Raw genomic sequence first — 56,533 nt, forward strand, 5'->3', positions numbered from 1 at the left:
CAGCGCGTAGAGCTTCTTGTCGGCGGGCGCGAGGCCGGCGCCGGCGGCGCAGATGACGCCGCTCACGGGGCCGGCGAGCTGCGCGAACACCTCGTCGTTCGTGAGCGAGGCGCGCCAGCCGGGGATGGACTCGAGCTTGTCGAGCGTGCCGCCGGTGTGGCCGAGGCCCCGGCCCGACAGCTGCGGCACGGCGACGCCGAAGGATGCCACCAGCGGCATGAGCGGCAGGGTGATCTTGTCGCCGACGCCGCCGGTCGAGTGCTTGTCGGCGGTCGGCTTGCCCAGCCCTGTGAAGTCGAGGCGCTCCCCCGACGCGACCATCGCCATCGTGAGGTCGCGGATCTCCTGGCGCGTCATGCCGTTCAGCAGGATCGCCATCGCGAGCGCGGACATCTGCGAGTCGGCGACGTAGCCGCGGGTGTACGCGTCGACCAGCCACTCGATCTGGGCGGTGGTGAGCGTGCCGCGGTCGCGCTTGGCGGCGATCAGCTGGACTGCGTCGAAGGGTTCGACTGTCATCAGTTGGAGTACTCCTCGAGGGTTCGGGGGCCGAACGCGTCCGGCAGGACCTCGTCGATCGTCTTCACGCCCGACACCGTCTCGAGCAGCATTCCCGGCGCGGAATGCTCGAACAGCAGCTGCCGGCAGCGCCCGCACGGCATCAGCACGGCGCCGTGCCCGTCGACGCAGGTGAAGGCGACGAGCCTGCCCCCGCCGCTCATCACGAGGTCGGAGACGAGCGAGCACTCGGCGCACAGCGTCACGCCGTACGACGCGTTCTCGATGTTCGCGCCGCGCACGATGCGGCCGTCGTCGACGATCGCGGCGGCGCCGACGGGGAACCGCGAGTAGGGCGAGTAGCTCTTGCCCATGGCATCCGTCGCGACCGCGCGCAGCGCGTCCCAGTCGACGGATGCCGAGCTGCCGTTACTTGACATACGGCTTCCCACTGGCGGCCGGGCCGCGAGACTTTCCGACGAGACCCGCCACGGCGAAGATCGTCACGAGGTAGGGCAGCATCAGCAGGAACTCGCTCGGCACGGGCGAGCCGATGATGCCGAGCGTGTTCTGCAGATTGGTGGCGAAGCCGAACAGCAGGGCGGCGAGCGTCGCGCGGATCGGGTCCCAGCGGCCGAAGATCACCGCGGCGAGGGCGATGTAGCCCTGGCCCGCCGTCATCTCCTTGGTGAAGATGCCGACAGAGCCGAGGGTGAAGAACGCCCCGCCGAGGCCCGCCACGGCGCCGGCGAGCGAAACGTTCCAGAACCGCGTGCCGTTGACGTTGATGCCGACCGTGTCGGCCGCCTGCGGGTGCTCGCCCACCGCGCGCACGCGCAGGCCCCACTTCGTGTGGAACAGCCCGAACCACACCGCCGCGACGGCCACGTAGGCGATGTACACGATGATCGAGTGGTCGAAGAAGACCGGGCCGATGACCGGGATCTCGGACAGGCCGGGGATCGGCAGGTCGGGCAGCGTCATCCGCGTGTTCAGATGCTCGGGGTCGGCCGCGAGGATCTTCGTGTAGCCGAAGTTCGTGAGGCCGGTCACGAGCACGTTGATGACGACGCCGACGATGACCTGGTCGACGAGGTACTTGATCGCGAAGGCCGCGAGGATGAACGCGACCAGCACGCCGGCGACGGCCGCGGCGACGAGGCCGAGGGTCATGCTGCCGGTGGCAGAGGCGACGAGCGCCGAGCAGAACGCGCCGCCGAGCAGCTGGCCCTCGATGGCGACGTTCACGACGCCGGCCCGCTCGCCGATGACGCCGCCGAGAGCGCCGAACACGAGGGGCACCGACAGCGTCACCGCGCCGAGCAGCAGCGAGGTGACGGGCAGCGGGCGGTCGCCCTGAGCCGCCCACGCGAGGAATCCGACGATGAAGACGACGGCGAACAGCGCCGTGAACCACATCGGGACGCGCACGCCTCTCGCGACCGCGGCCCAGCTGAGCAGGGCCATCACGACCGTGACGATCGCGAGCACGATGCCGACGGGCGCGGACGGCACCGTGAGGTCGGGGATGCGGAAGAAGTCCTCGCTCTGGCTGAACCGGAACTCGGTGTGCCCCGAGCGCGCGAAGACGATGAACAGCACGACGGCGCCGAGGGCGAAGACGCTGAGCGCGATCGGCACCTTCCAGCTGCGCACATCGACCTTCTCGAGGACGATGGGCGCGGCGTCGGCGACCGGGGCGGTGGTGGTGGTCAAGGCTCAGGCCTCCTTCGCGACGGTGCGGTCTGCGCCGGCCGCGCGACGCGAGCGCCGCGGGGCGCTGCCCGGCGTGGGCAGGCCGAAGATGGCCCGCACGAGCGGCGGCGCCGCGATGAACAGGACGATGAGCGACTGCACGATGAGCACGATGTCGATCGGGATGCCGTTCGCCGCCTGCATGACGTAGCCGCCGGACTTGAGCGCGCCGAACAGCAGGCCCGCGACGAACACGCCGAGGGGCCGTGAGCGGCCGAGGAGTGCGACGGTGATCGCGTCGAAGCCGAGGCCCGCGTCGAAGCCCGAGGAGAAGCCGCCCGGCGTCGTGGCGAGCACCTGGTTGACACCCGCGAGGCCGACGAAGCCGCCGGCGATCGCCATGCCGTAGATGTACATGCGCTCGACCCCGATGCCCGCGGTGCGCGCGGCGCTGGGGTTCTCGCCGACGGCGCGGAAGCGGAAGCCGAGGTTCGAGCGGTTCATCAGCCACCAGTAGGCGAACGCCGCGGCGATCGCGAGCACGAACGCCCAGGTCACCGTGTAGCGGATGCCGAACAGCCCGGGCAGCTGCGCCGCCTCGGGGATCGCGGGCGACTTCGGGTTGTTGGTGCCCGGCGCCTGCAGCGCACCCGGGGTGCGCAGCAGGAACGAGATCAGGTAGAACGCGACGTAGTTGAGCATGATCGTGACGATCACCTCGTGCGCGCCGGTCTGCGCCTTGAGCCAGCCCACGATGCCCGCCCAGACCGCGCCGCCGACGATACCTGCGACGATCGCGACGATGAGCGCCAGCGGGAACGGCATCGGGAAGGACCAGGCGACCCAGCCGGCGAAGGCGCCGCCGATGAGGATCTGGCCCTGGCCGCCGATGTTGAACAGTCCGATGCGGAAGGCGAGCGCGATGCCGAGCCCGCCGAAGATCAGCGGCGTCGCCGCGCTCAGCGTGTTCATCAGCGGCTGGATTCCGGCCGAGAAGGTGAACGCGCCGGTGTTGAAGATCGCGCCCTGGAACAGCGACGTGTACGAGCCGCCGACCGCCGACCAGATGGCCCGGAAGGTGTCGCCGGGCCGCGCGAAGAAGTAGCCGGAGGCCTGCTGCACGCCCGGGTCCGTCAGGGCGATGAGCACCGCGCCGACGACGAGGGCGAGGAACACGGCGAGCACCGAGATCACGAAGCTGCCGCCCATGATCTCGCGCAGCGCCCGCTGGCCCCGCGTGGTCACCGCGGGCTGCGGGGCGGTCGCGGGCTGCTGAGGCGCGGCTGCCGAGTCGGCCGGGGATGCCTGCTGCGGGGCATCCGACGTGGTCTCTGCCTTGTTCGTGGGGTCGCTCATCACGCAGCCTCCCCCGCGAGCTCGGGCGCCTCGCCCGCCATCATCAGTCCCAGCACGTCGCGGGGCGTGTCCCCCGGCACGATGCCGACGATGCCGCCGCGGTACATGACGGCGATGCGGTCGGCGAGCGCGACCACCTCGTCGAGCTCGGTCGAGACGACGATGACGGGAACGCCCTCGTCGCGGGTGGCGACGATGCGCTTGTGCACGAACTCGATCGAGCCGACGTCGAGGCCGCGCGTCGGCTGCGCCGCGACGAGCAGGCGCAGCTCGCGAGACAGCTCGCGCGCGAGCACGACCTTCTGCTGATTGCCGCCGGAGAGCCGGCCGACGTGGGTCTGGATCGACTGCGCGCGCACGTCGAACTCCTTCACCTTCTCTTCCGCGAAGGCGTTGAGCGCCTTGGTCTGCAGGTTGGCCCCCTTGACGAACGGCGCGCCCGACGAGCGGTCGAGCATGAGGTTCTCGGCGATGGTGAACTCGCCCACGAGGCCGTCCTCGTTGCGGTCCTCCGGCACGAAGCCGACGCCCGCGTCGAGCACCTGCCGCACGCCCTTGCCGACGAGCTCGGCACCGTCGAGGGTGATGGAGCCGTCGACGCGGGACTGCAGGCCGAGCAGCGCCTCGGTGAGCTCGGTCTGCCCGTTGCCCTGCACGCCGGCGATGGCGAGGATCTCACCCTCGTGCACCTGGAAGCTGACGTCGTTCACGACCTTCTGGCCGAGGGCGTCGAGCACCGTCAGGTGGTCGACCACCAGCGCGGCATCCGCCGGCTTGGCCGGCTCCTTCTGCACCGTGAGCTCGACCGCGCGGCCGACCATGAGCGAGGCCAGCTCGGAGTTGCTCGCGGTGGGCGAGGCCTCGCCCACGACCTTGCCCAGGCGGATGACCGTGATGCGGTCCGCGACCTCGCGGACCTCGCGCAGCTTGTGGGTGATGAAGACGATGCCGGTGCCCTGCTCCTTGAGCTGGCGCATGATGCCCATCAGCTCGTCGGTCTCCTGCGGGGTGAGCACGGCGGTCGGCTCATCGAAGACGAGCACCTTGGCGTCGCGGCTGAGCGCCTTGATGATCTCGACACGCTGCTGCACGCCGACCGGCAGCTGCTCGACGATGGCGTCGGGGTCCACGTCGAAGCCGAAGCGCTGCGAGATCTCGCGCACCTTCGCGCGAGCCGCGGCGAGGTCGAGGCGGCCGAGGCCCTTCGTCTGCTCGTGCCCGAGCATCACGTTCTCGGCGACCGTGAACACCGGGATCAGCATGAAGTGCTGGTGCACCATGCCGATGCCCGCCTTCATCGCGTCACCGGGGCCGGCGAAATGCTGCACCTCGTCGTCGAGGAGGATCTCGCCCTCGTCGGCCTGGTACAGGCCGTAGAGCACGTTCATCAGGGTGGACTTGCCCGCACCGTTCTCGCCGAGCAGGCAGTGCACCTCACCGGGTTCGACGGTGAGGGAGATGTGATCGTTGGCGGTGAGGCTTCCGAAGCGCTTGGTGATGCCGCGCAGTTCGAGCTTCATACGGGAAACGCTACCTTTCCGCCCGGGGTCGGGGCGACAGATAGAAAGCGGCCGGCCGAGGGGTTCGCCCCCGGCCGGCCGCTTCAGGAGTTACGAGATCAGGACTTGGGGCTCGCAGGCGAGTCGACCGTGATCGACCCGTCGATGATGCCCTGCTTGATCTTGTCGAGCTCGCCCTGCAGGCCCGGGTCGACCTTCGACTCGAAGTCGTGGAACGGAGCCAGGCCCACGCCGTCGTTCTTGAGCGTGCCGACGTACGGGGTGTTCGAGAACTTGCCGTCGGCCGCCGACTTCACGACCGCCTGCACGGAGGGGTCGATGCCCTTCATGACGGACGTGAGCAGGATGCTGCGCACCGACGGGTCGGTGTTGTACACGTCCGCGTCGACACCGATCATCACGATGGACTTGCCGGAGTTCTTGATCGCGGTCGCCGCCGACTGATAGATCGGGCCGCCGACCGGCATGATCACGTCGGCGCCCTGGTCGATGATGCCCTGGGCCGTGTTCTGCGCGGTGTCGTTGGCGTCGAAGCCGCCCGTGAAGGAGCCCTTCTGGCTCTGCACGTTCCAGCCGACGACCTTGACGTCCTTGTTCTTCTGCTTGTTGTAGTACGCGACGCCGTCGGCGAAGCCGTCCATGAAGATCGTCACGGTCGGGATCTGCTGACCGCCGAAGGTGCCGACGGTGCCGGTCTTCGAGTAGCTCGCCGCGGCGTAGCCGCCGAGGAAGGCCGCCTGCGCGGTGTCGAAGATGATCGGCTGCACGTTGTCAGCGGTGATCGAGTTGTCGTCGATGATCGCGAAGTCGGTGTCGGGGTTCTGCGCTGCGGCCGACTTCGTCGCGTCGGCGAGGTTGAAGCCGACCGTGATGATCAGGTTGCAGTTCTGCGCGACCATGCTCGAGATGTTCGGCTGGTAGTCGGCGTCGGTCTTCGACTCGGCCTTCTTGTACTCGACGCCGAGGGACTTCGAGGCGCTGACCAGGCCGTTGAAGCCGAGCTCGTTGAACGAGTGGTCGTCGAAGCCGCCGGAGTCGGAGATCATGCAGGGCAGGAAATCCTTCTTGGCCGCGGTCGACCCGTCGCCGGATTCAGACGGCGCCTGGGCGCAACCGGCGAGCAGCGCCACGCCGCTCGCAACGGCGATCGCCGAGACGATCGCCTTCCGTGCTGTGTTCTTCACTTTTACCCCTCCACAGGTATTGCAGGGTGCCGCGCGGGTGCATGCGGGGGCACCAGAAGAAGCTACCTAATCGCCGGGGGTGCCCCGTGCCAGATCGGCTGTTCTTAATGCGGCCGTTACATCTGCCGGGTCAGAGGACGTCGGTCGAGCCCTGCAGCTTCAGCGCGTCGACGACGGACTTCACGCGCTGCGCGTTCTCGGTCGTCGTCACGAGCAGCGCATCCGGGGTGTCGACCACGACGATGTCCTTGACCCCGATCAGGCTGATGATGCGCTTCGACTGGCTCACCACGATGCCGCTCGACGCGTCGGCGAGAACGCGGGCGTCTTCGCCGAGGATCGCCAGCTCGGCCTTGCGGCCGCCGGAGTTCACCTTGGCCAGCGAGGCGAAGTCGCCGACGTCGTCCCAGCGGAACTGCCCGGGGACGACCGCCATGCGGCCCTGCGCGGCGGCCGGCTCGGCGACCGAGTAGTCGATGGCGACCTTCTCGAGCCGCGGCCAGATGCGGTCGACGGCGGGGCCGCGCTTGCTCGGCTCGTCCCAGACGGACGCCAGGTCGAGGATCTGGCGGTGCAGCTGCGGCTTGGTCTTCGCGAGCTCGTCGAGCAGCACGTCGGCGCGCGAGACGAACATGCTCGCGTTCCACAGGTAGCCGCCGTCGCGCAGGTAGCCGCGGGCCGTCGCCAGATCGGGCTTCTCGACGAACGACTCGACGGCACGGCCGCTCGGGGCCCCCTCGACGCCGAGCGGTGCGCCCTGCTTGATGTAGCCGAAGCCGACGGCGGGCTCGGTCGGGCGGATGCCGACGGTCGCGATGTACCCGGCGTCCGCGACCCGCACGGCCTCGCGCACGGCGCTCTCGAACAGGTTCAGCTGGCTGATGATGTGGTCGGCGGCGAAGGAGCCGATGATGACATCGGGCTCGCGGCGGTGCAGGATCGCCGCGGCCAGGCAGATCGCGACCGTCGAGTCGCGGGGGTCGGCCTCGAGCACGATGTTGGCGTCGGTCAGGTCGGGCAGCTGCTCTTCGACGGCGCCGCGGTGCGCGCGGCCCGTGACCACCATGATGCGGTCATTGCCGCTGAGCGGGACGAGCCGGTCCCACGTGTCGCGCAGCAGGCTGTGCCCGCTACCGCTCAGGTCGTGCAGGAACTTCGGCGCCTCGGCCCGCGACAGCGGCCAGAGCCGGGAGCCCACCCCGCCGGCCGGGATCACGGCGTGGAAACGAGACAGGGCATCGCTGGTGCTGGCCATGACGCATAAGCCTAGAGGGCGCTCCTGCGCCGTCGAAGTTACACCGGTGTGCTTCCGCGGTTCACAGCAGGTTCACCGCGCCGCCACGATGCCTTCTTAACTTCAGCACCATGCGGGTAGCTGTGGTCAGCGAGAGCTTTCTTCCCACGGTCAACGGCGTCACGACGAGTGTGTGCCGGGTCCTCGAGCAGCTCGCGGCAGCGGGGCACAAGGCGATGGTGATCAGCCCGGCGACGCCCAAGGTGCCGACCGAATACGCCGGATTCCCCGTGCACACCGTGCCCGCGATGGCCTACCGCCAGTTCCCCGTCGGCCTGCCGAACCCGCAGGTGGCGCGCCTGCTCGCCGACTTCCGTCCCGACGTGCTGCACGCGGCGAGCCCGTTCCTGCTGGGCGCGCAGGCCATCGCGGCCGCGAACCGGCTGGGCGTGGCATCCGTCGCCATCTATCAGACGGATGTCGCGGGCTTCGCGCGCCGCAATCGACTCGGTCTCGCGCAGGGCGCCGTCTGGCGCCTGCTCAAGTGGGTGCACGAGGGTGCGACGCTCACGCTCGCGCCGTCGACCTCGTCGCTCGCCGACCTCGAGGCGGCCGGCTTCGAGCGGCTCGGCCGCTGGGGCCGCGGCGTCGACCTCGAGCGCTACCACCCGAACAACCGCGGCTCGGCGCTCGCCAGGCGCTACCGCGAGTTCCTCTCCCCCGGCGGCGAGGTCGTCGTGGGCTACATCGGGCGCATCGCCCCCGAGAAGCAGGTCGAGCGGCTGCGCTGCCTGCGCGGCATCCCCGGCATGCGCCTGGCCGTCGTCGGCGACGGCCCCGCCATGCCTGCCGTGCAGAGGGCCCTGCGCCCGCTGCCCGTGACCTATCTCGGCCGGCTCGCCGGCGACGAGCTCGCGGCCGCCTACGCCGCGCTCGACGTGTTCGTGCACACCGGCGAGGAGGAGACCTTCGGCCAGACCGTGCAGGAGGCGCACGCGTCGGGCCTGCCGGTCGTCGCCCCGGCTGCCGGCGGCCCGCTCGATCTCGTCGAGTACGGCGCCGACGGCTTCCTGTTCCGCGACGACCACGAGCTGCGTAACCAGGTGCGGGCCCTCGTCGGGGACGGCGCGCTGAGGGGGCGCCTCGGCGAGGCCGGGCGCCGCGCGGTGCTCGGGCGCTCGTGGGCGGACATCTGCGGCGAGCTGTTCGCGCACTACGAAGCAGCACGCGCGCAGGTGCCTCGGCCCGCGCAGGTCCCCGCATAGGCGCCGGGGGTACCCTCAAGGGTTGGCGAGGGCGGATGCCCGAGCCGTCCGTGCGTCCCGGGGAGGTGTATCGCTCATGGCTCAGCGCAGACTCCGTGTCCTGCCGTCGATGCCGTTCGTAGGTCGTCGGAACGCGGCGTCGAGTCCGTCGGCGCCGAGCACGGCGCCCACTCCCCCCAGGCCCGGGCGGCGCACCATCGTCGACTCGGCGATCTATCAGGGCGGCATCCGCGTCGCCTCGCCCACTTCGCTCGCCGAGACGTTCCGCGCGCTGCACGACACCCCGGGCGGGATGGCGTGGATCGGGCTGTACCGGCCGTCGCAGGCCGAGATCCACTCGCTCGCCGAGGAGTTCGACCTGCACGAGCTCGCCGTCGAGGACGCGATCTCGGCGCATCAGCGCCCCAAGCTCGAGCGCTACGACGACACGCTCTTCGTGGTGCTGCGCGCCGCCGACTACCTCGACGTGCCCGAAGAGGTCGCCTTCGGCGAGCTGCACCTGTTCGTCGGCCAGAACTTCGTCATCACGGTGCGCCACAGCGAGTCGCCCGACCTCTCGCACGTGCGCCGCCGCATGGAGGCCGACCCCGAGCTGCTCGCCATGGGAACGCAGGCGGTGCTGTTCGCGATCATCGACACGGTCGTCGACGAGTACGCGCCCGTCGTCGCCGGTCTCGCCAACGACATCGACGAGATCGAGAGCCAGGTGTTCGACAGCCAGGACGCCCAGGTCTCGCGGCGCATCTACGAGCTCTCGAGCGAGGTGATCGACTTCCAGCGCGCGATCCATCCGCTCGCGACGGTCGTGGACAACCTGCAGGCGGGCGCCGAGAAGTACCACGTCAACGAGGAGCTGCAGCGCAACCTGCGCGACGTCGCCGACCACCTCACGGTCGTCAACGAGCGCGTCGACGGATTCCGCTCGATGCTGCGCGACATCCTCACCGTGAACGCGACGCTCGTGAGCGAGCGGCAGAACGCGCGCATGCAGGCGCTCTCAGAGCTCAGCCACCAGCAGGGCGAGGACACGAAGAGGATCTCCGCGTGGGCGGCGATCCTGTTCGCGCCGACCCTCATCGCGAGCATCTACGGCATGAACTTCACGGACATGCCCGAGCTGCACTGGGTGCTCGGCTACCCGTTCGCGGTGTTCCTGATGTTCGTTCTGGGCTTCGGTCTGTATTTCTGGTTCCGGCGCCGCAACTGGCTCTGATCGGGCCCGATTTGTCTTGACGTCGAGACAAATTAGGGTGGCCTTAGTGACGGTCGCCGGGGCGCGCGCCCTAGACTGATGCCGCAAGAGACGGATGCACCGCAGCACCCGTTCGCACCGCCAGGGAGGGTTGTCCGTGTCAAGCCAGACGATCGAAGCCCCCACGCCGAGGCCCTCTCGGCTGGGTGGAACGCTGTATCGGGGCCGCGAGGGCATGTGGTCCTGGGTGCTGCACCGCATCACCGGCGTCGCGATCTTCTTCTTCCTGCTGGTGCACGTGCTCGACTCGGTCGTGCTGAACATCTCGCCAGAGGCATACAACGCCGTCATCGGCACCTACAAGAACCCGCTGCTCGGGCTCGGCGAGGCAGCGCTCGTCGCCGCCATCTGCTTCCACGCGGTCAACGGCCTGCGCATCATCGCGGTCGACCTGTGGACCTGGGCGACCCGCCACCAGCGCCTGCTGTTCTGGATCGTCGTCGCGATCTGGGTGGTCCTCATGGCCGGGTTCCTGCCGATCCAGCTGCACAACGTCTTCACGGAGCCGAGCCACTCATGACGACCATCGACGCGCCCCGCGCCCCCCAGACCCCCGCTCAGCGGAAGAAGAGCCGCACCAATTGGGAGAAGTGGGGCTGGATGTACATGCGGATCTCGGGCGTCGTGCTCGTGGTCCTGATCTTCGGCCACCTCTTCGTCAACCTCGTGCAGGGCGACGGCATCAAGGCCGTCGACTGGGCGTTCGTCGCCGGCAAGTGGGCCTCGCCGTTCTGGCGCATCTGGGACGGCCTGATGCTGTGGCTCGCCCTCATCCACGGCGGCAACGGCATGCGCACTCTCGTGAACGACTACGCGCACAACCAGACGATCAACCGGGTGCTCAAGTGGGGCATCCTGCTCGCCGTCATCATTCTGCTGATCCTCGGCACCTACACGGTCACGGCCTTCGACCCGTGCCCGACCGACCCCAGCCTGAGCTTCTGCAAGTAGAGAACCGAACAGAGAACGAGAACGTGACCGACGCACACGCCCCCGAGGCACAGGCCGCCGTCGTCGACGGAGTCCACCACCACCAGTTCGACATCGTGATCATCGGCGCAGGAGGCGCCGGCATGCGCGCCGCGATCGCCGCGGCCGAGGAAGCGCAGGGCACGTCCGTGAGCGTCGGCGTGATCACCAAGCTCTACCCCACGCGCTCGCACACGGGCGCCGCCCAGGGCGGCATGGCCGCGGCCCTCGCGAACGTCGAAGAGGACAACGCCGAGTGGCACACCTACGACACGATCAAGGGCGGCGACTACCTGGTCGACCAGGATGCCGCGCAGATCCTCGCCAAGGAGGCCATCGACGCGGTCATCGACCTCGAGAACATGGGCCTGCCCTTCAACCGCACCCCAGAGGGCAAGATCGACCAGCGCCGCTTCGGCGGCCACACCCGCGACCACGGCAAGGCCCCGGTGCGCCGCGCGTGCTACGCCGCCGACCGCACGGGCCACATGATCCTGCAGACGCTGTTCCAGAACTGCGTCAAGCTCGGCGTCAACTTCTTCAACGAGTACTACGCCCTCGACCTGCTCTACACCGAGGGCAAGGTCTCGGGCGTCGTCGCCTACGAGCTCGCCTCGGGCCAGCTGCACGTCTTCCAGGCCAAGGCCGTCATCTTCGCCACGGGCGGCTTCGGCAAGATGTTCAAGACCACGTCGAACGCGCACACCCTGACCGGCGACGGCGTCGGCATGATCTGGCGCCGCGGCCTGCCCCTCGAGGACATGGAGTTCTTCCAGTTCCACCCGACCGGCCTGGCCGGCCTCGGCATCCTGCTCACCGAGGGCGCGCGCGGTGAGGGCGCGATCCTGCGCAACGCGAGCGGCGAGCGCTTCATGGAGCGCTACGCGCCGACCATCAAGGACCTCGCGCCGCGCGACATCGTCGCCCGCTGCATGGTGCAGGAGGTGCGCGAGGGGCGCGGCGCCGGCCCGAACAAGGACTACGTGCTGCTCGACTGCACCCACCTCGGCGCCGAGGTGCTCGAGACGAAGCTGCCCGACATCACCGAGTTCGCGCGCCTGTACCTCGGCATCGACCCCGTCGTCGAGCCCGTGCCCGTGATGCCGACCGCCCACTACGCGATGGGCGGGATCCCGACCAACACCGACGCCGAGGTGCTGCTCGACAACACGACGCCGGTGCCCGGCCTGTATGCCGCGGGCGAGTGCGCCTGCGTCTCGGTGCACGGCTCGAACCGCCTCGGCACCAACTCGCTGCTCGACATCAACGTCTTCGGCAAGCGCGCCGGTCAGAACGCCGTCGCGTACGTGCAGGGCGTCGACTTCACGCCGCTTCCCGACGACCCGGCGAAGGGCGTGCGCACGCTCGTCGAGCAGGTCAGGGGCGCGAGCGGCAGCGAGAGCATCGCGACCCTGCGCAAGACCCTGCAGGAGAACATGGACGACAAGGCGCAGGTCTACCGCACGGCGGACTCGCTGCGCGAGATGCTGCACATCATCCACGACCTGCGCCAGCGCTACAAGAACATCGGCATCCACGACCGCGGCTCGCGCTTCAACACCGACCTGCTCGAGGCGATCGAGCTCGGCTTCCTGCTCGACCTCGCCGAGGTCGTCGTCTACTCGGCGATGAACCGCGAGGAGTCCCGCGGCGGCCACATGCGCGAGGACTTCCAGAAGCGCGACGACGAGAACTGGATGAAGCACACGATGGCCTACCTGACGGGCGACGCGACGTCGCCCGACCCGGAGGACCACATCAAGCTCGACTACAAGCCGGTGGTCTTCGTGAAGGGCGACGACGGCGAGCTGCTGTACCCGCCGATGGAGAGGAAGTACTGATGTCGACTGCAACGGACACGATCAACGACGGTGCCGCTCCCGCGAGCGCGGCGCCGGCCATCGACGTCATCCTGGCCACCGTCATCATCCGCCGCTACGACCCCGAGGTCGACAGCGAGCCGCGCTGGGTCGACTACGACGTCGAGGTCTACTCGACCGACCGCGTGCTCGACGTGCTGCACAAGATCAAGTGGGAGCAGGACGGGTCGCTCTCGTTCCGACGCTCATGCGCCCACGGCGTCTGCGGCTCCGACGCGATGCGCATCAACGGGCGCAACCGCCTGGCGTGCAAGACCCTGATGAAGGACCTCGACCTGTCGAAGCCCGTCTACGTCGAGGCGATCAAGGGCCTTCCCCTCGAGAAGGACCTGATCGTCAACATGGACCCGTTCTTCGAGTCCTTCCGCGAGGTCCAGCCGTTCCTGCAGTCGCACCAGCCGACCCACGAGGGCAAGGAGCGCCTGCAGTCCCCCGAAGACCGCGAGCGCTTCGACGACACCACCAAGTGCATCCTGTGCGCGGCATGCACCTCGTCGTGCCCCGTGTTCTGGACCGACGGCCAGTACTTCGGCCCGGCCGCGATCGTCAACGCGCACCGCTTCATCTTCGACTCCCGCGACGACGAGTCGCAGGTGCGCCTCGACATCCTGAACGACAAGGAGGGCGTGTGGCGCTGCCGCACGACCTTCAACTGCACCGAGGCGTGCCCCCGCGGCATCCAGATCACCCAGGCGATCGCCGAGGTGAAGCAGGCCGTGATCCGCGGCCGCCGCTAGTCGCCACCCCAGTCGTCGCCACTTTCTGCCGCCTCGATCGCGAGGATGCCGCAGAAGGTGGCGACGATTTCGCTGTGCCCCTACGCTCAGGCCATGGCGCTCATTTCGTCCGGCTTCCTGGGCCGACGCCGCAGCGACCCGTCGCTGCCACCCGGTCAGTACCTGACCGAGTCCTTCCCCGTGCTCTCGGCCGGCCCCACGCCCCGCGTCAGCACCGATCAGTGGACGTTCACCCTGGATCTCGGCCGCGGCGAGAAGAAGGTCTGGGACTGGGCGGAGTTCATGGCCCTTCCCCAGCAGGAGGTGACGACCGACATCCACTGCGTCACGAGCTGGTCGAAGCTCGGCACCACCTGGCGCGGCGTGGCGATCGACACGCTCTTCGAAGGCGTCGAACACGAGTTCCAGTACACGATGGCGCACTCCTACGGCGGGTACACGACGAACGTGCCGCTCGCCGACCTGCTCGGCGGAAAGGCCTGGGTCGCGTGGGAGTTCGACGGCGAGCCGCTGGCGCCCGAGCACGGCGGCCCCGCCCGGCTGCTCGTGCCGCACCTGTACTTCTGGAAGTCCGCGAAGTGGGTGAGCGGCCTCGAGCTGATCCCGAACGACCAGCCCGGGTTCTGGGAGTCCAACGGGTATCACCTGCGGGGCGACCCCTGGCTCGAGCAGCGCTACTGGTGAGCGACGCGAGCGCCGCCACCGACGCGCAGCATCGCGCAGCGAACACGTGGCGGGTCGCCGAGGTGATCGCTGCGCGATTCGAGACGGATGCCGCGCGCACCCTGCGGTTGCGCGCGCCGGGCCTCGGCTCCGAGCTCGCTGGGCAGCACATCGACGTCCGCCTCACCGCCCCCGACGGGTACACCGCCCAGCGCTCGTACTCGCTCGCGAGCGCCGAGGGCGGCGATGAGGCAGAGATCACCGTCGAGGAGCTCGCGGACGGCGAAGTGAGCCCCTACCTCGTGCGCGGCGTGCAGCTCGGCGAGCAGCTCGAGGTGCGCGGCCCCGTCGGCGGCTGGTTCGTGTGGCACCCCGAGGACGAGTCGCCCGTGGTGCTGATCGCCGGCGGCTCGGGCGTCGTGCCGCTCATGGCGATGGCCCGCCGGCACAGACTCCTGCGCAGCCGGGTGCCCTTCACGCTGCTCTATTCGGTCCGCTCCCCCGACCGCGTGATCTACCGCGACGAGCTGCACGAGCTCGCGGCCGACGCCGAGGCGCCGTTCGAGCTGATGCTGTTCTACACGCGGGAGGCGCCGCCCGAGGTGACCCGGCCGCCCGGTCGCCTCACCCGCGACGAGGTCGCGATGGCGGCGATGGACGAGAACGTGCGCTTCTTCATCTGCGGCCCCACTGCCTTCGTCGAAACCGTCGCGAACCGGCTGATCGACGACGGATTCGACCCCGACCGCATCAAGACGGAGCGCTTCGGAGGCTGAGGGCGCCCGCCAGGGGCGCCAGCGGTCCCTGTCGTCACGAAAGCGGCTCAGCGGTGCGTGCGGGCCGCCTTCGTGACGACCGCGCGCGCGTCGGCGGCCGATCGCTGCGCGAGCGCCAGCGCGGCGAGCTCGCGCGCCTCGGCGAGCGTGTGCCGCAGAAGCTCGGCCCGCACCTCGCCGAGCAGTGCGGGCGACATCGAGAGCTCCGTCGCCCCGAGCCCGAGCAGCACGACGGCGAGCAGCGGGTCGCCCGCGGCCTCGCCGCACACCCCGACCGGCACCCCCGCCGCGCGCCCCGCGTCGCCGACGAGCCGCGCGAGCCGCAGCACCGCGGGGTGCCACGGGTCCTGGAAGGCCGCCACGGAACCGAGCATGCGGTCGGCCGCCAGCGTGTACTGCGTGAGGTCGTTCGTGCCGATCGACATGAAGTCGACGAGCGGAGCGAGCTGGTCGGCGAGCACGGCCGACGACGGCACCTCGACCGTGATGCCGACCGAGCCGACGCCGAGCGAGCGGGCGAGCTCGACGAAGTACGCCGTCTCATCGGCATCCGCCACCATCGGCGCCATCACCCCGAGCTCGACACCGGTCAGCTCACGCGCCGCCACGAGCGCCCGCAGCTGGTCGCGCAGCACGCTCTCGTGCTCGCGCAGCGCGCGCAGCCCGCGCCGCCCGAGCGCCGGATTCTCCTCGTGCACGTGCCCGAGGAAGGCGAGTTGCTTGTCGGCGCCCGCATCGAGCACGCGCACGAGCACCCGCCGCCCAGCGAACGGCCGGAACGCCTCGGCGTAGCGGTCGGTCTGTTCGGAGACCGACGGCGCCGCCTGCGAGTCGAGGTAGAGGAACTCGGTGCGCAGCAGGCCGACGCCCTCTGCGCCGAGGGCGACCGCGGCCGCGGCATCCGTCGCGTCGCCGAGATTGGCGAGCAGCGGAACGGCGGTGCCGTCCGCGAGGGCACCCGGAGTCGGCGCGCACGGCGCGGAACTGTCGTCCGCGGCGCGCACGCCGTCGATCTCGGCACGACTCGGATCGGTCACCACGACGCCAGCCGGGGCGTCGACGACGACCACTTGGCCGTCTGCGAGCTCGTCGCACCCGGAGGCGCCGACGATCGCCGGCAGGCGCCGCTGCTTGGCGAGGATCGCCGTGTGCGAGGTCGGGCTGCCCGCCGCCGTCACGATGGCGAGCACCTTGTCGAGATCCAGCGCGGCCGTGTCCGCCGGCGCGAGATCGTGGGCGACGAGCACGAAGGGGCGATCGGATGCCGGCACCTGCGGCACCCCGACCCCCATCAGCCGTGCGACCGCACGCCGACAGACGTCCTCGAGGTCTGCCGCGCGCTCGGCCATCAGCCCGCCCACGGCCTCGAGCATGCGGCGGTACCCGCCGAAGGCGTCGAACACGGCGCGCTCGGCGCACTGCCCCGCGTCGATGCGGGCGGTGGCGTCGTCGATGACGGTCGGGTCCTGCGCCATGAGCGCCTGCGCCGCGAGCACGTCGCGCGCGGCTCCGTCGACGAGGGCGGCGCGGCTCGAGAGCTCCGCCGCGGTCTCGGCGAGGGCGGCGAGCAGGCGCGCGCGCTCGGACGAGGCATCCCCGGTTCGCGGCGCGTCCGCCGGCTCGGCGACGGGCTCGGCCATGCGCAGCACCTCGCCGACGGCGACGCCGCGACCGACGCCGATGCCGCTGATGCGCATGCTCCTCCTTCTGGTGCCTCGGCGGACGAGTTTATCCGCCGCTCGCGGCACGCGGTCGCGGGGCGCCGGAACCCCGGGCGACCGGGGAAGATGATCACCATGGAGGTCCGCGAGACGACCAACACCGCCGTCGAGCAGGTGAAGGACGTCGTCGACCGCGCGCAGCGCACGCGGCCGGCTCGCGTCATCCAGCGCTACAGCGACGCCAACGGGCCGCTGCTCGGGGCAGGAATGGCGTACCGCTCGCTGTTCGCGATCTTCGCAGCCGTGTGGGTGGGGTTCTCGGTCGCGGGCATCTGGGTGACATCGAACCAGGCCGTCTACGGCCAGCTCGTCATCCTCGTGAACCAGGCTGTTCCGAACCTGATCGGCCCGAGCGGCGCGATCTCGAGCGAGATCATCAACACGGCCAACCGCACGCTGTCGGTCACGGGCATCATCGCCCTCGCAGGCCTCGTCTGGACCGCGCTCGGCTGGCTCGGGGCGACCCGCACGGCGATCCGCGTGATCTTCGACGTCGGCAACGACCAGCGCAACTTCTTCGTGCAGAAGGCCATCGACTCGGTGCAGGCCCTGGTGTTCGGGCTCGGGCTGATCGCGTCGGCGCTCATCGCGCTGCTGACGACGCAGCTGCTCGAGCAGATCCTCGACTACATGGGCTTCGACCCCGACTCCACGCCGTCGCGCGTGGGCGTCTACGGGCTCACGGTCGCCGTCTCTCTGCTCATCAACTTCGGCACGCTCGCGGCCATGTACCGGGTGCTCTCGCGCCTCTACATCCCCTGGCGCAACCTGATCGTCGGCGCGGCGATGGGCGCCGTCGCCCTCGCCGTGCTGAGCCAGGCGAGCAGCTACCTGCTGCGCGGGGCGTCCCGGAACCCGCTGCTCGCCTCGTTCGCGGTCTTCGTCGGTCTGCTGCTGTGGTTCAACTTCGTCTGCCAGGTGATCCTGATCGCGGCATCCTGGATCGCCGTCGGCATGGAGGATCGCGGTATGTCCGCCCGCCGGATGTCGGCGGAGGAGGCCGCGCACGAGCGGCTGCGGCAGGAGTATCAGCGAGATCTCGAGGATGCCCGGCGCGCGGTGCGCACGGCGAACGAGGTCCATGAGCGGGTCACGGGGTGGCGCCGGCGACGGCGCGCGCGTCGCCTGCTGCTGCGCGCCCTGCGGCACCTGCGCATCGTGACCGCCAACGACCCCGACCGCAAGCATGTCGGACGCCCCGACTAGGCTTTTCCCATGGCGAAATCCACGTCCCTGCGCATCGCATCGGTCAATGTGAACGGCATCCGCGCCGCTTACCGCAAGGGCATGGGCGACTGGGTGAACAGCCGCGGCGCCGACATCATCGCCATCCAAGAGGTGCGCGCGACCGTCGACGACCTCTCTGCGCTGCTCGGGCCCGAGTGGAACATCCTGCACGACGAGGCGACCGCCAAGGGCCGTGCCGGGGTCGCGCTCGCGAGCCGGAACAAGGCCGAGATCCACCGCGTGACCTTCGGCGACGACGACTTCGACTCGGCGGGCCGCTGGCTCGAGGCCGACTACAACGTCGACGGAACGATCGTGACGGTCGTCTCGACCTACGTGCACTCCGGCGAGGTCGACACCCCGAAGCAGGTCGAGAAGTACAAGTTCCTCGACGCGCTGCTGAAGCGACTGCCCGAGCTGCGCGAGCACAACCCGCTGTCGGTGTTCATGGGCGACCTCAACGTGGGCCACCGCACCCTCGATATCAAGAACTGGAAGGGCAACGTGAAGCGCGCGGGCTTCCTGCCCGAAGAGCGCAGGTACTTCGACAAGATCTTCGGCGCGGAAGACGAAGAGGGCTACAACACGGGCAAGGCCGGCCTCGGCTGGATCGACCTGGGCCGCAGGTTCTCGGGCGAGGTCGACGGGCCGTACACGTGGTGGTCGAACCGCGGCCAGGCGTTCGACAACGACACCGGCTGGCGCATCGACTACCAGGTCGCGACGCCCGAACTGGCTGAGAAGGCCACCGCGTACGCCGTCGATCGCTACTCCAGCTACGACGCGCGCTGGTCCGACCACGCGCCGGTCGTCGTCGACTACACGCTGTAGGAACTCCTCTTAGCTAGGGCGGCCCGCCAGACATCCGCTCGCCCTCATCTGAACTGTGAAACGCAAGGAACCCGCATGACCAAGCCCCGCCTCTACTCGGGCATCCAGCCCTCGAGCGACTCGCTGCACCTCGGCAACTACATCGGTGCTCTGCTGCAGTGGCGCGGCATGCAGGACGAATACGACGCGTTCTTCTCGATCGTCGACCTGCACGCTCTGACGAACGCGTCGTTCGACCCGAAGACCCTGGCGGCCGCGTCGCGCGGGCTCGCCGCGCAGTACCTCGCCGCAGGGGTCGAGCCGGGCAAGTCCACGCTCTACGTGCAGTCGCACGTGCCCGCGCACGCGCAGCTCGCCTGGGTGCTGAACACCATCACGGGCTTCGGCGAGGCGAGCCGCATGACGCAGTTCAAAGACAAGTCGCAGCGCTTCGGCGCCGAGGGAACCACGGTCGGCCTGTTCGACTACCCGGTGCTGATGGCCGCCGACATCCTGCTCTTCGACGCAGAGGTGGTGCCGGTGGGCGACGACCAGAAGCAGCACGTCGAGCTGACCCGGAACCTCGCCGAGCGGTTCAACTCGCGGTTCGGCGAGGTGTTCACTGTGCCGGCCGGCAAGTACCCGGAAGAGGGCGCGCGCATCTACGACTTGCAAGAGCCGACCTCGAAGATGTCGAAGTCGGCGGCCACCGACGCGGGGCTGATCTGGGTGCTCGACGAGCCGTCGGTGACGCGCAAGAAGATCATGCGCGCCGTCACCGACACGGGCGCCGAGGTGCGCTACGACTGGGCGTCGAAGCCCGGCGTCACGAACCTGCTCGAGATCTACACGGCGATCACCGGCTCGTCGGTCGAGGCGGCAGAGGGCGAGTTCGCCGGCAAGGGCTACGGCGACTTCAAGCGAGCCGTGGCAGACGCCGTGATCGCCGAGCTCGAGCCTGTGCGCGCCCGTGCGCTCGAGTTGCTCGCCGACCCGGCCGAGCTCGACCGCCTGCTCGCGCTCAACGCGGCCAGGGCGAACGAGGTCGCCGAGGCGACGCTCGCGCGCGTCTACGACGCGGTCGGAATCCTGCCGCGGGGCTGAGTCCGCTCGAGTCTGCTGCGCGGGTCTTTCCGCCCACAGGGCGCGCTTAGGCCGTTCGTACACAGTTTCGGATGTTCGGGTCTGAATGTCGGTGGCCAGAGGTAGCTTGCTGGCATGTCCTCGGTGATCGATGCGCTGCGCAGCCTGGCCCCGGTGGTAGCCGGGTCACTGCCGTGCGGGTCCGATCCCGACGGGCTTTCGGCGGCGGAAGAGGTCGAGGCGGCTCGGCTGCTGGGCGGCATCAGGTCGCAGCTGGACGAGTCCATCGCCGTTCTGGCCGCCGACATCGAGCGCCGCTGCGCGCGAGAGCTCGGCGCCGACGGGCTGGCGGCACGCAACGGCTTCACAGATGGCGCGGGGCTCGTGCAAGACCTGATCGGGGTGCGGCGCGACGAGGCCGCGCGGCTGATCCGCGTCGGCGGGCTGCTCGAGACAGCCGAGGCCGTCGCGCCGCTGCCCGTGGCCGAGCCGGGCGAGAGCGAACCAGCGCCGCCAGCGCGCTCCATCGAGCTGCTACGGGCGCTCGACGGCTCGTGGGCTGCGCCGGTCGCCGTCGCGCTCAGGTACGGCTGGTTGTCTGCGGCGCAGGCCGATGCGCTGCGCACGGGGCTCGGCACGCCTCGTGCGCCTGAGTTCGCCGAAGCGTGGCGCAGCGCCGTGCTTGAGCTGATCGGCGACTGCTGAGTCGGGCACTGGAACCCCGAGGACGTCGGGCGCGCCGCCAACCGCATGCGCGGGTCGCTCGACTCGGCGCTGGCTGCCACCGAAGCGCAGAAGAGATACGAGCTGCGCTCGTTCAGACGCGTCGTGCGCGCCTCCGGAATGGCGCACTACGACATCGATCTCGATCCCGAATCCGACGCGCGCTTCTACGGGCCGATCAGACGTCTGCTGTCGCCCCGCTTCGGCGGCCCCCGGTTCACGAAGAGCGACGACATCGCCAGGGCCGAGGAGCTCGAACACGATGCGCGCACCAACGAGCAGCTCCAGGTCGACACGCTCGTCGACCTCGTCGACCGCGCCGTGAGACATGACAATGGCGACCTGTTCAGGTCGCACGAGCCGCAGGTCATGGTCGCCGTCACCACGGGCGATCTCGAGAAAGCCCGCGAGACCGAGGCAGCCGTCCGCCGCCATCTGACCGGCGACCACGCCGCCTGCCCCGGCGCCGCGCACACCGGCGCCGCCTTCAGAATCAACCGCGCCGACTGCCCCGGCCCTGACGGTGGCATCGCGTGGATCGACGGCCGCGACGAACCCATCACCGCCGCCGACGCGCTGCGCATGCTGTGCGACCGCGGGTACACCCCGGCCCTCTTCGACGAGACCGGCCACGCCATCGACATCGGCAAAGACCAGCGCTACTTCACCCGGAAACAGCGCCGCGCGATCGCCAAGAGAGACGGCAGATGCCTCTACCCCGGCTGCGACCGCCCACCCGAAGACTGCGAGTACCACCACGTCAACCCCTGGGCGGCACACCCCAGCCACCGCAAGTCCGAAGTCCGCGACGGCGTGCTCCTGTGCCGACGACACCACAAACTGCTGCACGACTTCGCCGCCCGCATCGAACGACGCGGTTCCGAGTACTGGCTCTACTGGCCCGGCAAAGTGGCGGCCCGACTGCACTCGAAATCCGGCGTTCAGGTGCAGCTGCACCTGAGCAGGAGGCAGACGTGATCGATGAGCGGATAGCGTGGAGCCGATGGAACCCGTTGTGCTGCGCAGCGAGAGGCTCGTGCTCTCGACGCCGGTGCTCGGCGACGCCGACCGCGTGTTCGAGTACTGCCAGGACCCGCTGTTCCTCGAATACCTCACGACGCCGTGGCCCTATCTCCGGAAGGACGCCGAGCACTTCCTCGGCACGATCGTGCCCACCGGCTGGGAGCTCGGCCGCGAGTTCATCTGGGCCCTGCGCGAGAGCGCCGACGGCCCGCTGCTCGGCGTCGTGGGCCTGCACCGCCGGCGGGCGACCGACCCCGAGTCGCTCGATGTCGGCTACTGGCTCGGCGCACCCCACCGCGGGCGCGGCCTGATGGCCGAAGCGGTGCGCACGGTCAGCGACTGGGCGCTCGAGGGCGGGGTGGCGGCCACGCTGCACTGGGAGTGCGCGATCGGCAACTATGCCTCCGCGCACACCGCGAAGGCCGCCGGCTTCCGCTTCACCGGCATCGGCCCGTCGCAGGTCGCGGCGCGCGACGGCTCGCACCCCGATCACTGGCACGGCCGTCGCCGTGCCGGCGACGACGGGACGACTGCCTCCTACCTGGCATGGCCGACAGACGCCGAGCAGGCGACCGGCGAGCAGGCGACCGGCGAGCAGGCGCCTGGCGAGCAGGCGACCGCCGAAGCGGCCGACGCATGACCGGCGCGCAGACGCGCGGCCCCCGGGTCGTGCTCTTCGATCTCGACGGCACCCTGTTCGACCACCCCGGGGCGTTTCGGCGCGGCATCCTCGCGCACACGGCTGCGCTCGGCGCCCCGTATGACTCCGTCGGCGCCGACGACATCGTCGCGGCGTGGCAGGCCGCCGAAGATCTGCACTATGAGCGCTATCTGGCCGGCGAGATCGACTACGACGGCCAGCGCCGCGCCAGGGCCCGCGACTTCACACGCCGCTTCGGCGCCGAGCCGCCCGCCGACGACGCGGCCGCGCTCGACTGGTTCCGCGGCTATCACGACGAGTACCGCGCCGCGTGGGCCGCCTACGACGACGTCGACGAAACGCTCGACGCGCTCGAGGCCGCCCTGCCGGGCATCCGCTTCGGCATCATCACGAACGGCGTGCTCGCCCTGCAGGAACGCAAGATCGAGAAGATCGGCGCGACCGCCCGCATGGAGCACGTGATCGCCTCGGGCGAGCTCGGCGTCGCCAAGCCCGACCCGCGCATCTTCGCCCACGCCGTCGAGCTGTTCGGCGTGGCACCGAGCGAGGCGGTCTACGTCGGTGACCGCGTGCGCGTCGATGCGCTGGGCGCTGCGGCCGCCGGTCTCACCGGCATCTGGATCGACCGTGACGAGCGCGGCTGGGGCGCCTTCGAGGCGGATGCCGCGGCTTGGGACATCCGCCGCATCGTGTCCCTCACCGAACTGCTCGGCGTGCTCGGCGTGGCGACCGCGCGCCGCTGACCTGACGCCGCTGACCTGACGCCACCGACGTGACGTGCCAGCTCACGCCGAGGCGAGCAGCGCGGCCTCGCGGTTGATGCGGGCCCGTTCGCGCCACCAGACGAAGAAGCCGGTGAGCGTGAACGCTCCGTAGAAGACATACATCGCGGCCGACGCGTAATAGTGCGCGCTGAACAGCAGCGGCACGCCCACGATGTCGACCGCGACCCAGATGAGCCAGAACTCGACCCAGCCCTTGGCCATGCCGTACGTCGCGAGCAGCGAGCCGACGAAGATCCACGCATCGGACCACACGGGCTCATAGGAGCCGAGAGCGCGGAAGAGGGGCGTGAGCACCGCCGTGCCGCCCAGCATGCCCGCGACCAGCCCGAGGCGCACCGGCCACGAGGCCCACCGCGGTGTGACGGCGACCCGCTCGCCGCGCGTCGATTCCCGTCGCGTCCAGCGCACCCAGCCGTAGATCGACACGATGATGAACATCACCTGGCGGCCGGCCTGGCCGAGCAGATTCACGGGGTTCGGGGTGTCGAAGACCGCCCCGAGGAACACGGTGAACAGCAGCGCGTTGCCGACGATGCCGACGGGCCAGGCCCACACTTTGCGGCGCATGCCGCCGAGGGCGCTGAGCAGCCCGAACAGGTTGCCGATCACCTCGCGCCACAGCACCGTCTGGTCGCCGATGTGCAGTTGGGCGTCGAAGAGCCAGCGAACGAGATCCACGGTCGATGGTAACGAGCGGCGGCGTGTGCGCCATTCCCGGAAGTGGCGGCGGATGACATCGGCACGCTCAGGGAATAGGCGGCGCAGGTACGATGGTTGCGCAATACGTGCTCCGGGGTCGGTGAGAGTCCGAACCGGCGGTGATAGTCCGCGAGCCCCGCAGGGGGTTGAGCCGGTGGAATTCCGGTGCCGACGGTTAAAGTCCGGATGGGAGGAGACACGGCGCGCCGCGATGGCGCGCGGTTGTCGCGTCCGCGTCCCCCGAGCCGAGCGGAAGGCCCGAAGGGAACAGATGGACGAGCAGCGCATCGAAGCCGCCATGCGGCGCGCGCTCGAGCTCGCCGCCCTCGGGCCGGCGCACGGCATCAATCCGCGGGTCGGCTGCGTCGTCCTCTCCCCCGCCGGCGACGTGATCGCAGAGGGCTGGCACCGCGGCGCGGGCACTGCGCACGCCGAGGTGGATGCGCTCTCGAAGCTCGCCGGCGGCCGGGCACAGGGTGCCACCGCCGTCGTCACCCTCGAGCCGTGCAACCACACCGGCCGCACCGGCCCCTGCAGCGAGGCGCTCATCGCGGCGGGCGTCGCCCGGGTCGTCTACGCGGTCGCCGACCCCGGCGAGCGCTCGCGCGGCGGTGCGGAGCGGCTGCGCGCCGCCGGCGTCGACGTCGCGGGCGGCGTGCTCGAGGACGAGGCCGAGGGATTCCTCGCCGACTGGCTCTTCGCCGTGCGCAACAACCGCCCGCGCACCACGCTCAAATGGGCCTCGAGCCTCGACGGGCGCACCGCCGCGGCCGACGGCACGAGCCGCTGGATCACGGGCCCGACAGCCCGCGAGCGTGTGCACGAGCAGCGTGCCGCCCACGATGCCATCCTCGTCGGCACCGGCACCGTGCTCGCCGACGACCCGAGCCTCACCGCGCGCGACGCCCACGGCGGCCTGCGCGAACGCCAGCCCGTTCCCGTCGTGCTGGGGCTGCGCGACATCCCCGCGGGAGCCGCCGTGCTGCGGCATCCCCGGCGCCCCATCGTTCTGACGACCCGCGATCTGAGCGCTGCTCTGCACGAGCTGCAGCAGCGGGGCATCCGCTCGCTCTACGTCGAAGCCGGCCCGACGCTCGCGAGCGCGTTCGTCGCCGCCGGACTCGTGGACGAGTTCGCGATCTTCCTCGCCCCCACCCTGATCGGCGGCCCGCGTGCCGCCCTCACCGACCTCGGCGTCGGCTCGATCGACGAGCAGCGCCGCCTCGAACTCGGCAGCGTCGAGCGCCTCGGCGACGACCTGCTGATCACCGCGCGACCCGCAGCTGCCGGTCTCCATTCGGCTTCGCCGAGTCGACCAGCGGACGGCACGGCTTCGCCGAGTCGACCAGCGGACGGCACGGCATCGCCGAGTCGACCAGCGGAAGCGAAGTAAGGAGAGACCCATGTTCACCGGAATCATCGAAGAGATCGGCGAGATCACGCGCGTGCAGCAGTACGGCGACGCGGCGCGCATCACCGTGCGCGGGCCGCTCGCCACGCAGGGCGCGCAGCACGGCGACTCGATCTCGGTGAGCGGCGTATGCCTGACGGTCGTCGCCCTCGAGCGCGACGAGTTCACCGCCGATGTCATGCGCGAGACGCTCGAGATGTCGACGCTCGACAAGGCAGGCATCGGAACGCACGTGAACCTCGAGCGCGCGGCGCGTCTCGGTGACAGGCTCGGCGGCCACCTCGTGCAGGGGCACGTCGACGGCACCGCCGTGGTGCTCTCGACGACCGACGGCAGCGCCTGGCGCGTCGTGCGGCTCTCGCTCACGCCCGAACTCGCGCCGCTCGTCGCCCGCAAGGGGTCGATCGCGATCGACGGCACGTCGCTCACGGTCTCCGCGGTGGGCGGCGGCGCGCTCGAGGGCTACTGGTTCGAGGTCTCGCTGATCCCCGAGACGCTCGCGGCGACCACGCTGGGCCAGCGCGTGCCCGGCGATCTCGTCAACCTCGAGACCGACATCGTGGCCAGGCAGGTCGAGCGGATGCTTGAGTTCCGCGCCTTCGACGAGGGCGCCCGCTGGCCCGACGACACGGGAACGTCGGTCGCGCACGCGATCGGGTTCCAGCCCGATGAGGGGGCGCGCGCATGAGCATCGGAACGATCCCCGAGGCGATCGCGGCGCTGCGGGCCGGAATGCCGGTCATCGTCGCCGACGACGAGAGCCGCGAGAACGAGGGCGACATCGTCATCGCCGCCGAGTTCGCCACGCAGGAGTGGCTGGCCTGGATGATCCGCACCACGAGCGGGTTCATCTGCGCTCCGATGACGAACGAGATCGCCGACCGTCTCGAGCTGCCCGTCATGGTCGTCGACAACCGGGATCCCCTGGGCACGAACTACACGGTCAGCGTCGACGCCGCAGACCGCGCCTCGACCGGCATCAGCGCCGGCGAGCGGGCCCACACCCTGCGCGTGCTCGCCGACCTGCGGTCGACGCCGGACTCGCTCAACCGGCCGGGCCACGTGCTGCCGCTGCGCGCCGCCGATGGCGGAGTCCGCCAGCGGGCCGGCCACACCGAGGCATCCGTCGATCTCATGAAGCTCGCCGGCCTGACCCCGGTCGCCGCGATCGGCGAGGTCGTCGCCGACGACGGCGAGATGATGCGCCTGCCCGGCCTCATCGCGCTCGGCGAAGAGAAGGCGCTGCCGGTCGTGACGATCGCGGCGCTCGTCGACTACCTCGACGAGGTGCACGGCGACCGCCCGCTCGAGACCGCGGCGCCGATCCCCGAGACGAGCAGTGTGACCTTCGAGGTCGAGACCGCGATTCCGACGACGCACGGGCCGTTCCGCGTGCGCGCCTACCGCGATCGCATGACCGGCGCCGATCACGTCGCGATCATCTCGGGCGACCCGGCCGCGCACGGCGCGCTCGTGCGGGTGCACTCCGAGTGCCTGACCGGTGAGGCGTTCGGCTCGCTCAAGTGCGAATGCGGGCCGCAGCTGGATGCCGCACTCGACACCATCCAGCGCGACGGCGGCGTCGTGATCTACCTGCGCGGGCACGAGGGGCGGGGGATCGGCCTCATCAACAAGCTGCGTGCCTACAAGCTGCAGGCGGAGGGGCTCGACACCCTCGACGCGAACCTCGCGCTGGGGCTGCCGGCGGATGCCCGCGACTACACCGCCGCGGGCGACATCCTGAAGGATCTCGGGGTCCGCTCGGTGCGGCTGCTCACCAACAACCCCGACAAGGTGAGCCAGCTCGAGGCGCACGGCATCACGGTCGACGAGCGGGTCCCGCTCGTCGTCGGCGTCGGCGCCATCAACACCCGTTACCTCGAGACCAAGCGCGACCGCATGGGGCACCTCTTCGAGAGCCTCGGCGTCGACCAGCACCAGTAAGCACGTACCCCGCCGGGTCGAGTAGCGCGCAGCGCGTATCGAGACCAGACCCGCCCCTGAAAGGACACCTCCCATGGCCGGTTCCGGCGCCCCCACCCAGCTCTCCCCCGTCGACGGCAGCGGCCTCACCGTCGTCGTCGTCGCGGGCACCTGGCACGACGAGATCACGAACGGCCTCATCGCAGGCGCATCCCGCGTGCTCGACGAGTCCGGCGCGACGCACGAACTGGTGCGCGTGCCCGGCTCGTTCGAGCTTCCGGTGGTGGCGAAGGCCGCCCTCGAGGCGGGGGCCGACGCGGTGGTGGCGCTCGGCGTGATCATCCGCGGCGGCACGCCGCACTTCGAGTACGTGTCGTCCGCCGCCACCGACGGCCTGACGCGCGTCGCACTCGACACCGGCAAGCCGGTCGGGTTCGGCGTCCTCACCCTCGACGACGAGCAGCAGGGCCTCGACCGCGCGGGCCTGCCCGGCTCGAAGGAGGACAAGGGCGCCGAGGCCGCGCACGCCGCGCTGGCGACCGCGCTCACGCTGCGCGCACTGCGCGGCACACCGCGGGCGCTCACGGGAGCAGCGGCACCCGCGCCGTGAACTCGGCGATCTGCGCGTTCGCGTCGGCGGTGCTCGCGACCCCGATTCCGAGCGGCCGATAGAGCGCGAGCGGCACCGTGCCGCCGGTGCGCAGCACAACCACGATCGCACGCCAGTCATACACGTTGGCACCTGCGCCGTAGCGCGGGGCGTCCACGCTGACCCGGTCGGCGCGCACGCCCGCGATGTCGGCGAGCGGAATGCGCGCGAACGGCTCGCCGGCCGCCGCGAGCCGCGGCCACAGCTCGAGCGCGCTCGCGTCGAGCGTCGCCAGCAGCGACGGCGGGACTTTGCCGCTCAGATAACCGCCGGCGCGCAGCCCGTTCTCGAGGTCGAGCGACGGGGCGCAGATGAGAACGGATGCCTCGGGCCGCAGCCGTCTGACCGTGCGCTTCTGCGACCGTGCCCTCAGCCACAGTCGCAGCCAGAGCAGCCCGAGGACGATCAGCACGACCGAGATCGCCCACGGCCACACCGAGCCGCTCACCGGCGCATCGCGCCGCGCGAGGAAGTAGGCGGGCAGTGCGATCAGGGCGAGGTACGGCACGGCGGCCCACCACAGCATGCGGTAGCGCGCCGGTCGGACGGCCCCGAACGGACCAGCGGCGCCGGTCTTGCGCCCGGCGTCGGTCATCGGCGCGCCGCCGCGGCGGCCCGGTCACGTCGCTGCCACTGCATCGCCGCGACGATCGCATCGAACAGCTGCACGGCGACCTCGATCGGCGCCTGCCAGCTGGGCAGCGAGAAGGTCAGGATGAACAGCTGCTCATCGGGCGTCGGCGTGAGGTAATCGACCGTGGCTGTGGCGGTGTCGACGCCGTCCACGGTCGTCGTCGCGACGGTGACTCGACGTGCGGCCAGACCGTCGCCGCACTCGACGTGCTCGAGTTCGGGGAATGCGGCCGGGATCCGATCACGCGGCGAGAGACCGCTGCCTAAGGCATCCGTCGGCCACGGCGAGCGCGTGATCGTCAGTGCCGCGCCGAACGGGATGCCCGCGACCAGCTCGAAGGCCATCGCGAACGCCTCGGCGCCGGCGGTGCGGGCATCCGCCGCGATCGTGAGCACCTCGGCGCGCAGCGCGGCTCGCGCTCGGGCGCGGCGATCGGCGGTGCCGAGCTGCCGCTTCACGGCCTCGCCGACGACCTTCCTCAGCCGTGCGTCGTCGTCGAGGGCGGCGAAGAGCCAGGTGCCGGGCAAGGGAAGCACGTAGTCGTAGTCGACGGATGCCTGTGCGTCGGTCATTGCGGCGCCAGCCTCACCGTCATCGACGCCATCGACTCACGCACGAGCTCCACCAGATGGTCCGTGTTCGCCCCGACCTCCGGGGTCGTGTAGACCATCTCGAGCACCTGCGACGAGCCGGTCGGGAACAGGCCGATCGAGACGCGCTCCTCGTCGTGCTTCTCGTCGGTCGCCAGGTCGTGATAGTGGATCACGCTGTACTGGCCGGCGTACTCGCCCGCGGGAACGGTCTCACGCCACACGTTCACGATCTCCACCCGCGCGCCAGGCTCACTGTCAGGCTTGTGCAACACTCGCTCGTACGCCTCCACCGACGCGAGCTCGCTCTTCTCGTCGAGCGCGAAATTCCCTCTGTAGAACAGCGTGCAGACAACCTGAGGCTTCTCATCCGGAACCCGCACCGCAAACCGCCCGTAAGGGTCTTCGAGGCGCGCGAATGACGCATGGACCGCCTCGAGCTGAGCCTGAAGCGACTTCACCGCGGCGCGACCGCGCCGACCGGCGAGTTGCTTCGCCAGGTCCTTCGCCCACGGCTCTGCCGGCTGGGCCGGACGCACAGCGCGCCAACCCGGCTGAAGCTTGAAATCGAGGTCGGCGATGATCGGCAAGGCGGCATACTCGGCGAAATTCATTCTTCTGCTCCGGAGTTGAACGGGTTCTCGGGCAAGCCGAGTGCCGTCGCAACCTGCTCGCGTTCCTCGTTGATCTTGACGGCGCTCACCACGCCCTGCGCGAGGCTGAGCGGAATCATCTTGGATGCTCGGAGAGATGAGCTGCTCAGCGCTTCGATCGTCTCCTTGGAGGTGCCGAGAATCGCATAGGGGTCCTTGAATCCGTCGACCACCCAGCCGAACGGCGCGCCCTTCAGGTCCTTGACCCCGTCGGCTCCGATCTCCTTCGCGAGCTTGGCGCCCGAGGTGAGACCGGTCTTGAACGTCGTCACCCGCGAACCGATCTTGGACAGCACGGACTTGAGCGGGCTGACGCTCTCATACGTGCCCTCGGCTACGTCCCACACGCCACGCGCCCCGCTCGTCAGCTCCCCGCTCTCCGCCAGTTCCGCGGCGGGTCGCGCGACCGAGACGAAGTTCTTGGCGAGCACCTTCACGGCCCCGCCGCCGAAGATGCTGACCGCGCCGACCACGCCGTCGACGATCGCCGCCTTGCCATCGCCCTTCGCGGCGTCCTGCGCCAGGTGGCCCGCCGTGTCGAGTGCGGTGAGCGCCAGCAGCACGGGGCCGAGGCCGAAGTCGGCGATGTCGACGCCAGGGATGAATGCGATCACCAGCGCGACCACACCGAGGATCTGCGTGACGATGTCGAGCGCCGACAGCAGGTGGTCGAACAGGTCGCTCTTCAGGAAGTCCTTCACGTGAGACGTGACCGCATGCCACGCGGCAGAGATCTTGTCGCGCCAGCCGTCTTTGAGGCCGTCGTGCTGATCGGCGTCGTGCACCTGGTCGGCCGCGGAGTTGCCCGCGTCGTCCTTCGACTGCGCGGCCCGGTGCCAGGCCCGCTGCCACTTCGCGATGTCGGAGCTCAGACCTTCCACGTGGGCATCGGCCAGGCTCTTCTGCTGCTGTGCCTGCTGCGCGTCGTCGTCGCTCGCCGTCTGAGCCGCGTCTGCGGCATCCGACTGCCTCTTCTTCGCCGTGCCCAGCTGGCCGTTCAGCTGCTCGAGCTGCGTGGCCGCGCGATGCGCGTCGCTCTTCGCCTGCCTCAGCTGCGGGGCGTAGCCGGCGAGCGCCGCACCGGCAGCGACGTAGCGGCCCTTCGCCTTCACGATGTCGTCCGCGACCTTGCCTGCCGTCTCGCTGAGCTTCGCGATGGCCTTGCCCTGCATGCCGTCGAGCCCCTGCAGCTTGCGCAGCGCGGTGACGGCGGCGTCGATCTTCTCGGCGACCTGCGCCACCTTGGCGGCGTGCGACTCGACCTCGTCGGGCTCGCCGCTGAGCAGTCCGTACTCCGCGTCGGCCATCAGCTCGCCGCCGTCTGGTCGTCGGTCTCGAGCGCCTTCGCGAACTTCTCGTCGATCTCGGTGAAGCCGTTGGTGAGATCGTCGAGGTACTGGTGCAGGGTCTGCACGTCTTTCACCAGCTGCGCGCGGTGCTTCGACCAGTTGCGCGCGAACTCGCTGATGCGGTCGCCCAGCCGGTCGTGCCCTGTCGAGGCGCCGACCGAGTCTGAGAGCGCTTCGACACCGTCGAAGTCTGTGATGATCGATGCGAGCTCGGCAGAGAGCTGCCGCAGTTCACCGAGATCAAGGCGAAGGTCGGCCACTCATCCCCCGGAAAGTGCGATTCGGGTATGACTCAGAGAGCCGGCATCACGGGCGGAACGCCATCAGGATCACGACGACCACGAGCAGGATCGTCGTCACGCCGGCGGTCGCGGCAACGGCCGAGTAAGCGGCCGGCCTGGCGAGCTTCTCGCCCTCCACCGCGGGCGACGCCCCCGCGCTCGTGATCTCCTCCGCGCCGCGGTTCAGATTCGGCACGATGACGAAGACGCTCAGCACGAAGGCGCCCGCATAGAGCACGACCGACAGCCACACCCACAGCCTCGTGAACGGGATGTCAGCGGTGCCGAGCGCCGCGAAGCCCAGCACGAACACGATCAGCGACGCCCAGCTGAAGATCGAGGTCGAGCGCGCGAGCCCGCGCACCTGCTTCGCGTCGTGCACCCGCAACGCGCGCAGCCCCGTGTGGGGAAGCAGAGCCATCGGCCCGATGATGAAGACGGCGAAGATGACGTGCAGCGCGATGAAGACGTGAGCCATGCCGCCAGCCTAGTGACGGCGCGGCCCCGCACGCCGAAGCGCCGGTCGCAGAGGCGTAGACTGTTGTTCTTCGCACCCGCCACAAGCGACTCGACGAAGTCCCGATGCCATAGCTCGCCGGCTGCACCCCCTTCCGGCTCGAGCAGCAACCGGCATCCGTCTTCTCATCTCACGAATCGCACTGGATCAATGTCTGTTTCTGCAACCCTCGAGGCCTCGAACACGACGGCGGCGAATCCGCGCGGCCGGGTCATCCTGGCCAGCCTCATCGGCACCTCGGTCGAGTTCTACGACTTCTACGCCTACGCGACGGCCGCCGTCCTCGCCTTCCCCACCCTGTTCTTCCCGACCGGCGACCCGACCACCGCGCTGCTCGCAAGCTTCGCGACCTTCGGCGCCGCCATGGTCGCCCGCCCCATCGGCGCGATGTTCTTCGGCCACTTCGGTGACCGCATCGGCCGGAAGGGCACCCTGGTCGCGTCGCTGCTCACGATGGGCATCGCGACGTTCCTGATCGGATTCCTGCCCACGTATGCCTCCATCGGCTGGTGGGCGACCCTCATGCTGATCATCCTGCGCCTCGCGCAGGGCTTCGCCCTCGGCGGCGAGTGGTCGGGCGCGGCGCTCATCGCGACCGAGAACGCGCCCGCCGGCCGGCGCGGCTGGTGGGGCACCTTCCCGCAGCTCGGCGCCCCGATCGGCTTCATCATCGCGAACGCGGTCTTCCTCGTAATCAACACGATCTGGCCGGGCTCGTTCCTCGCCTGGGGCTGGCGGGTGCCGTTCATCTTCTCGGCCGTGATGGTCATCATCGGCCTCTGGGTGCGCCTGCGCCTCGTCGAGTCGACGACCTTCCAGAAGACGGTCTCCGAGAACAAGATCGTGAAGCTGCCGCTCGGCTCGCTGCTCGCCCGCAACTGGAAGGGCGTCGTTCTCGGCACCTTCTACATGCTCGCGACCTACGTCGTCTTCTACCTCATGACGACCTTCACGCTGAGCTACGGCACCCGCCTGCCCGCGCACGCCGCGGCCACCGCTGCGGCGAAGGCCGGAACGTCATTCGACGCCGCGTCGTATGTGCCCGGCCTCGGCATCCCCTACGTGCACTTCGTGCTCATGCAGATCCTCGGCGTGATCTTCTTCGGCGTCTTCACGCTGATCTCGGGCCCGATCGCCGACACCATCGGCCGCAAGAAGCTGCTCATCGGCGTGACCATCGCGATCATCGTGTTCGGCCTCACCTTCGAGCTGTTCCTCACCCCGCGCTCCGACGCGACCTTCGAGGGTGCGCTCGTGCAGGCGTTCCTGACGATCGGCTTCACCCTGATGGGCATCACCTTCGGGCCCATGGGCGCGCTGCTGCCCGAGCTGTTCCCCGCGAACGTGCGCTACACGGGCTCCGGCGTCGCCTACAACATCTCCTCGATCCTGGGCGCGGCCCTCGCGCCGATCATCGCGGTGGCGCTGTGGGGCGCGGCATCCGGTCGCACCTGGCTCGTCGGCCTGTATCTGTCCGTCATGGGCGTGCTCACGCTGATCGCGCTGATCATCGGCCGCGAGACGAAGGACGTCGACTACCACAACGAACTCGCGTAGCGCGCGTTCGCATCGAGATCCACGGATGCCCCGGGCCGCGGCTCGGGGCATCCGGCTGTCTGCGCGCACGCAAGCTCGAAACTTAGAATCGGCACGCCATGAGTGACGCCGCCGCACCTTCCGCCTCCCCCGCACCCGCCCGACCCGCCCGCCGCGGCTTCGGTCGCCGCCCCGCCGACGACGGGCCGCGCGCCTCGTTCCGGCAGCTGCTGCCCTATCTCACCGAGCACAGGCGCGTGCTCGCCTGGGTCATCGCGCTCTCGGTGCTCGGGGCCGCCGCCTCGCTCGCGCAGCCGCTGCTCGTCAACCAGGTGATCACCCGCGTGCAGCACGCGAGCCCGCTCGGCTGGCTCGTGTGGGCGCTGGTCGCGCTGGTCGTCGTAGCCGGCATCATCTCGGGGTACCAGCACTACCTGCTGCAGCGCACCGGCGAGGGCGTCGTGCTCTCGTCGCGCCGCCGCATCGTGGCCCGGCTGCTCAACCTGCCGATCGCTGAATTCGACCGCCGCCGCACGGGCGACCTCGTCAGCCGCGTCGGCGCCGACTCCACGGCCTTGCGCGCCGTGCTCACCCAGGGGCTGATCGATGCGATCGGCGGGGCGCTGACCTTCCTCGGTGCGCTCGTCGGCATGGCGATCATCGACCCCGTGCTGCTCGGGCTCACGGTGCTCGTGATCGGAGTGTCCGTGGTCGTCGTCGTGCTGCTGTCCGGCCGCATCCGTACGGCGTCGGCACGCGCTCAGAAGAAGGTCGGCGACCTCACCGCCGCCGTCGAGCGGGCCATCTCATCGGTGCGCACGATCCGCGCCGCCGGAGCCACCGCGCGCGAGATCGCCGCCGTCGACGACGACGCGCGCGGCGCCTGGCAGATGGGCATCCAGGTCGCCCGCATCTCCGCCCTCGTCGTGCCGGTCGCGGGCATCGCCCTGCAGGTGTCGTTCCTCGTGGTGCTCGGCATCGGCGGCTACCGCGTCGCCTCGGGCGCCATCTCGGTGGCTTCCCTCGTGACCTTCATCATCTTCCTGTTCATGCTGGTCATGCCGCTCGGCAACGCGTTCGGCGCGATCACGTCCGTGAACTCGGCGCTCGGCGCCCTCGGCCGCATCGAAGAGATCATCGCGCTGCCGGGCGAGGACGCGCACGATGCGCGATCTGCCTCGCTCGCGCAGCTGCGGGCGGATGCCCCGGCCCTCGCCTTCGACCGGGTGTCGTTCGCCTACCCGGTCGACTCGGCGGCCTCTTCGCCGGTCGACTCGGCGAAGCCGAATGGAGACCCGGCCCTCGTGCTGCATGACGTGTCGTTCGAAGTGCCACGGGGGAAGCGCACCGCCCTCGTCGGCCCCTCGGGGGCAGGCAAGTCGACCACGCTCGCGCTCATCGAGCGCTTCTACGACCCGACCGCGGGCAGCATCCGCCTCGGGGGCGTCGACATCGCCGACCTTCCGCGCGACGAGCTGCGCGCGCAACTCGGCTATGTCGAGCAGGATGCCCCGGCCCTCGCCGGCTCGCTGCGCGACAACCTCACCCTCGGCGCCCCCGACGCCACCGATGACGAGTGCCGTCGCGTGCTCGAGGCCGTGAACCTCGGTGAGGTGCTGGCGCGGTCGCCGCTCGGCCTCGCCGCGCCCGTCGGCGAAGAGGGCGTCATGCTCTCGGGCGGTGAGCGCCAGCGACTCGCGATCGCACGGGCGCTGCTGGCCGCTCCGCCGATCCTGCTGCTCGACGAGTCGACCTCGTCGCTCGACGGCCGCAACGAGCAGCTCATGCGCGAGGCGATCGACGCGGTCGCCGAAGACCGCACGATGATCGTGATCGCCCACCGCCTCTCGACGGTCGTCGACTCCGATCAGATCGTCGTGCTCGACCACGGCCAGGTCGTCGGGGTCGGCACGCACTCGGAGCTCGTGGCCGCCGTGCCGCTCTACCGCGAGCTCGCGAAGCACCAGCTGCTGGTCTGAGGCACGCCGCTATTTGAGGAACAGGGCTTTGAGCCGCGTCGTCGTCAGCACGAGGCCGACCGCGATCATGCCGGCGTAGTAGAGCACGTGCCACAGCAGCGCCGTCGTGATGACGCCGGTCGTGAGCCCGCGCACGAGCTCGATGCCGTGCCACAGCGGCAGGCACTCGATCACGAGCTGCACCGGCCGCGGGTACACCGTGATCGGGAAGAACGTCGATGAGAGCAGGAACATCGGCAGCAGCACGAAGAAGATCCAGTCGAGCTGCGTGAAGGTCTTCATGAAGCTCACGACGCCCATGCCGAGGCTCGCGAAGCCGAAGGCGATGATCAGCAGCGCGGGGAACGCGAGCAACGCCGTCCACGACAGGTTGAGGCCGACCGCCCACATCACCCCGAGGAACGCGAGGCCGTAGAGGGCACCGCGCAGCAGCGCCATCATGATCTCGCCGAGCGCGACGTCGAGCGGCCCGAGCGGCGTCGCCAGCATGCCCTCGTAGAGCTTCCCGAAGTTGAGCTTGAAGAACACGTTGAACGTGGAATCCATCACGGCCCCGTTCATCGCCGAGGTCGCGAGCAGCGCCGGCGCGATGAACGCCGCGTAGCTGATGTGCTGCCCGCCCGTGTCGACCGTGCCGATCAGCTTGCCGAGCCCGACACCGAGCGACAGCAGGTAGAGCACCGGCTCGAGGAACCCCGACACCACCACGAGCCAGTTCGTCGTCTTCGTCGCCGTCCAGCTGCGGGCCATCACCGCACCCGGATTCCCGGCGAACACCGCCCCCAGCAGCCGCGACGGCCGCCCCGCCCCGGTGCCGGCCTCGACCGCGCTCACTTGTTCAGCTTCTTCCCCGCGAGCCGCCGGGCGATCCGCCACCCGACGACGAAGGTCACGACCAGGTATGCGACGTGCACCGCAATGAGCCACGCCGGCTCACCCAGCCCGTACGTCGCGTCGCGCGCGAGCTGCGTGCCATGCCACAGCGGCGAGACCCACCCGATCCACTGCAGATAGATCGGCATCAGCGCGAGCGGGAAGTACGTTCCGGAGAACAGCGTGAGCGGCATGACGATGAACCTGAGCACGAGCGTCTCTTGACTCGCGTCTTTGTCGAGCGAGGAGATGTAGGCGCACAGCGGGCCGCCGCACGACAGCGCGGTGAGCAGCGCGGCAAGGACCGAGAGGATGCCCCACCCCGACGGCGCCGCACCGAAGGCGACCATCAGCACGTAGTAGATCAGGCTGTTCACGACGATGCGGGTGCTCGTGTAGAGCACGTTGCCGTCGATGATCTGGCCGGGCGACAGCGGCGCCGCGTTCATGCCGAAGAAGGTCGGATTCCACTTGAAGCCGAGTCGGATCGGGAAGATGAACTCTTCTGAGGCGGTCTGGAAGGCGGCCGCCGTGAGCAGCGCGGGTGCGACGAACACGAGGTACGAGACACCGCCCAGGTCGTGCGCGCCCGCGCCGCCGCCGATCAGAGCGCCGAGCCCGAGCCCCATCGCGAACAGATAGAGCAGGGGCAGACCGAGTGCGGGCACGATGTTCGACGACCACAGCCGGCGGGCGAGCGTCAGTCGGTGCTCGAACACGAAGTAGGCGCCGAAGCGGCGCGGGCGCGCGGCAGCGCGCCGGGCGAGCTCGGCCGCGGCATCCGCCGACACGGGGATCGCGCTCATTCGATCAGGCTCCGCCCGGTGAGCCGCAGGAACACGTCCTCGAGGGACGCTCGCCGCACGAGCGAGGTGAGCGCCTCGAGCCCGCGGGCGCGCACGGCGACGGACGCCGCCTCGCCGTCGTCGGCGTAGATCAGGACGCGGTCGGGCAGCACCTCGACCCGGTCGCCGATGCCGCCGAGCGACTCGGCGGCGGCCGCGTTGCGCTCTGAACCGAAGCGCAGCTCGAGCACCTCGCGGCTCGAGTACTGGCGGATGAGCGACTGCGGAGTGCCCTCGGCCATGATGCGGCCATGGTCGACGACGATCAGGCGGTCGCAGAGCTGCTCGGCCTCGTCCATATAGTGCGTCGTCAGCACGAGCGTCGTGCCCTGCTCTTTCAGCCGGAACAGCCTGTCCCAGAGGATGTGCCGCGCCTGCGGGTCGAGCCCCGTCGTCGGCTCGTCGAGCAGCAGGATCTTGGGGTCGTTGATGAGCGCCCGCGCGATCGTGAGCCGGCGCTTCATGCCGCCGGAGAGGTCGTCGATGCGCGTCTTCGCCTTCTCGGTCAGCTGCGCGAACCGCAGCAGCTCGGCCGCGCGCTGCTTCACGAGCTTCCGCGGCAGGCCGAAGTAGCGGCCGTAGACGATCACGTTGTCGAGCACGGGCAGCTCGAAGTCGAGGTTGTCGGTCTGCGGCACGACGCCGAGCTGCGAGCGGATCTCGGGCCCATGCCGGTCGGGGTCGAGCCCGAGGATCGTCAGCTCGCCGCCCGTGCGCGGCGAAACCGCGCCGACCATGCGCATGGTCGTCGACTTGCCGGCGCCGTTCGGCCCGAGCAGCCCGAACGACTCGCCCTGAGCGACCTCGAACGACACCCCGCCGACCGCCGCGACATCGCCGAACGACTTCTCGAGGTCACGTGCGACGATCACCGGTGCGGGCATGGCCACCAAGGTAGCGGGGGCCACCGACATCGGGCGAGAGCCGGCGTGGTCGCCGGGGATGCCCGGCCGAGGCATCCCCCTCGGAAATCAGCGCTGGAAGCGCGCCGCGACGTCGTCGGACGCCGCGATCTCGATGCGCGCCCTGTGGTCGTCGCGCATGTCGGGCAGCGCGTCGAGGCGGAACCACTGCGCCGCGGTGTTCTCGCCGTCGGCGGGGAACGGCTCACCCGACACGTAGCGGCAGCGGAACGTCAGGTCGAGGTAGCGCGAGCGATCGCCGTTGCCGTAGACGACCACGCGGTCCTCGACGTGCACGCGCGCGAGCCGTTCGGCGACGGCGGTGACCGCGGTCTCTTCGAGCACCTCGCGCTCGGCCGCTACGGCGGGCGGCTCGCCGGGGTCGACGATGCCGGTCACGGCCGTCCACTCGCCGTTGTCGGCGCGCTTCACGAGCAGCACCTCGCGCTCGTCGCCCTCGCCGCGCAGCACGACCGCCGTGACCCCGCTCAGCCAGAGCTCCTGGTGCCCGATCTTCTCGCGCAGCCGCAGAACGAATTGGGGAGTCGGCACAATCCGACCCTAGCCAAACCGGATCGCGCCCGCGCCCCTAGTGTGGAAGCGTGACCGACACCCAGACGCTCACCGTCGACGCCGCCGTTTCCGCAGCCCAATCGGCCTTCGAGGCCGCACGCGAGGTCTCGCCCGCCACCCGCCGCACCTGGCTGGAGGCCCTGGCCGACGCGCTCGAGTCGCATGCCGACGACCTCGTCGCCCTCGCCCATGACGAGAGCCACCTGCCCATCGTGCGCCTCACCGGCGAGCTCACGCGCACCGCGTTCCAGCTGCGACTGCTCGGGGCGGATGCCGCGAGCGGCGACCCCTTCGCCGCCACCATCGACCACGCCGACCCGGGCTGGGGCATGGGTCCGCGACCCGACATCCGCCGCGTCGGCGAGCCGCTCGGTGTCGTCGGCGTCTTCGGCGCCTCGAACTTCCCCTTCGCGTTCAGCGTGCTGGGCGGCGACAGCGCCTCGGCGCTCGCCGCCGGCTGCGCCGTCGTGCACAAGGCGCACCCCGCCCATCCGCGGCTCGCGCGCGAGACCGCGCGACTCGCGGTCGAGGCGCTGCGCGCGGTCGGCGCTCCGAGCGGGCTGTTCGCGCTCGTCGAGGGCTATGAGGACGGGCCGGCTCTCGTGCAGCATCCGCTCGTCAAGGCGGTGGGGTTCACCGGATCCACTCGCGGCGGCCAGGCGCTCGCCGCCCTCGCCGCCGACCGGCCCGAGCCGATCCCGTTCTACGGCGAGCTCGGCAGCACCAACCCCGTGTTCGTCACGCCCGGCGCGTGGGCCGCGCGGCGCGACGCGATCCTGGCGGGCTTCGTCGGCTCGTTCACGCTCGGCATGGGGCAGTTCTGCACGAAGCCCGGCTACCTCGTCGTGCCGGCGACCTCGCGTGACGAGCTCGTCGCGGGCCTCGCGGATGCCTCGCCCGTGCCGCCCCACGAGATGCTCTCAGACTCGCTGCGGGCCTCGTTCGAGCGCTCGCGCGACGAGTTCGCCTCGGTCGACGGGGTCGAGCCGCTCACGACCCTGCCGGGTGCCGAGGGCGCTCCCGAGGCGACGGTGTTCCGCGCCCCGGCCGAGCGGGTGCTGTCTGCGCCCGAGCTGCTCGAGCACGAGATGTTCGGCCCCGCGAGCGTGATCGTCGAGTACGACTCCCCCGAGCAGCTCGAGGCGATCGCGGCGAGCATCGGCGGCCAGCTCACGGCCGGCGTGCACGCCGAAGACGGCGAGGACACGGCCGCCCTGCTGCGCACCCTCGCGGGCCACGCCGGGCGGGTGCTCTGGAACGGCTGGCCCACCGGCGTCACGGTGAGCTACGCGCAGCAGCACGGCGGGCCGTTCCCCGCGACGACGGCCCCGGCGACCACCTCGGTCGGCACCGCGGCGATCGGCCGCTTCCTGCGCCCGGTCGCCTACCAGGACGTGCCGGATGCGGCGCTGCCCCCTGCGCTGCAGGAATCGAACCCCTGGGGGATCGCCCGCCGCGTCGACGGCGCCCTGCAGCCCGCCCGCTGACCGCTGACCCCCGGTCGTCGCCTAAGCGGCACGCGCGCGCGGATGAGGCACGTTTGTGACGACCCGCCGCTGAGCCGCTCGCCCGGTCGTCGAAAACGCGGCCCACGCGCGCGGATAAGCCGCGTTCGTGACGACCGGCTATTCGGCAGAGGGCGCGGCACCGACGGCGTCGCTCGTCACGAGCTCGGCGCCCGCGGCAGCCAGCTCCTGCAGGGCGGCGGCCGACGAGGCATCCGCCACGCCCGCGATCAGGTCGGTGAGCACGCGCACCCGCTCGCCGTCCTGCAGGGCGTCGAGCGCGCTCGCCCGCACGCAGTGGTCGGTCGCGATGCCGACCACGTCGACGTCGGTCACGCCGTGCGCCTGGAACACCTCGCTGATGCCCTTGCCGAAGTCGTCGGCACCCTCGAACGCCGAGTAGGCGGGCTTGCCCTGCCCCTTCTTGATGTGCACGTCGATGCGATCGGATGCCAGCGCGGGGTGGTACTCGGCCCCGGGCGTGCCGCTGATGCAGTGCGGCGGCCAGGAGTCGACGAAGTCGGGGTGGTCGGAGATGTGGCCGCCGTTGTCGCTCCCGCCGTCGTGCCAGTCGCGGCTCGCGACGACGAGGTCGTAGGCGTCGCCGCGCTCGTCGAGCAGGCGGGTGATCCCGGCCGCGACGGCCGCGCCGCCCGCGACGCCGAGCGACCCGCCTTCGGTGAAGTCGTTCTGCACGTCGACGATCAGCAGGGCGCGGCTCATGACCTCAGGTTATGCGCCCGCGGCCGACATTTGCGTCCGCGAAGGCGGACGCAGGTGTCGGCGGCGGACGCAGAAACTCCGGCGGCGGGGGCAGAAGCCCCCCGCGCGACGCGGCGTCAGCTGTTCGACAGGTTGTCGCCGCAGCTGTAGATCGCGGCCGCCAGCGCATCGATCGCGCCGCGGGCACTGTCGCCGACATTGCCGAGGGCGTAGATCGAGAAGACGAGCTTCGAGCCGTCCTTCGCGTCGATGACGCCCGCGAGCGTGTAGGCGCCGTTGATCGACCCCGTCTTCGCGTGGATCTTGCCGACGGCGACCGCGGATGCCCCGACGAAGCGACCGTAGCCCTGCGTCAGCGTGCCCGACTGACCGGAGATCGGCAGGGCGTCGTAGATGACGCCGAGGCCGTTCTCACGGTTCAGCACCTTCGTGAGGTAACCCGAGAAGAACGACGGCGGCACGCGGTTGTCGGCCGAAAGCCCCGAGCCGTCGATGATCGTGAGGCCCGACAGGTCGACGCCGATCGTCTTGAGCGCGGCGGTGTCGCCTGCGTCGATCGCGCCGAAGGTGTTGCCGGCGCCTTCCGTGATGGCGGTGAGGCGCGCCAGCATCTCCATGACGGTGTTGTCGGAGTTCTGCAGCGCCTCGGTCACGAGCGCCGACACGGGCTGCGACTTCACGACACCGAGCTGGGCCGCGCCCTGCGGCGCCTTCGCCTCGCCGTCGTAGTTCGCGCCGAGATCCTGCGCGAAGGCCTTGCCCGCGTCGCCGACAGGGTCGGTGCCGCGCGGCGTCTGCAGCTTGGTCGGGTCGTTCTTGTCGCCGTCGGCCATCAGCGCCGCGATGTAGGCGGTCGAGCCGAGGCTCGCGCGCTCTTCCTGCTCGTCCCAGCTGGACTGCCACATCGGGCCGCCGAAGAGCGTCGCGTCGGCGACGACCGAGGTGATCGGCTGGCCGTCGTTGGCGGGGTCGTCTGCCCAGGCCTTCTTGACCTGGTCGGCGAGGTCGGTCAGCGTCGGTGCGCCCTGGAACCACGAGCCGTGGCCCGCGCTGAGCGTCGGGTCGCCGCCGCCGACGATGACGACCTGACCGGGCTGCGAGCCCTTCACGACGGTCGTCGAGATCCGGTAGTCGGCACCGAGCGCCGTGAGCGCGGCGCCCGCGGTGATCGTCTTCATGACGCTCGCGGTCGGCGCGGCCGTGCTGCCGTTGCGGTCGAACAGCACCTGGCCGGTCTTGGCGTCGACGACCTGGGCCTCGAGGGTGCCGAGGCGCCCGTCGGAGGCGGGGCCGGCGACCGAGCAGGTCTTGAGCGCCGTCGCCGGCGCGGCCGGGTTCGCGACGGGGCGCCCGGTAGGCGTCGGGGTCGAGGTGGGCGTGGCGGATGCCGTCGGGCTGGCGCTGTGCACAGGCGCCTTCAGCGCGGCGGGCTGCGGCGGGGCGCCCGTTGCGGCGCCCGCTGCGAACGAGCCCCCGCCGATGACGAGCACCGCGGCGGTCGCGCCGGCGGCGATCCAGCTGCGGGGGTGCGTGCGGACGGACGAGAGGATGCCCGCCCAGGCGCGCGCCGGAGCGCTCGGCGTCTTCGGGCCGGTCGCCGGGTCGACGATGATCGGCTCGACGGACTCCATTCGCGCCGTGGCGGGGGCGTCGGGTGAGCCGCCGAGAGAACCGGAGCCCACGGGCGCCGCCATGGGCGCCGTCGGCTGTTCGACGACGGCGCGCTCGTCGGTGTTCAGCGGAGTGAACGGCTCGGTGGGCGGGAACTCGTCACCGAAGGGGTCTCTCGGGTCGGTCACCCGAAGAGTGTAGCGAGGCGATCCTGGGCGGCCGCGGCGAGCGCTGCGGCGCATCCGCTGCGCTGGCGTCGCCGTAACATGGCAGTGTCCGGCCAGCCGGTGCTCGAAAAAAGGGCACGAAGCGCGCGTGCAGCGCTCGCGAGACACATACGGAAACCCGCATCCGTTCACGTCTCGAAAGGCCTCGCCATGCCCACCGCCGCCCAGCACGTCGCCATCGCCCTCGCCCGTCACGTCAGCCACGTCTTCGGCGTCATGGGGAACGGGAACGCCTACTTCCTCGACGCGCTGCTGCGCGAGACGGATGCCACGTACACCGCCGTGCGGCACGAGGCCGGTGCCGTCGTCGCCGCCGACGCGCACTTCCGGGTCTCCGGCCGCATCGCCGCCGCGACGACGACCTACGGCGCCGGATTCACCAACACGCTCACCGCGCTGGCCGAGGCCGCGCAGGCCCACATCCCGCTCGTGGTCGTCGTCGGCGATGAGCCCACCTCGGGCCCCCGCGCATGGGACGTGGACCAGATCGCACTCGCCTCGGCCGTCGGGGCGCGCACCTACACCGTGGGGCGGCTCGATGCCGCCGCGACCACCGTGATCGCCCTCGAGCACGCCCTGTCGTACCAGGTGCCCGTCGTGCTCGCGCTGCCCTACGACGTCGTGACGCGCGAGGTCGGCCCCGTGCCCGAGCTTCCCGAGTTGACGCTGCCAGGGCCGCTCGCTCCGACCGCGTTCGCCGCGGCATCCATCGACCGTGTCGCCGCCGCGCTCGCCGACGCCGAGCGCCCGCTGCTGCTCGCGGGGCGCGGCGCATGGCTCGCAGGCGCCGGAGCGGCGCTCGGCCGCCTCGCCGCGGCCACCGGCGCCGTCACGGCCACCACGGCCCTCGGGCGGGGCGTCTTCCCCGAGCAGCGCTACGACCTCGGCGTCACCGGGGGCTTCGGCGCGCCCGCTGCCATGGAGCTCGTGCGCGAAGCCGACGTCGCCGTCGTCTTCGGCGCGGGGCTCAACCAGTTCACGATGCGCTTCGGCGAGCTGTTCTCGCCCGCGGCCCACGTCGTGCAGGTCGACACCGCTCCCACCGCGACCCACCCGCGAGTCGGCGACTTCCTGCGCGGCGACGCGCGACTGGTCGCGGAGCTGCTGGCGGATGCCCACGAGTTGTTGCCGCGCCCGACGTTTGCGTCCCCCGGCGCAGACGCAGCTGTCGGCGGCGGGCGCAAAACCCCCTGGCGCGAGACCATCGACGCACCCGCGCTGCGGGCCCAGGAACCGGGGGCGGCCGACGGACGCACCGCACGCGGTCGGCTCGACCCACGCACGGTCGCGGCCCGCCTCGCCGAGCTGCTGCCGGACGACCGGGTCGTGGTCACCGACGGCGGCCATTTCCTCGCCTGGCCGAACATGTTCTGGCCGGTGGCCGAGCCGAACCGCATGGTGATGGTCGGCACGGCCTACCAGTCGATCGGGCTCGGGCTGCCGAGCGTCGCCGGCGCGGTGGCCGCCACCGGCGACGAGACGACCGTCGTGCTGGGCTCGGGCGACGGCGGCGGCCTCATGGCGCTCGCCGACTTCGAGACCGCGGTGCGCACCGCCGGCGGTCGCGGGCTCGCCGTGTTCTGGAACGACGGCGCGTACGGCGCCGAGGTGAACCTCTACGGGCTCAAGGGGCTCGCGCGCGAGCCGATGCTGATCCCCGAGGTCGACTTCGCCGCGCTGGGGCGCGCGCTCGGCGCAGAGGGCGTCGTCGTGCGCGAGCTCGGCGACCTCGAGCGCCTCGCCGAGTGGGCCGCCGCGCCGGCATCCGCTCGCCCGTTCTTGGTGCTCGACCTGCGCATCGACGGCGAGGTGATCGCCCCGTACCAGCACGAGGTCATCCGCGCGAACTCGTGACAGCCCGCCCTGCGGACGCCGCGACCGGTGAATCCGCCCGATGGCGGGCATGATTCGTAGTGGCAGAAGGGAACGAATCATGAATGAGCGCGAGAGCGCACTGCTGTCCTCGGTCGAGCATCGGCTGTTCATCGGCGGTGAGTGGGTCGAGTCGTCGTCGGGGCAGACCTTCGACGTGCGCGACCCGGCGACGGGCGAGGTCATCCGCTCGATTGCGGACGCGACGCCCGACGACGGCATCCGCGCCCTCGACGCGGCCGTCGCTGCGCAGGACGACTGGGCGAACACGCCGCCGCGGAAGCGCAGCGAGATCCTGCGCCGCGCCTGGGAGCTCGTGCAGGAGCGCAAGGAGGACCTCGCGCTCGTCATGACGCTCGAGATGGGCAAGCCCTACGCCGAGGCGCTCGGCGAGGTCGCCTACGGGGGCGAGTTCCTGCGCTGGTTCTCGGAAGAGGCGGTGCGCATCACCGGCCGCTATGGCCTGAACCCGGAAGGGACGGGCCGCATCATCGTCGCCCAGCGCCCGGTCGGCCCGTCGTTCTTCATCACGCCGTGGAACTTCCCGCTCGCGATGGCGACGCGGAAGATCGCTCCGGCACTCGCCGCGGGGTGCACGCTGGTCGTGAAGCCCGCGCAGCTGACGCCGCTCACGACCGTGCTCTTCACGCAGCTGCTCGTCGAGGCGGGTCTGCCGGCCGGTGTCGTGAACGTCGTCACCTCGTCGTCGTCATCGAAGGTGGCCGCGCCGATCATCGCCGACCCGCGGCTGCGGAAGCTGTCGTTCACGGGCTCGACCGAGGTCGGCCGCAAGCTCATCGCGCAGGCCGCAGAGGGCGTGCTGCGCGTCTCGATGGAACTCGGCGGCAACGCCCCGTTCGTGGTCTTCGAGGACGCCGACCTCGACAAGGCGGTCGACGGCGCCATGGCCGCGAAGTTCCGCAACATCGGCGAGGCCTGCACGGCCGCCAACCGCTTCATCGTGCACGAGTCGGTCGCCGACGAGTTCGCGCGCCGGGTCACCGAGCGCGTTCAGGCGATGAAGATCGGGCGCGGCACGGAGGACGGCGTCGCGATCGGCCCGCTGATCGACGAGGATGCTGTCGCCAAGGCATCCGAGCTGGTGGCGGATGCCGCACGCCGCGGCGCCACCGTCACGACGGGCGGCAACCGCGTCGACGGCCCCGGAACGTTCTACGAGCCGACCGTGCTCACGGGGGTGCAGCCGGGCAGCTCGATCCTGAAGGAGGAGATCTTCGGGCCCGTGCTCGCCATCTCGACGTTCTCGAGCGAGGACGACGCCGTGCGCCTCGCCAACGACACCGAGTTCGGGCTCGTCTCCTACGTGTTCACGCAGGACCTCGCTCGCGGCCACCGCATGATCGACCGCCTCGAGACCGGCATGATGGGACTCAACGTCGGCGTGCTCTCGAACGCTGCGGCGCCGTTCGGCGGCGTCAAGCAGTCGGGCGTGGGTCGCGAGGGCGGCTTCGAGGGCATCCACGAGTACCTGTCGACGAAGTACACGCTGCTACCGGTCGACTGAGGTTTCACAGCTCGTTAAGAAGGCGCATTCTTGTCGCGGGAATCTCGGTCGAAGCATCCGATCGCCCGCCTAGCGTCGTGGTCATGACGCTTCTTGACGATCTCGCCGCGACCCGCGACGGCCGCCTGCTCAGCCCCGACCGCAACCTCGCGATGGAGCTCGTGCGCGCCACCGAGGCCGCCGCCATCGGCGCCTCGAGCTGGGTCGGGCGCGGCCGTAAGGAGGACGCGGACGGCGCCGCGGTCGACGCCATGCGCGCGTTCCTCGGCACCGTCGCCTTCGACGGCACGGTCGTGATCGGCGAGGGCGAGAAGGACCACGCGCCCATGCTGTTCAACGGCGAGGGCGTCGGCACCGGCGACGGGCCGGCCTGCGACATCGCCGTCGACCCGATCGACGGCACCTCGCTCACCGCGACGGGTCGCCCCGGTGCCCTCAGCGTCATCGCCGTCAGCGACCGCGGCTCGATGTACGACCCGAGCGCCGTCTTCTACATGGACAAGCTCGCGGCTGGCCCCGAGGCGCGCGGCGTCGTCGACCTCGGCCAGTCGGTCGGCGACAACATCCGCGAGCTCGCCCGCGCGCTGCGCAAGCCGGTGAGCGACGTGCGCGTCGCCGTGCTCGACCGACCGCGGCACGAAGGGCTCATCGACGAGATCCGCACCGCCGGCGCCGGCACGCGGCTGCTCTCCGACGGCGACGTCGGCGGCGGCATCGATGCGGCGCGACGCGGCTCGCCGATCGACCTGTGCATGGGCATCGGCGGCACGCCCGAGGGCATCATCACCGCCTGCGCGATCAAGGCGCTCGGGGGCGTTCTGCAGGGGCGGCTCGCGCCGCGCGACGAGGCCGAGGCGAAGAGGGCGAGGGATGCCGGGCACGATCTCACCCGCATTCTCGGGCTCGACGACCTGGTCGCCGGTGACAACACCTACTTCGTCGCCACGGGCGTCACGGGCGGCGAGCTGCTGCGGGGCGTCGAGCGCACTCCCGACGTCATCCGCACCGAGTCGGTCGTGCTGCGCTCGGCGAGCGGAACCGTGCGCCGCATCTCGGCGGAGCACGTTCCCGAGAAGTGGTGAGTCCCTTCCGGGCACCCGCCCGGCGACACTAGACGTCGGAAAAGCACCCCTCGGTTTCCACGCGACGACACTAGACGCCGGAAAGCCACCCCTCGGTTTCCGCGCGACGACACTAGACGCGGGAAAGCGGCCGGCGAAGCGGCATCCGTTGTCGCCGCGCGAAAGGGGCCGGCCGGCCGCGGCCCCTCGGCGCAACCGGCTCACTCGGCGGCGCCGCTGTGCCGTTCCAGGAAGTCGTAGAGCTCGGCGTCGTCGACACCCGGGAAGTTCCCCGACGGCAGCGGCGAGAGGATGTGCGCGTGCGCTCGCGCCGACGGCCACGCGGCGTCCTTCCAGCGCTCCTCGAGCGATGCGGGCGGGTTCTGGCAGCATCGCGGGTCGGGGCAGCTCGACTGCCGCCGCACGGTCGTCTCGCGCCCGCGGAACCACTTCGCGTTGTCGAACGGCACTCCGAAGGTGATCGAGAAGCGCCCGTCGTCGCCGGAGCCGACCTGCGTCTCGCACCAGAACGTGCCGGCGGGGGTGTCCGTGTACTGCGCGAGTGCGGTCGTGTGCTGGTTCGACGAGAGCGCCGCGCGGGCGCCGAACTCGCGGCAGGCGAACTGGCCCTCGACCGCACCCGTGACGTCCGCGGGCAGCGGCAGCCCGTCGTTCTCGTACACGCGGTAGATCGCCCCGTCGTAGCCCACGCGCAGGAAGTGCACCCTCAGGTCGAGGTGCGCGGTCGCGAGATTGGTGAGCCGCTGCGCTGCCGACTCGTGCGTCACCCCGAAGGCATCCCGGAAGTCGTCGACCGCCAGCTCGCGCCGCTTCTTCGCCCCCTGCAGGTAGGCGACGGCGGCCGCGCGCGGCATCAGACAGGCCGCGGCGAAGTAGTTGATCTCGAGCCGCTGTTTGAGGAACGTCGCATAGTCGCCCGGCGCCTCGTGACCGAGCACGCGGTGCGCGATCGCCTGCAGCGCCATCGACCGCAGCCCGTGGCCGCCGGGGATCGAGGCGGGCGGCAGGAAGATGCGCCCGTTCGCGAGGTCGGTGATCGACCGGGTCGAGCGCGGCAGGTCGTCGACGTAGAGCAGCTCAAACCCCAGCTGCTCGGCCATGAGCGCGACCTCGCGGTGCGTGAGCGCGCCCTGCGTGTGGCCGGTCGCGCGCACCCGCTCCTCGGCCTCCTGCTCGATGTCGGGCAGGTAGTTGTCACGCGCGCGCATCCACTCGCGCTGCTCGGTGTTCGCCCGCCTGGCCTGCTCGGGCGTCGCGATCTGCTCGCGCATGCGCCGCGCGAGCTCACGATGCATGCCGACGAGCGCCTCGAGCACCTCGGTCGGCGTTCCCCGCGTCGGGCGCACCACGGGCAGGCCCGTCGATGCATAGAGGGGGGATGCCTGCGCGCGCGTCAGCTCGATCTCGAGCGCGCTGCGCGGGTCGGGGGCCTCGTCGGCGAGCAGCTCAGACAGCTCGACCTCGAGCGCCGCCGCGAGCGCGCGCAGCAGCGACAACTTCGGCTCGCGGCGGCCGTTCTCGACGAGCGACAGCTGGCTCGGAGCGGCACCGACCGCGGCCCCGAGCTGCTCGAGGGTGAGGCCGCGCGCGCTGCGGAAGTGACGGATTCGACGGCCGACGGTGACCAGGTCGGCGTTGCCCTGTGCCATGCCTTGACCTTACGTCAAGAATCCGGTTTCTTCGCCTCGGTTTTCTCTCGAGCCGCGCGGATTCCTCGCCCAGAGTGTCATCACGGCGAACTTTTCGCCGCATGACCACCCACGGCACCAACGAAGGAGCCCGCCATGACGATCTTGGAAGCGCGCGCCGCCGCGCACGCCCCCGACGCCTCCGACGACGACGACGAGTTCGACCGCACCCCCGACCGCGCCCCCGGGCTGCACGCCTGGGTCGAGCAGATCGCGGCGCTCACCGAACCCGACCGCGTCGTGTGGTGCGACGGCAGCGACCGCGAGCGCCACGAGCTCACGAAGGTGCTGCTCGACGAGGGCAAGCTGATCAGGCTCAACGGCGAGTACCGGCCCGGCAGCTACCTCGCCCGCAGCGACCCCGACGACGTGGCGCGGGTCGAGAGCCGCACCTTCATCTGCTCGGCCAGCCGCGAGGACGCCGGCCCCACTAATAACTGGGTCGACCCGGCCGAGATGAAGACCGAGCTGACGGCCCGCCTCCGGGGTGCGATGCGCGGCCGCACCCTGTACGTCGTGCCGTTCTCGATGGGGCCGGTCGGCGGCCGCCTCTCGAAGCTCGGCGTGCAGCTGACCGACAGCGCCTACGTCGTGCTGAGCATGCACATCATGACTCGCGTCGGCGCGGCGCCCCGCGCACTCATCGAGAGCGGGGAGCCCTGGGTCAAGGCGCTGCACTCGGTCGGGTGCCCCCTCGTGGACGAGGCGGGCGTGCGGCATCCCGACGTCGAATGGCCGTGCAACCCCGACAAATACATCGCGCACTTCCCGCACGAACGCGAGATCTGGTCGTTCGGCTCGGGCTACGGGGGGAACGCGCTGCTCGGCAAGAAGTCGTTCGCGCTGCGCATCGCGAGCGTGATCGCCCGTGACGAGGGCTGGTTGGCCGAGCACATGCTGCTCATCAAGCTGACGAGCCCGGCCGGGCGCCGCTTCCACCTGGCCGCCGCGTTCCCGAGCGCCTGCGGCAAGACGAACCTCGCGATGCTGCGCTCGACGCTGCCCGGCTGGAGCGTCGAGACGCTCGGCGACGACATCGCGTGGCTGCGCCAGGGCGAAGACGGCCGCCTGTGGGCGATCAACCCAGAGGCGGGATTCTTCGGCGTGGCGCCCGGCACCGGGGAATCCACCAACCCGAACGCGATGCAGACGATCTGGGGCAACACGATCTTCACGAATGCCGCCCTCACCGACGACGGCGACGTGTGGTGGGAGGGCATGACCGCGCAGCCGCCCGCTCATCTCGTCGACTGGACCGGTGCCGACTGGACCCCGGGCCTGGGCCGCCCGGCGGCGCACCCCAACGCCCGCTTCACGGTGCCAGCCGCCCAGTGCCCGTCGATCGCCGACGACTGGGAGGCGCATGACGGCGTGCCCCTCGACGCGATCATCTTCGGCGGCCGCCGCGCGAGCAACGTGCCGCTCGTGCTCGAGGCGCGCGACTGGAACCACGGCGTGTTCCTCGGCGCGACCATCGCGAGCGAGCAGACGGCGGCGGCCGAGGGAGCGGTCGGCGAACTGCGCCGCGACCCCTTCGCGATGCTGCCGTTCTGCGGGTACAACATGGCCGACTACTGGGCACACTGGGTCTCGGTCGGGCGCCGGCTCGGCCCGCAGGCGCCCAAGATCTTCCAGGTGAACTGGTTCCGCAAGGGCTCAGACGGCCGCTACCTGTGGCCGGGTTTCGGAGACAACGTGCGGGTGCTCGCGTGGATCGCCGCGCGACTCGAAGCAGGCAATGCCGAGACGGGGCGCGGGGCGGGGGATGCCTCAGCCGCGGACGGCCCGCTCGGAGTCGTGCCCGCGCCCGGCGCCCTCGACGTGTCGGGTCTCGACCTGGCGGAGTCCGACCTCGCCGAGCTCTTCGCGGTCGACCCCGCGGCCTGGCTGGCCGAGGCCGAGCTGACCGAGGAGTTCTTCGCCGGCTTCGGTGAACGCGTCCCGAGCGAGCTGCACGCCGAGCTGGCCGAGCTGCGGGCACGGCTCACCCGAGCCGACGGGGGCCGGCCGTGAAGGTCGCACTCGTCGCGGGGGTCGCCCACCGGCTCGGCCCCGCCTATGCGCAGGCGCGCGAGCTGGGCGCCCGGGGCTACCACGTGATCCTCGGATCGAGCGAGCGCGGGGCGGCCGAGCTGCTGTCCGCCGAGCTGCGGGCCGAGGGGTTTTCCGCGACCCCGATGCGCCTCGACCTGCGCGACGCGGCGGGCTGCGCAGAGGTCGCCGCCGAGGTGCGCCGCAGGTTCGGGCGGCTCGACGCGCTGGTCGTCGAGGAGGGGCGCCACGGCGCGAGGCTGCGCGCGGCGCTCGGCCCCCTGCTCGACGCGGTGCCGGCGTAGGCATCCGCTCGCCCTGCTTCTGCGCTCGCCGAGCGGCCGACGCGGCGGACGTGGACGTGGGCATGGACACGCGGCATCAGCGCCCCCGGTCGCGATCGAACTCGCCCCAACTGGGAACCGCACCGTCATGACGGTGTTCGAGGGGCAGGGTTGGCTGCAGGTCTGCGAGCTGCTGCTCGCGTTCGGGCTGAGCGCGCTGATCGGGCTGGAGCGGCAGCTGCGCGGCCGCAGCGCGGGGCTGCGTACGCAGTCCATCGTCGGAACGGCGTCGGCGCTGTTCATGCTCGTGTCGAAGTACGGCTTCATGGACGTGCTCTCGAGCAGCGTGATCCTCGACCCCTCGCGTGTCGCCGCGCAGATCGTGTCGGGCATCGGATTCCTCGGCGCGGGCCTCATCCTCACGAGGCGCGGCGCCGTGCGGGGACTCACCACGGCGGCATCCGTGTGGGAGACGGCAGCGATCGGCATGGCCGCGGGCGCCGGCCTCTGGCTGCTCGCCCTCGTCGTGACCGCCTTGCACTTCGTGATCGCCTACGGGCTGCGCGCCGTGAGCATGCGGCTGCCCGGCAGCCGCAGCGCCGAGATCCAGCTCGAGGTGGTCTACGAGGACGGTCGCGGGCTGCTGCGCGGCATCCTCAGCTCCATCACCGGCAGCGGCTGGGCCGTGCAGCGCGCGGAGCCGCAGGCGCCGGGGCCCGGCGGCACCGCCGCGCTCACGCTCGAACTCGCCGGTGCCGCGAACCCGGACCCGCTCGTCGCCACGCTCGCCGACATCGACGGGGTGCGCAGCGTGCAGCTGATCGGCGAGAGCGATCTCGAGTAGCGCTGACCCCGGCTGTGTGACTGGCCCGCGGCCGACGCGAGCGGTGCGCCGGCCGCCGCGCACCGATCACGCGATCGGCACGGTTCGGTCGTCGCCGATCCTCTTCATCACCAGGGTCGACGTGAGTCGCTGCACGCCGGGCAGCCCGCTGAGCTGCGTGTCGAACAGCTGCTGGTACGCGGCGAGATCTGCGGTGAGCACCCGGAACAGGTAGTCGGGCTGGCCGAACAGACGCTGCGCGTCGGTGATCGCCGGGATCTCGGTGACAGCGGCCTCGAAGTCGGCGACCGTCTCGACTCCGGTGCGCTCCAGGGTGACGAAGACGATCGCCTCGAAGCCAAGGCCGACAGCCTCGGGCGAGACGATCGCCCGGTATCGCTCGATGGCGCCCGAGTTCTCGAGATCCTTGAGCCGCCGATGGCACGCGCTCAAGCTGAGACCGATGCGCCCGGCGAGCTCGGTGGCGCTCATCCGCCCGTCGTCTTGGAGCAGAGAGAGAATCTCTCGGTCTAGTGCGTCCATCTTCGCAAGTCTTCCACCATCTGCGCCGAACTGGTCGAAGAAACGGAGCACCTTCTGGCGCTTCCTGCGTAGCCTCGTAGCCCTACGCAAAGGAGATGACGGTGGACATCACACTGCTCGGTCAGTTCTGGCTGGTCGCCGTGCTGCTCGCCGTGACCCCGGGGGCCGATTGGGCCTACGCCATCTCGGCGGGGTTGCGCGCCCGCTCAGCCTTCCCGTCGATCGTCGGAATGCTCTCGGGGTATGCGCTGGTCATCGCCGTCATCGCGTTCGGCATCGGCGCTCTCGTCACCCGCTACCCGATCGCCCTGACCGCCCTGACGCTCGCCGGCGCCTGCTATCTCGTCTATCTCGGCGTCTCTGTGCTTCGGCGCCGGGTCGAGGAGGTCCGGGCGTCCGACCAACCGATGCGAGGACGCGCCATGGCCCAGTTCCTGCGCGGCGCCGGCGTCAGCGCCATCAACCCGAAGGGCCTGCTGCTCCTGCTCGCGCTGCTCCCCCAGTTCACTTCGCCGACCGCGGCGTGGGCGCCCGCTGCACAGATGCTCGTTCTCGGCAGTCTGCACCTGCTGAACTGCGCGGTGGTCTATACCGTCGTCGCGCTCCTGGCACGCCGCCTCCTCGGTTCACGCCCCCGGGCGAGCGTGGTCGTCGCGAAGGCATCCGGCGTCATCATGGTCGTGCTCGGAATCTCGATCCTCATCGAAGGCGCCCACGCGTTGCGCTAGCCGCGCATCCGGCAGACGTTCCCGCTCGAGGCGGTGGAGAGCATCTTCGAGTACGCCCCTGAGCAGGTCGTCGCCGGCATATCGCCGCGGCACGCACTCTTCCTCGGGGCCAGCAACGATCTCGCCGTTCCCCTCTCGGAGACCGAGTCGCTCTTGCCGACGCGGGCGAGCCGAAGCGGCTGCACGTCTACGACATGGCGCACTACGTTGTCTACGAGCACCCGCACGTCAACCGCGCCATCAGCGATGTCGTGGCGTTCCTCGCCGAGCACGAGGTCGGGCCGGCGTAGCGGGCGTCACGCAACGAGCGAGAAACCGGCCACGAGCAACGCAGATTCGCGGGAGGACGGGCCGACGAGCACTTCGAAATCTCCTTCCTCGACACGCCGAACCCCCGCCGCGTCCACGATGGAGCACTCGGAGACCGGAAGCTCCACACGCACTCTGGCCGACTCGCCCGCGGCGAGATCGACCTGACGGTAGGCCTTCAACTCCTTATCCGCCCAACTGACGCTGGTGATCGTGTCACGCACATACAGCTGCACGGTTTCGCGTACCGGGCGGGTGCCGGTGTTGCGAACCGTTACCTCAGCCACGATGGTGTCGCTCGGCCCGAGGCGGGTCCGCGCGAGCGCCAGGTCGGCGTACTCGACGGTGGTGTACGAGAGGCCTTCGCCGAAAGCCCAAGTCGGCTGCTGCGTGAGGTCGGCGTAGCGGTCGCCGTGCTGCCCTCGGATCTGGTTGTAGTACGTCGGCTGCTGACCGACGTGCCGGGCGAACGAGATCGGCAGGCGCCCGGATGGCTCGATGCGACCGGCGAGGAGCTCGGCGATCGCCCGGCCGCCCTGCATGCCCGGATTCGCGGCCCAGATCACGGCGGCCGCGTGGGCGACCGATTGCGGCAGGACGAGGGGCTTCGACGCGAGAAGGATGACGATGACGGGCTTCCCCGTCGCGATCATCTCGTCAAGCAGGGCGGTCTGCCCCCCGATGAGCTCGAGCGTCGCGGTCGAGCGGCCCTCCCCCACGAGCTCGATGCGGTCGCCGACAACGGCCACGATGACGTCCGACGCGTCGGCTGCGGCGGCGGCATCGTCGAGCAGGCCCTGGTCCGGCGGACAGGGCACGACCACCTGTGGTCGAGGCTGCCCGTCGGGGAACGTCGCGCCCCGGGGGTCGTCCTCAAGGGTGAGGATGCCTGCGCCGGGAGCGTACCGAACGGACCAGCCATCGATGTCGCGGATCCCGTCGAGCACCGTGGTGATCATCTGCCTCGGTTGGCCGTCGAGCCAACCGGCCTGCCCTGATCCTCCCGCCCAGTCGCCGAGCTGAGTCTGTGCGTCATCGGCGAGAGGGCCGACCACCGCGACACGAAGCGGATTCGAGCCAGAAAGGGGCAGGGTTCCGTCGTTCTCGAGCAGCACGATTGAGCGGCGCGCGACCTCGAGATTGAGCGCGGCGCCGGAGGCGCTGCCTATCACGCTGTCCAGATCCGAGATCGGAAGGCGCGGGTTCTCGAACAGGCCAAGGTCGAACTTGAGCGCCAAGATGCGCCCCACGGCGGCGTCGAAGGCATCTTCAGACAGGAGGCCCTGGGCGACGGCCTCCAGCGCGCCTTCGTAGAAGAGCGGCGTGGTCATCACCATGTCGTTCCCGGCGATCACCGCTGCGGCCGCCGCGTGGGCGTAGTCGGGCTGCACCTTCTGCTCCCACACCATGCGGCCGACGTTGTCCCAGTCGGTGATGAGCGTTCCGGTGTAGCCCCACTCGCCGCGCAGCACGTCGTTGAGGAGCCAGTCGTTCACCGTGATCGGCACGCCGTCGGTGCTCTGGTAGCCGAGCATGAAGGTCCGGCATCCCTCCCGCGCCACCCGCTCGAACGGTGGGAGGAACCAGCTACGCAGCTTGCGCCGAGAGATGTCGGCCTCGCTCGCATCGCGGCCGCCCTGCGTCTCCGAGTACCCGGCGAAGTGCTTGGCCGTCGCGAGGATCGCGGTCGGGTCGCCGAGCCCCGTGCCCTGATAGCCCCGCACCATGGCGCTCGCCAGCTCGCCGATAAGGAAGGGATCTTCACCGAACGTCTCACTTATGCGCCCCCAGCGCAGGTCCCGGGCGATGCACAGCACCGGCGAGAAGGTCCAGTGCACCCCCGTCGCAGCGACCTCTTCGGCGGTGGCGCGGGCGACTCGTTCGATCAGTTCGGCATCCCAGGAGGCGGCCATGCCGAGCTGCGTCGGGTAGATCGTCGCACCTGGCCAGAAGGAGTGGCCATGGATGCAGTCCTCGCCGACGAGCAAGGGGATCCGCAGCCGGGTCTCCTGAGTCAGCCGATTGGCCTCGAGAATCCGCTCAGGCGAGGTGTGCAGGATCGATCCGACGTGGCGCCGCAGCACGTGGTCGCGCAGGTCGTCGCGCGCGTCGAGCTGCAGCATCTGCCCGACCTTCTCTTCGACGCTCATCCGCCCGAGCAGGTCGCTGACGCGCTCGGCGGTCGTCAGGGATGGGTCCTGGTAGGGCAGATACTCGCGGTCGACGGGAGCCGTGGGCGCCCCCAGTGACGTCATACGGCGTCGCCTTCCGACGCGGCCCCGCCGGCGGCAGCGGCCGCCTGCGCGGTGCGAACCTGGGTTACCGAGGCGTTGATGTTGAGGCCCCTTCGCTTCATGGACCGAGCGCGCTCGCCGGCAGAGCGCAGGCGCGGGTTGACGTACTCGTCGATGCCGAAGTTGATCAGCGACAGCGCCACGCCGAGGAGTGCGATGCATAGGCCCGCCGGCACATACCACCACCAGTAGTCGGGAAACGCGTTGTTCTGCTGCGCCCAGAACAGGATGGTCCCCCAGTTGAGATTCGACACTGGGATCACACCGATGAAGGCAAGGGTCGTCAGCCCGAGCACCGCCGCCGTCATGGTGCCGACGAAACTCGAGGCAATGATGGCCATGAGGTTGGGCAGCATCTCTACCAGGATGATGCGGTGCAGCGGCTCGCCGTTGGCGCGGGCGGCCTGGATGAAGTCGCGATTGCGCAGCGACATCGTCTGCGCGCGCAACACTCGCGCGCCCCACGCCCAGCCTGTGAAGCCGAGGACGGCGGCGACGACCCAGAGCGGCGGGTCCTGGAATTGCGAGGCGACGATGATCATGAGCGGCAGCCCCGGAATCACGAGGAACACGTTCGACAGCGCCGACAGTGATTCGCTCCGCCAGCCGCGCAAGTAGCCGGCGGTCACGCCGACGGCGATCGCTACGACCGTGGCCATGATGGTTGCGAGGAATCCGACGACGAGGACGCCACGGGTTCCGTAGACGAGTTGGCTGAAGACGTCCTGGCCGATGTGCGTCGTGCCGAGGAGATGATGCAGCGACGGGGGCTGCAGCGTGTCGTTCAGATTCTGAGAGTTGGGGTCCGTCGG

53 protein-coding genes, 1 pseudogene and 1 riboswitch (2 of these 55 only partly in view) are annotated in these 56,533 nt (G+C 70.5%); of the genes and pseudogenes, 29 read left to right on the plus strand and 25 right to left on the minus strand.

Going from position 1 to position 56,533, the window contains the following annotated elements:
• The 7 genes from ABD716_RS06980 to ABD716_RS07010 all read right to left on the minus strand — a co-directional run.
• Positions 1–519, minus strand: partial view of a thymidine phosphorylase gene (locus ABD716_RS06980; RefSeq protein WP_344775208.1) — the beginning only. The gene continues 777 nt to the left of window position 1, outside the view; 519 of the gene's 1,296 nt are visible here — the first part of the coding sequence; the start codon lies at positions 517–519; the stop codon falls past the left edge of the window.
• On the minus strand, positions 519–938 hold the full coding sequence (locus ABD716_RS06985; protein WP_344775210.1) for a cytidine deaminase: 420 nt from the start codon (positions 936–938) through the stop codon (positions 519–521). Before ABD716_RS06985 ends, ABD716_RS06980 begins: the two co-directional genes overlap by 1 nt.
• Entirely contained in the window at positions 928–2,214 is a 1,287-nt protein-coding gene (locus tag ABD716_RS06990) for an ABC transporter permease (protein ID WP_344775212.1), read from the minus strand. The genes ABD716_RS06985 and ABD716_RS06990 overlap by 11 nt, the downstream gene beginning before the upstream one ends.
• A 3-nt stretch (positions 2,215–2,217) precedes the next feature.
• The gene (locus ABD716_RS06995; protein WP_344775214.1) at positions 2,218–3,549 is read right to left on the minus strand and encodes an ABC transporter permease; all 1,332 of its coding nucleotides are present in this window, start codon (positions 3,547–3,549) and stop codon (positions 2,218–2,220) included.
• Positions 3,549–5,069 carry an ABC transporter ATP-binding protein gene (locus ABD716_RS07000; protein WP_344775216.1) on the minus strand — a complete coding sequence of 507 codons (1,521 nt, stop codon included), beginning with the start codon at positions 5,067–5,069 and terminating at the stop codon, positions 3,549–3,551. Before ABD716_RS07000 ends, ABD716_RS06995 begins: the two co-directional genes overlap by 1 nt.
• Before the next feature lie 98 nt (positions 5,070–5,167).
• A complete protein-coding gene (locus ABD716_RS07005; RefSeq protein WP_344775218.1) occupies positions 5,168–6,253 on the minus strand; it encodes a BMP family lipoprotein in 1,086 nt (361 codons plus the stop codon).
• Between the two features lie 130 nt (positions 6,254–6,383).
• Positions 6,384–7,508: a mannose-1-phosphate guanylyltransferase gene (locus ABD716_RS07010; RefSeq protein ID WP_344775220.1), complete on the minus strand. Its 1,125-nt coding sequence runs from the start codon at positions 7,506–7,508 to the stop codon at positions 6,384–6,386.
• A 110-nt stretch (positions 7,509–7,618) separates the two neighbouring features.
• Here ABD716_RS07010 and ABD716_RS07015 point away from each other — a divergent pair, with 110 nt between their 5' ends.
• The 8 genes from ABD716_RS07015 to ABD716_RS07050 all read left to right on the plus strand — a co-directional run bounded on the left by ABD716_RS07015 (position 7,619) and on the right by ABD716_RS07050 (position 15,029).
• Positions 7,619–8,752: a glycosyltransferase family 4 protein gene (locus tag ABD716_RS07015; RefSeq protein ID WP_344775222.1), complete on the plus strand. Its 1,134-nt coding sequence runs from the start codon at positions 7,619–7,621 to the stop codon at positions 8,750–8,752.
• 76 nt (positions 8,753–8,828) lie between these two features.
• Positions 8,829–9,965: a magnesium and cobalt transport protein CorA gene (locus tag ABD716_RS07020; protein ID WP_344775224.1), complete on the plus strand. Its 1,137-nt coding sequence runs from the start codon at positions 8,829–8,831 to the stop codon at positions 9,963–9,965.
• A gap of 136 nt (positions 9,966–10,101) precedes the next feature.
• Positions 10,102–10,524: a succinate dehydrogenase, cytochrome b556 subunit gene (gene sdhC / locus ABD716_RS07025; RefSeq protein ID WP_344775226.1), complete on the plus strand. Its 423-nt coding sequence runs from the start codon at positions 10,102–10,104 to the stop codon at positions 10,522–10,524.
• On the plus strand, positions 10,521–10,955 hold the full coding sequence (locus ABD716_RS07030) for a succinate dehydrogenase hydrophobic membrane anchor subunit (protein WP_344775228.1): 435 nt from the start codon (positions 10,521–10,523) through the stop codon (positions 10,953–10,955). Before sdhC ends, ABD716_RS07030 begins: the two co-directional genes overlap by 4 nt.
• Positions 10,956–10,978: 23 nt before the next feature.
• Positions 10,979–12,814 (plus strand): succinate dehydrogenase flavoprotein subunit, encoded by a 1,836-nt coding sequence (sdhA, locus tag ABD716_RS07035; RefSeq protein ID WP_344775230.1) that lies wholly within the window; start codon positions 10,979–10,981, stop codon positions 12,812–12,814.
• Positions 12,814–13,590: a succinate dehydrogenase iron-sulfur subunit gene (locus ABD716_RS07040; protein WP_344775232.1), complete on the plus strand. Its 777-nt coding sequence runs from the start codon at positions 12,814–12,816 to the stop codon at positions 13,588–13,590. Before sdhA ends, ABD716_RS07040 begins: the two co-directional genes overlap by 1 nt.
• Before the next feature lie 93 nt (positions 13,591–13,683).
• Entirely contained in the window at positions 13,684–14,274 is a 591-nt protein-coding gene (locus ABD716_RS07045; RefSeq protein WP_344775234.1) for a sulfite oxidase-like oxidoreductase, read from the plus strand.
• Complete coding sequence (locus ABD716_RS07050) at positions 14,271–15,029, plus strand: ferredoxin reductase (RefSeq protein WP_344775236.1); 759 nt, start codon at positions 14,271–14,273, stop codon at positions 15,027–15,029. Before ABD716_RS07045 ends, ABD716_RS07050 begins: the two co-directional genes overlap by 4 nt.
• A 47-nt stretch (positions 15,030–15,076) precedes the next feature.
• On the opposite strand, the gene ptsP is transcribed toward ABD716_RS07050, so the two are convergent.
• On the minus strand, positions 15,077–16,726 hold the full coding sequence (gene ptsP / locus ABD716_RS07055; RefSeq protein ID WP_344775238.1) for a phosphoenolpyruvate--protein phosphotransferase: 1,650 nt from the start codon (positions 16,724–16,726) through the stop codon (positions 15,077–15,079).
• Positions 16,727–16,825: 99 nt separating this feature from the next.
• Between ptsP and ABD716_RS07060 the strand changes: the two genes are divergently transcribed.
• The 7 genes and pseudogenes from ABD716_RS07060 (at position 16,826) to ABD716_RS07090 (ending at position 23,020) form a co-directional block, all read left to right on the plus strand.
• Positions 16,826–17,956, plus strand: a complete 1,131-nt coding sequence (locus tag ABD716_RS07060; RefSeq protein WP_344775240.1) for a YihY/virulence factor BrkB family protein — start codon at positions 16,826–16,828, stop codon at positions 17,954–17,956.
• Positions 17,957–17,965: 9 nt separating this feature from the next.
• On the plus strand, positions 17,966–18,808 hold the full coding sequence (locus ABD716_RS07065) for an exodeoxyribonuclease III (protein WP_344775242.1): 843 nt from the start codon (positions 17,966–17,968) through the stop codon (positions 18,806–18,808).
• A 75-nt stretch (positions 18,809–18,883) separates the two neighbouring features.
• On the plus strand, positions 18,884–19,891 hold the full coding sequence (gene trpS, locus ABD716_RS07070) for a tryptophan--tRNA ligase (RefSeq protein WP_344775244.1): 1,008 nt from the start codon (positions 18,884–18,886) through the stop codon (positions 19,889–19,891).
• A 114-nt stretch (positions 19,892–20,005) separates the two neighbouring features.
• Positions 20,006–20,575: a hypothetical protein gene (locus ABD716_RS07075; protein ID WP_344775246.1), complete on the plus strand. Its 570-nt coding sequence runs from the start codon at positions 20,006–20,008 to the stop codon at positions 20,573–20,575.
• 21 nt (positions 20,576–20,596) lie between these two features.
• Positions 20,597–21,571 (plus strand): annotated as a pseudogene (locus ABD716_RS07080) (HNH endonuclease signature motif containing protein); the annotation flags it as partial.
• Between the two features lie 25 nt (positions 21,572–21,596).
• On the plus strand, positions 21,597–22,256 hold the full coding sequence (locus ABD716_RS07085) for a GNAT family N-acetyltransferase (protein WP_344775248.1): 660 nt from the start codon (positions 21,597–21,599) through the stop codon (positions 22,254–22,256).
• Complete coding sequence (locus ABD716_RS07090; RefSeq protein ID WP_344775250.1) at positions 22,253–23,020, plus strand: HAD family hydrolase; 768 nt, start codon at positions 22,253–22,255, stop codon at positions 23,018–23,020. Before ABD716_RS07085 ends, ABD716_RS07090 begins: the two co-directional genes overlap by 4 nt.
• A 42-nt stretch (positions 23,021–23,062) precedes the next feature.
• Here ABD716_RS07090 and pnuC read toward each other — a convergent pair whose 3' ends face one another.
• Entirely contained in the window at positions 23,063–23,740 is a 678-nt protein-coding gene (gene pnuC / locus ABD716_RS07095) for a nicotinamide riboside transporter PnuC (RefSeq protein ID WP_344775252.1), read from the minus strand.
• Between the two features lie 105 nt (positions 23,741–23,845).
• Positions 23,846–23,963, plus strand: a riboswitch (FMN riboswitch).
• Positions 23,964–24,032: 69 nt separating this feature from the next.
• Between pnuC and ribD the strand changes: the two genes are divergently transcribed.
• The 4 genes from ribD to ribH all read left to right on the plus strand — a co-directional run bounded on the left by ribD (position 24,033) and on the right by ribH (position 27,705).
• Positions 24,033–25,154, plus strand: coding sequence for a bifunctional diaminohydroxyphosphoribosylaminopyrimidine deaminase/5-amino-6-(5-phosphoribosylamino)uracil reductase RibD (ribD, locus tag ABD716_RS07100; protein ID WP_344775254.1), 1,122 nt, complete (start codon positions 24,033–24,035; stop codon positions 25,152–25,154).
• 10 nt (positions 25,155–25,164) lie between these two features.
• The gene (locus ABD716_RS07105) at positions 25,165–25,860 is read left to right on the plus strand and encodes a riboflavin synthase (protein ID WP_344775256.1); all 696 of its coding nucleotides are present in this window, start codon (positions 25,165–25,167) and stop codon (positions 25,858–25,860) included.
• On the plus strand, positions 25,857–27,116 hold the full coding sequence (ribA, locus tag ABD716_RS07110) for a GTP cyclohydrolase II (RefSeq protein WP_344775258.1): 1,260 nt from the start codon (positions 25,857–25,859) through the stop codon (positions 27,114–27,116). The genes ABD716_RS07105 and ribA overlap by 4 nt, the downstream gene beginning before the upstream one ends.
• A gap of 73 nt (positions 27,117–27,189) precedes the next feature.
• Complete coding sequence (gene ribH, locus ABD716_RS07115) at positions 27,190–27,705, plus strand: 6,7-dimethyl-8-ribityllumazine synthase (protein WP_344775260.1); 516 nt, start codon at positions 27,190–27,192, stop codon at positions 27,703–27,705.
• Here ribH and ABD716_RS07120 read toward each other — a convergent pair.
• The 6 genes from ABD716_RS07120 to ABD716_RS07145 are packed head-to-tail and all read right to left on the minus strand — an operon-like array spanning position 27,677 to position 31,729.
• Complete coding sequence (locus ABD716_RS07120; RefSeq protein ID WP_344775262.1) at positions 27,677–28,339, minus strand: hypothetical protein; 663 nt, start codon at positions 28,337–28,339, stop codon at positions 27,677–27,679. The genes ribH and ABD716_RS07120 overlap by 29 nt on opposite strands.
• Entirely contained in the window at positions 28,336–28,950 is a 615-nt protein-coding gene (locus tag ABD716_RS07125) for a hypothetical protein (RefSeq protein ID WP_344775264.1), read from the minus strand. The genes ABD716_RS07120 and ABD716_RS07125 overlap by 4 nt, the downstream gene beginning before the upstream one ends.
• Positions 28,947–29,582: a hypothetical protein gene (locus tag ABD716_RS07130; RefSeq protein WP_344775266.1), complete on the minus strand. Its 636-nt coding sequence runs from the start codon at positions 29,580–29,582 to the stop codon at positions 28,947–28,949. Before ABD716_RS07130 ends, ABD716_RS07125 begins: the two co-directional genes overlap by 4 nt.
• Complete coding sequence (locus ABD716_RS07135; protein WP_344775268.1) at positions 29,579–30,928, minus strand: hypothetical protein; 1,350 nt, start codon at positions 30,926–30,928, stop codon at positions 29,579–29,581. Before ABD716_RS07135 ends, ABD716_RS07130 begins: the two co-directional genes overlap by 4 nt.
• Entirely contained in the window at positions 30,928–31,230 is a 303-nt protein-coding gene (locus ABD716_RS07140) for a hypothetical protein (RefSeq protein ID WP_344775270.1), read from the minus strand. The genes ABD716_RS07135 and ABD716_RS07140 overlap by 1 nt, the downstream gene beginning before the upstream one ends.
• Before the next feature lie 46 nt (positions 31,231–31,276).
• Positions 31,277–31,729 carry a DUF2269 family protein gene (locus tag ABD716_RS07145; protein WP_344775272.1) on the minus strand — a complete coding sequence of 151 codons (453 nt, stop codon included), beginning with the start codon at positions 31,727–31,729 and terminating at the stop codon, positions 31,277–31,279.
• Between the two features lie 189 nt (positions 31,730–31,918).
• Between ABD716_RS07145 and ABD716_RS07150 the strand changes: the two genes are divergently transcribed.
• Together ABD716_RS07150 and ABD716_RS07155 are read left to right on the plus strand one after the other, a co-directional pair.
• Complete coding sequence (locus ABD716_RS07150; protein WP_344775274.1) at positions 31,919–33,325, plus strand: MFS transporter; 1,407 nt, start codon at positions 31,919–31,921, stop codon at positions 33,323–33,325.
• Positions 33,326–33,423: 98 nt separating this feature from the next.
• Positions 33,424–35,283 (plus strand): ABC transporter ATP-binding protein, encoded by a 1,860-nt coding sequence (locus ABD716_RS07155; protein WP_344775276.1) that lies wholly within the window; start codon positions 33,424–33,426, stop codon positions 35,281–35,283.
• A gap of 9 nt (positions 35,284–35,292) precedes the next feature.
• On the opposite strand, the gene ABD716_RS07160 is transcribed toward ABD716_RS07155, so the two are convergent.
• From ABD716_RS07160 to ABD716_RS07175, 4 genes are all read right to left on the minus strand, one after another.
• On the minus strand, positions 35,293–36,117 hold the full coding sequence (locus ABD716_RS07160; RefSeq protein ID WP_344775278.1) for an ABC transporter permease: 825 nt from the start codon (positions 36,115–36,117) through the stop codon (positions 35,293–35,295).
• A complete protein-coding gene (locus tag ABD716_RS07165; protein WP_344775280.1) occupies positions 36,114–36,962 on the minus strand; it encodes an ABC transporter permease in 849 nt (282 codons plus the stop codon). Before ABD716_RS07165 ends, ABD716_RS07160 begins: the two co-directional genes overlap by 4 nt.
• On the minus strand, positions 36,959–37,885 hold the full coding sequence (locus tag ABD716_RS07170) for an ABC transporter ATP-binding protein (protein WP_344775282.1): 927 nt from the start codon (positions 37,883–37,885) through the stop codon (positions 36,959–36,961). The genes ABD716_RS07165 and ABD716_RS07170 overlap by 4 nt, the downstream gene beginning before the upstream one ends.
• An 87-nt stretch (positions 37,886–37,972) precedes the next feature.
• Positions 37,973–38,455, minus strand: coding sequence for an NUDIX hydrolase (locus ABD716_RS07175; protein WP_344775284.1), 483 nt, complete (start codon positions 38,453–38,455; stop codon positions 37,973–37,975).
• A 50-nt stretch (positions 38,456–38,505) separates the two neighbouring features.
• Between ABD716_RS07175 and ABD716_RS07180 the strand changes: the two genes are divergently transcribed.
• On the plus strand, positions 38,506–39,963 hold the full coding sequence (locus tag ABD716_RS07180; RefSeq protein ID WP_344775286.1) for an aldehyde dehydrogenase (NADP(+)): 1,458 nt from the start codon (positions 38,506–38,508) through the stop codon (positions 39,961–39,963).
• A gap of 138 nt (positions 39,964–40,101) precedes the next feature.
• Here ABD716_RS07180 and ABD716_RS07185 read toward each other — a convergent pair whose 3' ends face one another.
• The gene (locus ABD716_RS07185; protein WP_344775288.1) at positions 40,102–40,704 is read right to left on the minus strand and encodes an isochorismatase family protein; all 603 of its coding nucleotides are present in this window, start codon (positions 40,702–40,704) and stop codon (positions 40,102–40,104) included.
• A gap of 116 nt (positions 40,705–40,820) precedes the next feature.
• Entirely contained in the window at positions 40,821–42,503 is a 1,683-nt protein-coding gene (gene dacB / locus ABD716_RS07190) for a D-alanyl-D-alanine carboxypeptidase/D-alanyl-D-alanine endopeptidase (protein ID WP_344775290.1), read from the minus strand.
• Between the two features lie 189 nt (positions 42,504–42,692).
• Between dacB and ABD716_RS07195 the strand changes: the two genes are divergently transcribed.
• The 3 genes from ABD716_RS07195 (at position 42,693) to glpX (ending at position 47,021) form a co-directional block, all read left to right on the plus strand.
• The gene (locus tag ABD716_RS07195) at positions 42,693–44,396 is read left to right on the plus strand and encodes a thiamine pyrophosphate-binding protein (RefSeq protein WP_344775292.1); all 1,704 of its coding nucleotides are present in this window, start codon (positions 42,693–42,695) and stop codon (positions 44,394–44,396) included.
• A 79-nt stretch (positions 44,397–44,475) separates the two neighbouring features.
• Entirely contained in the window at positions 44,476–45,939 is a 1,464-nt protein-coding gene (locus ABD716_RS07200) for an NAD-dependent succinate-semialdehyde dehydrogenase (RefSeq protein WP_344775294.1), read from the plus strand.
• Positions 45,940–46,022: 83 nt separating this feature from the next.
• Positions 46,023–47,021, plus strand: a complete 999-nt coding sequence (gene glpX / locus ABD716_RS07205) for a class II fructose-bisphosphatase (RefSeq protein WP_344775296.1) — start codon at positions 46,023–46,025, stop codon at positions 47,019–47,021.
• Positions 47,022–47,221: 200 nt separating this feature from the next.
• On the opposite strand, the gene ABD716_RS07210 is transcribed toward glpX, so the two are convergent.
• Positions 47,222–48,670 (minus strand): helix-turn-helix domain-containing protein, encoded by a 1,449-nt coding sequence (locus tag ABD716_RS07210; RefSeq protein ID WP_344775298.1) that lies wholly within the window; start codon positions 48,668–48,670, stop codon positions 47,222–47,224.
• Positions 48,671–48,805: 135 nt separating this feature from the next.
• Here ABD716_RS07210 and ABD716_RS07215 point away from each other — a divergent pair, with 135 nt between their 5' ends.
• From ABD716_RS07215 to ABD716_RS07225, 3 genes are all read left to right on the plus strand, one after another.
• Positions 48,806–50,722, plus strand: coding sequence for a phosphoenolpyruvate carboxykinase (GTP) (locus tag ABD716_RS07215; protein WP_344775300.1), 1,917 nt, complete (start codon positions 48,806–48,808; stop codon positions 50,720–50,722).
• Positions 50,719–51,045, plus strand: a complete 327-nt coding sequence (locus ABD716_RS07220) for an SDR family NAD(P)-dependent oxidoreductase (RefSeq protein ID WP_344775302.1) — start codon at positions 50,719–50,721, stop codon at positions 51,043–51,045. Before ABD716_RS07215 ends, ABD716_RS07220 begins: the two co-directional genes overlap by 4 nt.
• Before the next feature lie 127 nt (positions 51,046–51,172).
• Positions 51,173–51,868, plus strand: coding sequence for an MgtC/SapB family protein (locus ABD716_RS07225; RefSeq protein ID WP_344775304.1), 696 nt, complete (start codon positions 51,173–51,175; stop codon positions 51,866–51,868).
• Between the two features lie 66 nt (positions 51,869–51,934).
• Here ABD716_RS07225 and ABD716_RS07230 read toward each other — a convergent pair whose 3' ends face one another.
• Positions 51,935–52,390: an Lrp/AsnC family transcriptional regulator gene (locus ABD716_RS07230; RefSeq protein WP_344775306.1), complete on the minus strand. Its 456-nt coding sequence runs from the start codon at positions 52,388–52,390 to the stop codon at positions 51,935–51,937.
• 101 nt (positions 52,391–52,491) lie between these two features.
• Between ABD716_RS07230 and ABD716_RS07235 the strand changes: the two genes are divergently transcribed.
• Positions 52,492–53,118 carry a LysE family translocator gene (locus ABD716_RS07235; RefSeq protein WP_344775308.1) on the plus strand — a complete coding sequence of 209 codons (627 nt, stop codon included), beginning with the start codon at positions 52,492–52,494 and terminating at the stop codon, positions 53,116–53,118.
• A gap of 296 nt (positions 53,119–53,414) precedes the next feature.
• On the opposite strand, the gene ABD716_RS07240 is transcribed toward ABD716_RS07235, so the two are convergent.
• The gene (locus ABD716_RS07240) at positions 53,415–55,682 is read right to left on the minus strand and encodes an exo-beta-d-1,3/1,6-glucosidase (RefSeq protein ID WP_344775310.1); all 2,268 of its coding nucleotides are present in this window, start codon (positions 55,680–55,682) and stop codon (positions 53,415–53,417) included.
• Positions 55,679–56,533, minus strand: partial view of an ABC transporter permease gene (locus tag ABD716_RS07245; RefSeq protein WP_425553401.1) — the 3' portion only. Its footprint extends 237 nt past the window's final position; 855 of the gene's 1,092 nt are visible here — the last part of the coding sequence; its start codon lies off the right edge, out of view — the gene reads right to left on this strand; its stop codon occupies positions 55,679–55,681. The genes ABD716_RS07240 and ABD716_RS07245 overlap by 4 nt, the downstream gene beginning before the upstream one ends.

It is taken from the genome of Gryllotalpicola kribbensis, from assembly GCF_039538245.1.
Taxonomy (GTDB): domain Bacteria; phylum Actinomycetota; class Actinomycetes; order Actinomycetales; family Microbacteriaceae; genus Gryllotalpicola; species Gryllotalpicola kribbensis.

Bases quoted from the DNA above. Each gene is read 5' to 3' on its own strand.
- ABD716_RS07085 (WP_344775248.1), top strand. From the start codon at position 21,597: ATGGAACCCGTTGTGCTGCGCAGCGAGAGGCTCGTGCTCTCGACGCCG.
- ABD716_RS07075 (WP_344775246.1), top strand. From the start codon at position 20,006: ATGTCCTCGGTGATCGATGCGCTGCGCAGCCTGGCCCCGGTGGTAGCC.
- ABD716_RS07040 (WP_344775232.1), top strand. From the start codon at position 12,814: ATGTCGACTGCAACGGACACGATCAACGACGGTGCCGCTCCCGCGAGC.
- ABD716_RS07195 (WP_344775292.1), top strand. From the start codon at position 42,693: ATGCCCACCGCCGCCCAGCACGTCGCCATCGCCCTCGCCCGTCACGTC.
- ABD716_RS07020 (WP_344775224.1), top strand. From the start codon at position 8,829: ATGGCTCAGCGCAGACTCCGTGTCCTGCCGTCGATGCCGTTCGTAGGT.
- ABD716_RS07210 (WP_344775298.1), bottom strand. From the start codon at position 48,670: ATGGCACAGGGCAACGCCGACCTGGTCACCGTCGGCCGTCGAATCCGT.
- ABD716_RS07225 (WP_344775304.1), top strand. From the start codon at position 51,173: ATGACGGTGTTCGAGGGGCAGGGTTGGCTGCAGGTCTGCGAGCTGCTG.
- ABD716_RS07185 (WP_344775288.1), bottom strand. From the start codon at position 40,704: ATGAGCCGCGCCCTGCTGATCGTCGACGTGCAGAACGACTTCACCGAA.
- ABD716_RS07090 (WP_344775250.1), top strand. From the start codon at position 22,253: ATGACCGGCGCGCAGACGCGCGGCCCCCGGGTCGTGCTCTTCGATCTC.
- ABD716_RS07165 (WP_344775280.1), bottom strand. From the start codon at position 36,962: ATGAGCGCGATCCCCGTGTCGGCGGATGCCGCGGCCGAGCTCGCCCGG.
- ABD716_RS07135 (WP_344775268.1), bottom strand. From the start codon at position 30,928: ATGGCCGACGCGGAGTACGGACTGCTCAGCGGCGAGCCCGACGAGGTC.
- ribD (WP_344775254.1), top strand. From the start codon at position 24,033: ATGGACGAGCAGCGCATCGAAGCCGCCATGCGGCGCGCGCTCGAGCTC.
- ABD716_RS07155 (WP_344775276.1), top strand. From the start codon at position 33,424: ATGAGTGACGCCGCCGCACCTTCCGCCTCCCCCGCACCCGCCCGACCC.
- ptsP (WP_344775238.1), bottom strand. From the start codon at position 16,726: ATGCGCATCAGCGGCATCGGCGTCGGTCGCGGCGTCGCCGTCGGCGAG.
- ABD716_RS07240 (WP_344775310.1), bottom strand. From the start codon at position 55,682: ATGACGTCACTGGGGGCGCCCACGGCTCCCGTCGACCGCGAGTATCTG.
- glpX (WP_344775296.1), top strand. From the start codon at position 46,023: ATGACGCTTCTTGACGATCTCGCCGCGACCCGCGACGGCCGCCTGCTC.
- ABD716_RS07060 (WP_344775240.1), top strand. From the start codon at position 16,826: ATGGAGGTCCGCGAGACGACCAACACCGCCGTCGAGCAGGTGAAGGAC.
- ABD716_RS06985 (WP_344775210.1), bottom strand. From the start codon at position 938: ATGTCAAGTAACGGCAGCTCGGCATCCGTCGACTGGGACGCGCTGCGC.
- ABD716_RS07130 (WP_344775266.1), bottom strand. From the start codon at position 29,582: ATGAATTTCGCCGAGTATGCCGCCTTGCCGATCATCGCCGACCTCGAT.
- ABD716_RS07105 (WP_344775256.1), top strand. From the start codon at position 25,165: ATGTTCACCGGAATCATCGAAGAGATCGGCGAGATCACGCGCGTGCAG.
- ABD716_RS07065 (WP_344775242.1), top strand. From the start codon at position 17,966: ATGGCGAAATCCACGTCCCTGCGCATCGCATCGGTCAATGTGAACGGC.
- ABD716_RS07150 (WP_344775274.1), top strand. From the start codon at position 31,919: ATGTCTGTTTCTGCAACCCTCGAGGCCTCGAACACGACGGCGGCGAAT.
- ABD716_RS07010 (WP_344775220.1), bottom strand. From the start codon at position 7,508: ATGGCCAGCACCAGCGATGCCCTGTCTCGTTTCCACGCCGTGATCCCG.
- ABD716_RS07145 (WP_344775272.1), bottom strand. From the start codon at position 31,729: ATGGCTCACGTCTTCATCGCGCTGCACGTCATCTTCGCCGTCTTCATC.
- ABD716_RS07120 (WP_344775262.1), bottom strand. From the start codon at position 28,339: ATGACCGACGCCGGGCGCAAGACCGGCGCCGCTGGTCCGTTCGGGGCC.
- ABD716_RS07015 (WP_344775222.1), top strand. From the start codon at position 7,619: ATGCGGGTAGCTGTGGTCAGCGAGAGCTTTCTTCCCACGGTCAACGGC.
- ABD716_RS07215 (WP_344775300.1), top strand. From the start codon at position 48,806: ATGACGATCTTGGAAGCGCGCGCCGCCGCGCACGCCCCCGACGCCTCC.
- ribA (WP_344775258.1), top strand. From the start codon at position 25,857: ATGAGCATCGGAACGATCCCCGAGGCGATCGCGGCGCTGCGGGCCGGA.
- ABD716_RS07170 (WP_344775282.1), bottom strand. From the start codon at position 37,885: ATGCCCGCACCGGTGATCGTCGCACGTGACCTCGAGAAGTCGTTCGGC.
- ABD716_RS07230 (WP_344775306.1), bottom strand. From the start codon at position 52,390: ATGGACGCACTAGACCGAGAGATTCTCTCTCTGCTCCAAGACGACGGG.
- ABD716_RS07030 (WP_344775228.1), top strand. From the start codon at position 10,521: ATGACGACCATCGACGCGCCCCGCGCCCCCCAGACCCCCGCTCAGCGG.
- ribH (WP_344775260.1), top strand. From the start codon at position 27,190: ATGGCCGGTTCCGGCGCCCCCACCCAGCTCTCCCCCGTCGACGGCAGC.
- trpS (WP_344775244.1), top strand. From the start codon at position 18,884: ATGACCAAGCCCCGCCTCTACTCGGGCATCCAGCCCTCGAGCGACTCG.
- ABD716_RS07125 (WP_344775264.1), bottom strand. From the start codon at position 28,950: ATGACCGACGCACAGGCATCCGTCGACTACGACTACGTGCTTCCCTTG.
- ABD716_RS07200 (WP_344775294.1), top strand. From the start codon at position 44,476: ATGAATGAGCGCGAGAGCGCACTGCTGTCCTCGGTCGAGCATCGGCTG.
- ABD716_RS07045 (WP_344775234.1), top strand. From the start codon at position 13,684: ATGGCGCTCATTTCGTCCGGCTTCCTGGGCCGACGCCGCAGCGACCCG.
- ABD716_RS07000 (WP_344775216.1), bottom strand. From the start codon at position 5,069: ATGAAGCTCGAACTGCGCGGCATCACCAAGCGCTTCGGAAGCCTCACC.
- ABD716_RS06995 (WP_344775214.1), bottom strand. From the start codon at position 3,549: ATGAGCGACCCCACGAACAAGGCAGAGACCACGTCGGATGCCCCGCAG.